The sequence below is a fragment of the Ruminococcus sp. genome (assembly GCF_024691275.1).
Classification (GTDB): Bacteria; Bacillota; Clostridia; order Oscillospirales; family Ruminococcaceae; genus Ruminococcus.
Map to the genome: position 1 here is coordinate 1 of NZ_JAILNU010000005.1, position 41,335 is coordinate 41,335.

Below are 41,335 nucleotides of genomic sequence, written 5' to 3' on the forward strand. Positions count from 1 at the left end.
TCAGGTGGAAGAATTTGCTGTTAATTATGCTAAATGGCTTTATGAGCATAAATTGGACGGACGTCATAGAATCAATATAGTCAAGGATATGGATGTTACACAAATAACATATGGAGAAATATCGGATATCTATGATTATGATAAATATATTGGGGACTATACATTTAGTTTTGGATCTTCAAAAGATAAAGTAATACATTCTTCTTCTTTTGATTCCAATGTAAAAGAAACTGAAATAGAGACTTATTTAAATGATTAATAAAAGGAGTAAAATGACATGCTAATAAACGGAGAATACATTGAAAAATTATCAGATGAAGAATTGTGCATGATTGAGCAATTGACATATCTCGATGAAATGGTTGCTGAAAAATAAGCGGACAATCAAAATGTCCGCTTTTATTTTTTTGCCATATCGCCTATAAACAGTCCTATTGAGGCTATCAGCAGCGGCATTGCAGCTCTTCCGCATACTGTCATCACAGCCAGAGCAGCCGCAATTATAAGTACTTTCACCGCCCCGAGTATCAGCTCCGCAGTACGCTCATGAGGAGTTCCCAACGTGAAAAGAGCTATGATCGCTCCCCCGTCAAGACTTCGGTACGGCAGCAGATTATAAAGCGCCGCCGCAAGGTTCAGCATGGGGAATTTTCCGAAGCGAGTGCCGAAAATCGCATACACTATAAAATTTGCCGCTGGCCCTGCAATAAGCACAAAAAGGCTGCTCCTTAACGAATATAAGCTCCGTTTCGCTGTTTCCATACGTATCCCGACACCGCTCATCTCAACACCCGACAGCCTTCCACCAACAACTCTGAGCGCCGCGATATGTCCCACCTCGTGAATGGCGCAGACAGCGTAAAATGCCATAATAAGTCCGCTGTCACGCAAAAGGAATATCAGTGCGTTGAAAACAAGAAACGAAAAATCTATGCGCACGGATATCCCTCTGTATTTAAAGCTCAGCAATATAGCCTATGAGAAGGTCAATGGGATTCGGCATTACTTCCCTGCTGTCCGTCACAAGCCCTCGCAGCTTCGCAAATACCTCGCCCGTAATCTCGGGATATATTCTTCCTGCCGCAAAAAAGAGAAGCGCTGCCAGTATACACACGACTGCCTGTGTCGCTATCACGTCATCAGCTCTGTTTCGGCGTTTTCTGTCATATTCCGCTATAAGTTCCTCAGTAGTCTCCTCCTCTGCAAACTCGTTCTTTTCTTCGTTCATATCATCACCTCATTAAAAAATATGCAGAATTTTCATGAAAATGCAAAAACTCCCACGTTTTTCTGCGTTATTTCAGAATATAATACTCTTGCGGAACTTCTCCGCAAATCTAATCAGAGGTAACAAAAATGAGATTTTCAGTTCCTGCTGCCTTACTGACTGCGGCTGCTGTGCCGTATTCGGTAGTATGCGCAGCCAACTGCACTAAAATAGGCTATGGTCAGGGAACTGCTGTCGATGATAAAAACCGTCCTGTCGACGCTCTTGCGTTCAACAGCCGATTCGGCGACCTTGATGCCTTCGCCTTATCCAATGACAGTCAGCGAATAATCATTACCTTCGATCAGGGCTATGAAAACGGCTATACCGCGAAGATACTCGATACACTGAAAGAGAAAAACGTTCAGGCTATATTCTTCCTGACAGGCTCTTACGCAAAAACAGAGAACGCTCTCGTAAAACGTATGATAGATGAGGGACATATCCTCGGAAATCACGGCATGACCCACGCAAGTCTGCCGACTCTGACAGACAGCGACGCTAAAAATGAGATAATGTCACTGCACGATTATGTTCTGGACAATTTCGGATATCAGATGCAGTACTTCCGCTGTCCATGCGGCGAATACTCCGAACACGCTCTTGAGATAGCAAAAGAATGCGGCTACAAGTCACTGTTCTGGAGCAGCGCCTACGTGGACTGGAACATCAATTCTCAGCCGCCGCCTGCCGAGGGGCTGAAAAAGCTCACTGATGCAGCTCACGGCGGAGAGATACTTCTTCTCCACTCGGTTTCCTCGACCAATGCAGCGATACTCGGCGACCTGATAGACAATTTCCGTGCCAAGGGATTCACGGTATAATTTATGCCCGAAAGCGGTCTTGTGCTGCTTTCGGGCTTTTCTATTGACAATAACAGTATCATGCTGTATAATGTTTTTAAAGTTAATCGTTTTTATAAAAGGAGATCGCTAAACGAATCATGACTGACCTTAACTGTCTTCTTGCAGGACTTGTACGGCTGTTGAGCCCGATACTGCTGCTCTGGCTGCTGCGCAAAAAAGTCCATGCACGGATCTATCCTGCACTTATCGCCTTTATTGTCTGTTTTCCCGTTTTTATAGTTGCCGGCTTTATCCGTTCAGGCTTCAGCCACAGTTCCCACGCTGCCTTTTGTATCCAGCAGGGACTGCTCTACGGAATTTTTGAAGAGGGTGGGAAGTTCCTGACAATGCGTTATCTTCTCAGTTCCTACGACCGCCCCACAGACTCCATAACCTACGGCATCGGACACGGTATGTTCGAGGAGATCGGCGCAGGATTCGCTTGTCTGAATCTTATCGGAACAGGCAATGCCTCCTCTTACATACTGCCCGCAAACATATTGTTTACTGCCGATGGCGCAGTATCCGTTGTAGCTCTGACTGTCATTATCTTCTATGGCATACAGACAAATAAATCGGGGAAAATGCTGACTCTTGCAATACTTCTCCATTTTGTCGGCAATGCGACCACAGGATTGTTCGGAAACACCCTACTCATGCTCCTGCTGACAATAATTGAAGGTTGTATCGCATACCGCTGCTGGCAGGCAATGCGTCCGCCCCTCAGCAACAACATACAATAAAAATATCCCGAAGGCAGCTCCATGAACTGCCCTCGGGATAAAATATTATATTGCGATCGTTTCGAAAATTGCTCTTATGCGAGATTTCCTCTGATGATAAGTGTGCTCACGCCCGGCTGTGCAGACCACTCGCCTGTTGTCTCGTCCTGACTGAACTGTGCAGCAGGAACAGTTATCTGTCCGTCAAGGCTTGTGAATACACCTGTAGCAGGATCATACGAATAATTAGTTCCCTCGACCCATGTTGTTCCGTTGAACTCAACTGTTACATCGGTCAGTGCAGGTGTGAATGTGTCGCTGAAAATAACATTATCCGCAGCCTCGGCAGGTGTACTGCCATAGTTCTGGATAGTGAAGGTGTAAGTCACAGCTCCGTTTTCTTCAACAGCCGCAGGACTGAGCGACTTGCTGATTGCAAGGTCGATACCCTCGCTGTAATAGATGGTTTCGGAAGCTGTTATCGGGTCAAATGCCTTTGTGCCCGTAGTATCCGTACCACTGACGGTAATAGTGTTCACAATGGAAGCACCTGTTCCCAGCGGCGCAAAACCGTTTGTATTCGTTGAATATACGATCGTAGCATTGCCGCCCGCCGGTACGCTGATCCCTGTTACCGTAAGAGGAGAAACGGACGTTACCGCAGGAGCTGCCTGCTGTATGCCGTTTACATAGTATAAGATAGTTCCCTCCTCATATGTGAGCGGAACTACATCTCCGCCTGTTTCACTCAGAGAATATGCTCCGAGATCATCTGTAACAGTGATATTGCTGTATGATGTGGAGCCTGTATTGACTATGCTCACCACGTATACCTTCTCGTCATTGGTGGTATAGTCATCGGATACCGCTGTTTTTGTGGCGGAGATCACCTCAAGTATCTCTCCCGATGTTATATTTGAACTCGCAACCGTTCCGTTATATGACAGTGTTGCCTGATTATAGAAAGTCGCCATAATGATTCCTCCATATGACGGCTGAGCCGCCGTATTAAGGGAGGGAAGTTTCCCTCCCTCACCATCATTATATGCGCCTTCACATTCAGGTGACACATTGGCTAACGGCTAAAGACTTAACTTAACGAAAATACTTTCCTAACTCATTTATTAATATAACGAGTTATCTATTGAAAAAAATTCATAAATCTGTTATAATATGAATAACGTGTTTTGTATTTTAATGAAAGGAGCTTTTACAATGGATATCAAACAAACCGTCATCGCGCTCTCTGAAGTTTCGGGTACTTCAGGGAACGAAGAGGCTGCCGCTCAGCTGGCACTTTCCATGCTGCGTCAGTACACACCTGATGCTTCTGTAGTAAACGGAAATGTCATCGGACGCTTCGGCGTTCACACTGACGGACTGCCGTCGCTCGTTCTTGATGCTCATATCGACCAGATAGGCTTCGTTGTCACCTACATTACCGACGAGGGATTTGTCAAGGTGGGCAGCGTAGGCGGCATCGACCGCAGACTTCTCCCCGCACAGCCTGTCATTATCCACGGAAACCAGAACATCAAGGGCGTTATCTGCTCTGTTCCGCCACACCTGTCACACGGCAGCAGCGAAGTGCTCGCCATTGAAGATGTCGCTATAGACACAGGTATGTCTAAGGCTGAACTTGAACAGTTCATCTCCATCGGCGACTCTATCACCTTCGATGTATCGTGCAGACAACTCATCGGAAGCCGTATCACAGGCGGCGCTCTCGATGACCGCTGCGGCATCGCAGCTGTGCTTCGTACTCTTGAGCTCCTCGCAGGAGCAAAGACCGCTTATAATGTCACGGTCATCTTCTCCACTCAGGAGGAGGTCGGCGAACGCGGCGCTAAGATAGGCGCTTTCACCGTATCTCCTGATATCGCCCTTGCTGTTGATGTCAGCTTTGCCTATGCCATAGGCGAGAACGAACGAAACTGCGGATATCTGGGCAAAGGTCCTATGATCGGCTTATCTCCTTCTCTTTCACGCGAGATAAGCGACAAGCTCATAGAGACAGCTAAGAAAGCCTCTGTCCCCTATCAGCTCGAAGTGATGAGCGGTCTGACCTCCACCAATGCCGACCGCTATTCCGTTAATCGTGAAGGCGCAAAGACCTGTACGGTCTCCATACCTCTGCGCAATATGCATACTCCCGTCGAAGTCATCGACCTCAATGATATCGAAACTACTGCACAGCTTCTGGCTGCATTTATCAAGGAGGGCTAAGTTATGAAGGAATTACTTAAAGAACTCTGCATGACCGACGGTATCTCAGGTGATGAAAAAGCTGTAAGAGATCTCATAATCAGCAAGATAAAACTCGTCTGCGATTACCATATTGATAACCTCGGGAACCTCATCTGCTTCAAAAAAGGCAAGAAAACTCCGAAGAAAAAGCTGATGATATGCGCTCATATGGACGAAGTGGGTCTTATCGTCACTTCAGTACGCTCTGACGGAACACTTACATTCGGCTGCGTCGGCGGTATCGACCCTGCCGTTATCATCGGCAGACAGGTGCGTATCGGCGAAAAACGCATCAGCGGCGTTGTCGGCTCAACAGCTGTCCATAACCTCAGCAAGGAGCAGCGCGAAAAGGCTCCCGCAGCTGACAGCCTCTACATAGACATCGGTGCCGCTGACAAGGCTGAAGCCGAAAGCTGCATTTCCCTCGGTGATCCTGTATACTTCGACAGCGAATTCACCGAGCTGGGCAGCCACCGCGTAAAAGCAAAGGCTATTGACGACCGCGCAGGCTGCGCAATGATGATAAAGCTCCTGCACGAGTCCCTCGAATACGATACCTACTTCGTATTCAATGTTCAGGAGGAGATCGGTCTCCGCGGCTCTGCCGTATCGGCATTCTCGGTCGCGCCTTCCTTCGCTATCGTTCTCGAAGCTACCACAGCTGCTGATATCGACGGCGTTTCAGGCGAAAAGCGCGTCTGCGAACTGGACGGCGGCCCTGTAGTATCATTCATGGATAACAGGACAATTTACGACAAGGAGCTCTACCACCTTGCCTTCGATATCGCCACCTGCCAGACCAAGACCATGATCGCAGGCGGAAATGATGCGGGAGCTATTCATATAAGCGGAAACGGTGTGCGCACCATAGCTATTTCCGTTCCGTGCAGATACCTCCACTCCCCTTCATGCGTCATTGATATGACCGACCTTCAAAGCTCCTACAAGCTTGTAAAAATTCTCGCAAGAAGGATACCCGAATTATGATAACACTTATCGAACACGAGCATGAGCTTGACCGCGTACTGCTCAACAAAACTCTCTCAGGCAAGAAAATGCTTGCCTATATGAGAGCCTATGGTCCGAACTATGAATTCTGCCGCTTCTACAAGATAACCAATGAGAGCGGCATGGGCTTCATGTTCATCATCAACTCAACTCTCATTATTTGCGGCGACGGAAAACTCGAACCCAATGAGGAGATCGACCTGTTCGTCAGCATGAATGTGCCGTTCCGTATCGAGGGCGACCAGAAAATACTCGAAGGTATCAGGATACCTGACCGTTATCAGGTGCTCAACCGCACTATCTTCGAGCTTGTCCCCGATGATACGCCCCTCGAGGCTATCGAGGAACACGTTGAGTTCAACCCCAACCTGCCTGACGTATACAAGATACTCAGCGAGGGATTCCCGAATATAGCGGATTTCTCACTGTGGTACACCGATACCTCACACCGCTGCCGTCACGGTATAAGCCGCGTATTCACCTACCGCGGTTCGACAACGGCTTCGGCAGTTTTCGATATCGGAAGCACCGTCCTCATCGGACAGGTGGCTACAAATAAGGCAGCAAGAGGCAGAGGTTACGCAAGAGAGTTCCTGAAATGGCTCGCCAAGTTCTTCAACGGACTCGGCAAAAGAGCTTATCTGCTCGCGCTCGATGTAAGAGTAAGCTTCTATCAGGAGATAGGCTTCCGAGTAGCAGGACGCGAGATCGTCCTTGAACGTATAGACGTTGAAAAGGAAAGCGCTGCTAAAGGTAAGCTTGAAGAAAGATCATAAAACAGTATATGATACAGTCCGAAGGCGGCGAACAATGCTGCTTTCGGACTTGCTTTTTGCTGATGTACTATTCCTCAATAAAAATGTTTGACATAAAAAAGAAGATATGATATAATTACCCTGATATTGTTTTGATATCAATGAATTTTCGGAGGTTTATCATGAAAAAAATAGCATTGACACTGGCATTCATTCTTACTTTATGCTCATTTACAGGCTGCAAGGACAAGAAGTCCGAAAAGGCAGACAAGAGCACCTCGTCAAGTAAGTCTGAAACAACAGATGAAACAACAACAGAAGCCGAAGCTACTGAGGCTGAGGGTAACAGCAAAAATGCTGATGAGAATAAAGAAAACAACAGCGATGACAATGAAGACGATCCCCAGGAAGAAGATAACGATGATATCAATTTCAAAAGAGGCAAGATCGAGGACGGCGTTTATTCAAATGAATTCGCTGATATAAAGTTTACCGCTCCCGAGGGCTGGACTTTTGCCGACGATGAATATATTCTCAAGATGATGAATATCAGCCTTGATAAAATCGGCGATGACACTGCTATTACCAAAGAACTCCTCGACCAGGCTGTTATCTATGACGCTTTCTGCATGGATCAGACTACAAGAAAAAATATCATTTTCGAGTTTGAGAATCTCGAAAAAGAAGTCCCCAACCCTGATGAATATACTATGGACGATATCATAGCTGCGTTCGATCAGCAGCTTGCAGCAATTGATGCCATTGAATACAAAAAGGTCAAAACCGATACCACTACGATCGCCGGCAAGGAGTATACAAGGCTGGTTTATCAGGCTGATATGGGCGGCGTTATTTCTATTGAGCAGGTATTCTATATCAGACGTGATGGCAATTTAGTGTTCTGCATAATCGCTTCCAACGGTCAGAGCGGTGAGGATATGACCACCTACGAGGATAAATTTGAAACTCTCAGCTGAGCTGTATTCCGGACATAATATCATAAAAAGCCATAGCATTACGCTATGGCTTTTTCATTATGTATTAACTCAGAACAGTATGTCCTTGAAACAGAGCATAGGCTCATTCTTGTCAAAATCCCAGCTGTGATACGAATCACCGTGGCAGTATTCCTTCTGGTCACACTTTGAACAAGTGGGATTATCGTCAGAAAGGTCACGGCGGAATATCTGAAACTTGTTGTTCCATACATCGCTGAATCTATCACGAAGGATATTTCCCTGAACGAACTCCGGTCTGCGTTCGATATCGAGACAGGCCATGATATCGCCGTTAGCAGCGATACTTGCTGTATACAGACCTGCTGTGCAAAGGTAGTACCAGTCGCGCACTTCACGCTCGTACTCCATACCGAGATAGTGACTGCATCCGTATGTAACAGGTTCGCCTTCGATACGCTTATTTCTGATATACTCAAAGAGATACTGATAGTCCTCTTTTGTGAGGATAAGCTCGGGGTGCTGCTTAGCACGTCCCATAGGCTCCATATTTACTATTCTCCATGAGTCTATATCCATTTCGTTGAATATCTTGAAAAGCTCGTCAAGCTCTCTGATACTCTTGTGAGTAACGACTGTAGTCACCTGAACGCTCTCAAAACCTACACGAATAAGACTTTCGATACCCTTCATAGCCCTTGCATAGCCGCCCGGAGTTCTGCGGAACTCGTCATGAGTCTGCTCAAGACCGTCTATGCTGACTGAGATAGTTCCCATGCCGACTTTTTTAAGGTCGCGGGCTATGCTGTCGTCAATAAGTGTAGCATTGCTTGTCATGCCCCAACTGAAGCCAAGATCATGAGCAACGCCCATTATATCGAAGAATTCCTTGCGGAGAAGCGGTTCGCCTCCTGTGATATCGAGCATCTTGCCGCTTGTGGACATATCTTCTTTTACCTGCTGAAGGAATGTCCTGTACTGATCTACTGTGAGTTCCTCTGACTCAACGTCGCCGCACTGGCTTCCGCAATGGAGACATCTTTCATTGCAGCGCAGTGTGAGCTCAAGGAAAAGGTTGCGGAGCTCGGGTTTTGTCATGAGAGTTTTTCTGTAATCCCTCATCTGCCCGAGGTGTCTGGTTTTCATGTTTACATCGAGCATATATTACTTCTCCTGAGATGTTGTATCATTACTGTCAGCTATAGCGTCTACACCTGCTTCGATATCACCGCGGATATCCTTCACAATGTCCTTTATCGGCGAGATGCCGTAAAGAGTAACGATAAGATCATTTCCCGGGTCATATGCTGTAGTTGTGGTAGTCGTTATTTTATCGTCAGGCTTAGCGGTTTTTTCTATCTTTTCGATAGGTGCTCCCCTCATTATACCTGCGATATATTCTGTTTCACTATTAAGTGTCTTCAGCTCACCCAGCAAATATCTCTGGAGCATGAGCAGATCCGCAATACTTACCTTGCCGTCACGATTGATATCTCCATAGCTTGTTGACGCGAAGTTCTGAGCTTTTCCTGTAACAAGCATTCTTCTGAGTGCGATAGCGTCAAAGCTGTCGATCTGCTGATCGAGATTGACATCGCCAAGGAGCTTGTAGTATACAGGCGGACCATACAATACCTCCGGCATTGTTGTAGTTACAGCTTCCGTCGATGTTGTAGATTCTGTAGTTGTAAACATCCACGGCGGGCCGTAAAGCGAATGCATAAATGTTGTAGTTGTTGTGGTAAAAGTCTCCTGTGCAGTTGTGCTCATTGTACTCATAACCTCGGGAGGACCGTAAATAGGCATTGGTTTCCTCGAATCGGTCACCTCAGTGAGAACTTCACTGGCTGTAGGCTCATTAGCCTGATTGTCTGTCTCCCCCACTGCACTGCTCGGGAGCGCAGCCATATTTGCTGATGCGAACATTGCTGCTGTAAGGACTGTACGAATAGTTTTTTTCATGCTAAAACTCCTCTCATAAAGTGTCTTTGCAGTACTTTCATACTGCGTTAAAAATGTCTGCTGTTTTCTTATTCTCTTTTATATTAGCTGCTCGGGCAGCTTTATATACCTATTTAGCTTTCGGGCGGACCGTAGACCAGCTGGACGCTGTCGCGGGAAGGCTCGTATTCTGTAGTTGTCTCCACTTCTTCTGTCGGCGGAGGTCCGTACAGAGCTGCGACTGTTTCCTTTTCAGGTTTATATTCTGTAGTCGGAGCAGTCTCATCTTCCTTGACTGTAGTAACAGGAGGCCCGTAAACGTCCTGTACATCGTCTTTTGCAGGATCGTATTCAGTAGTGGTCGTTTTTTCATTAGCTTCAGTCGGAGGAGGTCCATAAACAGTCTGAAGCTCGTCAGAAGACGGCTCACAGCCTGTGAGCATAGCCGTTCCCATCAGGATAGCAGCCATAAGTCTGGTTTTCTTATTCTTTTTCACAGTAAGCCCTCCTTATCTATCGCTATTTCTTATATTTTACCGCAAATTGCATAATTTGTCAATATCAGAAAATAAAAAATGGAACTTTTTTTAATAAACAGAAGTAACGCTCAAAAAAGCTCCCCCGATAAATACGGAGGAGCGATGCATCAATCTTCATCTTCGTCATAGAAGACGTTATAGTTTACAGCTCTGTGACTGTAGGTGCTGAGCACAAGTCCGATGATAGCATACATACTTATCATAGCCGTACCGCCCGCACTCAGGAACGGAAGCGGAACACCGATAACAGGAGCTACCTTCAGCACCATGCCGATATTCATTATACAGTGTGAGAGAACCAGTCCGAAAGCACCCATGCATATGAACTTTCCGAGGTGATCGCGGCAGACACGGCTGTCGCCGAATATTTTCAGACAGATATACGCAAGGATTATTATAAGTCCCAGCGAGCCGACAAATCCGAAGACCTGTCCTGCATAGGTGAATATGAAGTCATTGTGTATCTCGGGAACGGTGATGTAGTCCTCGGGCTTTCCGAAAACGCCCTTTCCGAAGACTCCGCCGGATTTCAGTGCTGCAAGTCCCAGATCCTGCTGATATTCAATATATTCAGGGTCTGTACCGGGGTGGAAAAGTATAAGGATACGCTTCTTGTGGAACTCACTGAGAGCAAAGAACCACATTCCCACAACTCCCGCTGCGATAACGAAAGGAGCTGCTACAAGGTACTTCCATGATATCTTTGCGGAGCATATCATGAATGCAAATATCGCCGCAAATACTATAGCTGTACCGTAGTCGCCCTGCAAGCCGACTATACCCAGCGGTATCGCTGCGTGTATCAGCAGGAGCAGCATATGGAGCGGCTTGTTCATCTCCTCCTCATCACGGGAAAGATGATACGCAAAGGTCAGTATGAACGCCAGCTTCAGCACCTCTGACGGCTGGAACTGGACAAATCCGAGATTGAGCCACGCCTGGTCATCAGCGCCCTCTCGCCTGTATCCCAGCGAAGTAAAGGTAAGGGCTGTAAGAGCAAGCGCCACGGGAACAAATAAAAACCACAGCTTTACCAGCTTACGGTAATCAATAAACGATATGATGATCGCACCGATAATTCCTGCAACCATTGAAAACAACTGTGTTTTCCAGTAGCTCGGTCCGACTCCTTCAAGCACCTTGTTGTACGTTATGGAATATATCAGCAGGGTGCTTATTGCAGCACAGAGCGTGACCGCAAAGAGCAGTCCTGCATCAATGCTGTGTTTGCCCGAAGGCAGTTTTTTAAATGCCGATTTCATTGTATCTCCTTTTTATCTCTCTTTTTATTATCAATAAACACTTCATGTCGGGCTGATGCGAACATCAGTCCCTGCAAGCCATAGGCTGAAGGCTTATTATTCCGACCAGTACTTGCGGTCAAGGCTCCGGAACTGTGCTGCTGCCGCAACATGAGCCTTCTGTATCACCTCTGAACCGTTTATATCCGCGATAGTCCGCGCGACCTTCAATATGCGGTCATAGGCTCTCGCACTGAGTCCCAACCTGTCGAAGACGCTTTTCATAAGTTTTTCCGCCGCATCGTCCATAGGACAGAACTCCTGTAATTTATCAGGCGTTATCAGCGCATTGCAGGTTATACCCGTACCCCTGAAGCGCTCTGACTGTATCTCACGGGCAGCTATCACGCGCTTTCTTATGTCCGCCGAACTTTCATCTTTCACCTTCGACGAAAGATCTCCGAACTCCACGGGAGCGACCTCGATATGGATATCGAAACGGTCAAGGAGAGGTCCCGATATCTTTGACAGATAGCCTGATATCTTATTCTTTGAGCATATACATTTGCGCTTGGGGTGTCCGTAATAGCCGCAGGGACACGGGTTCATAGCTCCTATGAGCATTATGGTGCACGGATATGTCACCGTTCCCGACGCACGGGCTATAGTGACCTTCCTGTCCTCAAGGGGCTGTCGCAGTATCTCCAGCGTCTTGCGGTCAAACTCCGCAAGCTCGTCCAGAAAAAGAAGTCCGTTATGAGCGAGGGAGACCTCCCCAGGGTGCGGAACTGTTCCGCCGCCTGCAAGTCCTGCCGACGATATCGTATGATGCGGCGAGCGGAAAGGTCTTTTTGTTATTATGGGCATATCGGCGGTAAGTAATCCCGATATTGAATGTATTTTCGTGGTCTCGATCGCTTCCTCAAAGGTGAGCGGCGGAAGTATGGAAGGCATACGCTTGGCAAGCATACTCTTTCCGCTTCCCGGCGAGCCGATAAGAAGGGCATTATGTCCTCCTGCGGCAGCTATCTCCAGCGCCTTTTTCGCCGACTGCTGTCCCCTTACGTCGGAAAAGTCGAGGGACTCGTTATATGCAGCTTCAGGCGGTATGTACTGTTCACACGGGGAAAGGCGCTCCTCATTTCGGAAATGGCGTATGAGCTCCTCCGCATTGTGTACCGCATATATCTCAACGCCGTCTGCCACGGAAGCTTCCTTGGCGTTATCAGCAGGTACGAACACCGACTTTATGCCCAGTTCCCTTGCCAGCATTACCATGGGCAAAACTCCGTTTATGCGCCGTATATCGCCGTTCAGTGATATCTCGCCAATGAACGAGCAGCCGTCAAGTTCCTCGCTTATCATTCTCATTCCGCGCAGTATCGCCATAAATATTGCCATATCATGCACAGAACCACTCTTTTTTGTATCAGCAGGTGCAAGGTTGACCATTACTGCCGCAACAGGAAAGCTGATGCTGCATGAACGCAGCGCTGCACGTATGCGCTCGCGGCTCTCCTTCACGACCGTGTCCGGCAGACCCACTATATCAAACTGCGGATTACCGCGGCTGATGTCTATCTCCACATCTACAGGAAATGCGTTAAGTCCGAAAAGACCGAGACTTGAGACCTTGGCAAACATTATTATCCCCCCAGACTGTTTTTCAGCGGACTATCCGAAAAATCGCCTTCCTTTACGCCTCTGGGCTTGAATCTTGATGAATTCGTATTAGTCCTAACAACGCTTTTTACTGTGAGCTCGGGCATTTCGCCGAATCCGTTCGTTTCTGCGGACCCAGGCTGTGCGTAACTCATCAGCTTTTTCTTTTTTGCGCCCGAAGCATCAGTCCCCTGACTGATATTCCGCTCTTTTGCAAGCTTCTCCCTGAGCAGCTTGTGGTAACGATCTCCCGAATAGCCATCGGGATTCTCTTTCTTCTTCTCGTCATATTCGGTAAGTATAGAGCTGAACACAGGATAGCCCTCAGTACGCCGCAGCTGCTTGAAATCCGCATACCCTTTAAGCGATCCAAAGCTCTTGAACACTCCGCCGCCGCCAATAATCAAAGTAATAAAATCAAACATTGTCAGTCTTACAAATGCCGAGAACACCAGCATCAGAGCGTACACAAAAAATACTATTACCGTACATATCTTATACCTTGTACAGCCGATAAGAGCAACAAGGCTCAACAATAAGCACATAATCATCTGCACCATGCTGAACCCGAAACCCATTTCAAATGCCTCTGTATCTTTCAATGTGAACATCAGCGGTATCCAGCCAACAACGTGGAGCGGTACTGCAAGCAGCGATAAAAGTGCCATTATCCCACTTACAGCAAGAGTATAAAACAGCGTTTGCTGGCTTATATTTTTTATCGCATCGAGCCTTCCGCGGCACGTAGGGTAATGCGCGTGGTTCGGCTTTTCTATCAGATCAGGATTTTTTTTGAATTCCATATCATTCTCCATCGCAGGCATATCGTACTGATATGCAAATAATCATGGTCTTTATTATTATATCACTTTTCGCACATGATGTAAATATTTTCCGCAAATTTTACTGCGTATAAAAAGCCGTCCTTAAACGGAGTGCTCATATAGAAACTTTACACGAAATCGGAGGGAAACCTTTCTGAGAAAAGGTTTCCCTCAATATCTCACGTAATAATCCTGTATAAGCGCTTCGCTTAGCTGCCGTTTTTTACGGGAAATAATAATCCAGTATAAGATTTACCACCAGAGAATAGGACTTTATACCCTCTTCACGACCGTTTGCGCGGATATTCGTGTCGATGAAGGTAGTGGAGGCTTCACTTACAGTCTCGGTGGAGATTATCTCTTTGTCGGCATTGTCCTCCCAGTAGTTTTCAGGCATGAACCTGAACCAGTCATTGGTGACCTTTTCCGAAATATCGTCAGTGAGCTCATATGCGCCTTTGACATTATTATTGTAGACGGTATTATGTACGTATTCAAGAGCATCAAGATAGCCTGAATACTGAAACTCGATATTATCGCTGTGTGTGGCAGCAATGAACGAGATGAAGTTCGCCTCGTCCTCCTGCATGAAGCCTTTAAGATGTGAAAGCTCATGGCAGACTGTTGATGGGAGATTTGCCTTTACCATGTCGTTGTTGTAGTTAGCCTCGATAGTGTAGGGCAGGTATATGCCCGTAGTATGAGTCTGGCTCATAAAGTACGAGAAGCATATAGGCTTTGGCTTAGGGTAATATCCTTTAAGCTGCGGATATATCCCGGCAGTATTCTTCATAGCCTTGCGAGCTTCTTCCTTGAAGTCGCAGGTCAGCTCGAAGCAGTCGTGCTCATCCCGCGGCACCTGCTCTGCAAGCTCATTGCACTTGGCTATGAGAGCACCGTACAGCTTTGTTAGCTCCTCATCGTTATGTTCGTGGGCGTTGGGGAAGTACTTTTCCGCGAACGGCGTACACTGATACATGATGAAGCAGTTCATGGTCTCAGTGGTCGTGATGTAGCAGAGTATCCACAGCACAAGCGTACCCGCAAAAGCAGCAGTACTTTTGCGTTTGCCCTTGCGGAATATGAGAAGTATCAGGAACACGGGCAAACCGACTACCACAAGGATAACGGCAGCAAGTGTCAGCATCTCACCCAGCGAGAACGGGAACAGTCCTGTAATGAACGAGACTGCCGAGGAAATATACCTGAAAATGCGGCTTACATAGAAGTCTGCAAAAGAACGTGAAAAACGAGCTATGACATTCAGCAGCACCATTACAGCCATGATTATAAGAGGTACGGAATATCTTTTTTTCATATCATTTTTCTCCGATAATATGTTTTTATAAAGCTATTAATGTATAATGAATGTTTTTACATTCGTTATAGCATATAAGCAATGCGTTATGCTATAATCGCCCGATTGCAGGAAGCAGATCTCCGATCTGCGTATCTGCAAGGGCATTAAAATACACTATAATGAATGTTTTTACATTCATTATAGCATGAAAAAATAGATAAATCAACAGACATTATCTGGAAAGAATACCTTTTTAACAATAAATCATTGACTTTTTAAGCCCAATATGATATATTAAAATAATAAATTTTGATAAGGAGGCACAGTATGAAAAAGGTACTGGCAGGAATCATAGCAATTACAGCAGTTCTCTGCACATTTACCGGCTGCGGCAATATAGATGACCAAAAGGCCGGCGGAAGCGATGCTTCCGTAGAGACAACAGCAAATGATTCGGAAAATGACACAGAAACAAAAGAAGTTGATACCAAGGCTTCTGATGAGAAAAAAAACAATAGCAGCGACAGCTCCTATGAAGATTTGATCAATAAGTATATCGACACTATCAACTCGGGCGATTTGAGAAAAATATTCGAGATGCAGATGCCCGAGGGCGGTATTGATGTCATGAAACTCACTTTTATGATGCAGTCGGAGTTATCTGACGGTCAAGAAAAGGACATCGACAAGATGCTCGATGAGTATATAGAGAAGTCGGCAGGTTCTATACCTAAGATAAAGCTCAACAAGATCGTAAGCATCGAAGATCTTTCAGATGAGGACATTGATTCACTGAAAGAAGCTTGTTCGGCATACATGATGGTCTTGGATTACATAAAGGATAAAGGCGGCATAGATAAGATCGACGTTACAAAAATCGAAGATGACCTCGACGAACTTGACGCGAAGAAGTTCGCAGATTCGATAACTGTAGATGATGCCAAGCACGTAACTATTGAGGTCACTGAGGATGGAAAAGACGAGCCGACAGAGCAGGATTTCTATATCTATCGTATGAACGGCGGTGAATGGCGTATAGATACCGCAATGATGGGTTATGTTAAAAAGGCAAAGAAGTCATCGGCAAATTCAACTTCGAGCTCGATATATAAAGCTGCAAATACTGCACTTGTCGAAATGGACGAGGAAGGCGACCTCCCGAATGTGGACAGAGTTCTCGTTTGCTCTGACGACAGCAAGAATATAAATGTTCCTGCTGACTTTGATACAGCAAAGTTTAAAGAGAAGATGGAACATTATTTTTCAGATTCCGAAAAAACAGACTGGTTTGTCGTTCTGGATATGGGCTGCGCAAGCTATGTCGTATCATTGAAAAAAGATCTGTCACAGGTAGGTGTATATCCTCAGAATAAATTCCTTGATTCAAACCTTGAGCTTATTGACGATGACAGTATTTCAAAGAAAAGCTTCGATGAAGTATACGATATGTGCGCAGAATTGCTGAAATAAACAGCGTACATTCAATTAAAAATAATGATTATAGGGAGATATATAATGAAAAAGATATTAGCAGGTATCATTGCAATAACTACCGTTTTCTGCACATTCACAGGCTGCGGAAGTACAAATGACGAAAAGAAAAGCGAAAACAACTCTTCTATTGAAACTACAGCAGAGAGTAAAGAAGAATCTTCTGAAGAAGAAACCAAGAAAAATAGTGAAGAAGACAAAGAAAGCAAAACAGATGATAAGGTTTATGAAGATGTCATAAATAAGTACATTGATGCTGTCAATTCCAAAGACCTCGATAAGGTTTTTGAATTACAGATGCCTGACGGCTGTACGGATGTAGCCAAGTTCAGGCTGATGCAGGAGTATTCGGATCTGCTTAAAGATGTGGAGAGCGATAAACGGGTAGATGAATTAATGAAGAATATGACAGCCGTTATGCCTGCATTAAAACTGAATAAGGTAGTCTGTGTCGAAAATCCTGACGAAGATGAGCTGAATTCTCTTAAAAATACTCTCGCAAATCACTTTAAGATAGCTGATTATATCGAAAAACATGGCGGCATCAAAAATGTTGACATAGATAAATTTCAATACAGCGATCTTGACCAGAGCGACAATAGTGATTCCATTAAGATCAATGATGCTAAATTTGTAACTTTTGAAACCATTGAAGAAGGCAAAGACGAGCCATCAGAGGAGAAATTCTACATTTACCGTATAAACGGCGGCGAATGGCATATCGACAATTCACTCCTTGATCTTATAGCAGAATCATATGATGAATCTGAAAGCAATAATGCAAGATCACTTTATGCGGCAGCAAATACTGCTCTCATAGACTGTGATGATGAAAACGAAGGAGCACTTTATTCTGTAATGAACAAGGTACTCATATGCTCCGATGAAAGCAAGAATATCAATGTTCCCGATGGCTTGAACTATTCCGATTTCATAAAAAATCTGAATAACTATTTTGAAAATGTACCTGATTTTGATTGGTTTGTAGTTATTGACCAAATGAGCGTCAAGTATGCTGCTATTGTTAAAAAAGATCAGTCAAAGATAGCAATTTATCCTTATCTCGGTAAACTTAATGCAGAGCTCAAAACGGAAAAAGATGACAGTTTTGGCAGCAAGAGCTTCGATGAAGTATACGATATGTGCGCAGAATTGCTGAAATAACCAGCGTACATTCAATTAACAATAATGATTATCGGGAGATATATAGTGAAAAAGATATTAGCGGGTATTATTGCAATAACTACCGTTTTCTGCACATTCACAGGCTGCGGAAGTATAGATGACGAAAAGACAGACAGCAGCGAAACTTCTGTAGGATCAACGACTGAGAGCAAAGAAAATTCTGAGGAAACTACCGCAGCTGAAGAAAAAAATAATGATGAAAAAACATACGAAGATGTTGTGAACGAATACTTCAATGCAATGTATTCGGGCGACAGTAAAAAGCTTATGGAGCTTCAGGTACCTGATGGCTGCACTGATGTATTAAACTTGAAAAATATCTGCATTTACACAGAGGACAATGATGATATCGGCATCAATACGCCTGTAGAAGACTATGTTAAAGACATCATCAAGTATTATCCAAAGGGTAAGGTCTGCGATGTGTCAGTATATGATAGTGATGAATATGAAAAGGAATCATTGAAGGAATCTGTATCAGGTTATCTCATTCTTGAAGACTATATAAAAGAACATGGCGGAGTTGATAACGTTGATCCTGATGAAATTGCAGTATACTTAAACGAAAACAATACGGATGAAGCTATCAGTTCAGTAGAGTTTGATGATGTTAAACGTGTAGATGTAGAGTTTCTTGAAGACGGAGAGGATACACCATATTCAAAGGAATTTGTTATTTATCGTGTAAAGGGCGGTAACTGGCATATTTACGAAACATTTTATTCTTTTCTTAACTATAGTTTGATCATAGAAACATATTATCCTACATTTTTGGCGAAAAAATTCAATAAAGCAGCTAACTATTCTTTTGTTGAAATGATAGAAGAAATTGGCTCAGATCAGGACAAAAATGATTTTTTGCGTACAGAAAAGTATATGATCTGCTCTGACGACAGCAAGAATATTAATGTGCCTGCGAATTTTGATACTGCATATTTCAAGGAAAAGATAAACCATTTATTTTACTATTATATGAATGATTCTGCATATTTGAGCCGATACGATAAAAAACTCTCGGAATTTGACTGGTTTATTTTTTCAAGCAATGCCGAAGTGGCATATTCCGTTATTGTCCCGAAGGGTGAAACACAGATCATAACATACCCCTCTGATAAGATACTCACATCTGACCTTACTACAACCGACAGCGAAAATGTTAACTCAATGAGCTTCGACGAGATATATGATATCTGCGCAGACATTGCTAAAAGTTAAGTATGTACTTTCGGAAGCTCCCGTTTTTTCAGAAAGCTCAGACATATCATGACGTACCTCTGAATATACTTTAAGTATCAAATATCGGAGGTACAGCCATGCAGGACAAGACCGTAAAACAAAATCACAATCTTATTCTTGAAAACCGCAAGAGCCTGAGTATATCAGGCATAACCGACGTTGACAGCTTTGACGAAAAAGAGATAAGCCTGTATACTCAGCTGGGAGAACTCACCATACAGGGTCGGGAACTCCACATAGATGCCATGAGCGTCGAGACAGGCGATATGACCATAACAGGCGATATATGGGCGCTGATATACGGCGACAGGGACAAAAAAGGCCCTATATCTGCTCTCGGAAGGCTTTTCAGATGACGATCCCCGAGACTTTCTTCACAGTGAACGAAGAACTGCGGCTTTTCGAACTGTCATGCCTTTTCGGAGCTGCTGCGGGAGCTGTATATGACATCATACGGGCGTTCCGCCTGATACTTTCACACAACAAAGCTCTGACTGCTATAGAGGACATATTGTTCCTCACATTATGCGGAGTCGGGCTCGTAGCCTTCTCCGAGATATTTGCAAGGAGCGAGATGCGGCTGTATTTCGCCATCGGAAACGGATTGGGATTTGCACTGTATTTTGTAACAGTTGGCAGCGTTGTCATGAAGACCCTTCGCAAGCTATTCACTGCTGTTGGCAGAGCAATAAGCCTGATTTTTCGCCCTTTACGGATATTTTTTTGTATCATGCGCAGAAAAGTAATGGTTAAATTTGTAGGAATTCCCAAAAATGCAGTTAAACCTCTAAAAAAATCAAAAATGGGCTTGCGAAATATACAGTATCTGTTGTATAATAAAATGAAAAATAAAAAGAGAAAGAACGTGAAAAGCGTTGTCGAAAAAAATGAAGCATGAAAAGGAAAAGAAGAAGGGTCTGTTCAACCGCGGACTTGTCAAGCTTGCAGCAGTCGCAGTAATAATCGGCTGCGGTGTCCTTATTGCGGCAACACAGAAAGACTGCGCCGAGAAAGAGGAGCAGCTGAAGCTTATACAGACCAAAATAGACGCTTATGAGACAGATAATGCCGAGCTGCAGCGTGTCCTTGACAGTGACGATCTGAATGAGTATATGGAAAAAATAGCCCTCGAAGAAAGAGGCTATGCGTACTCTGACGAGCGCAGATTTTACGACACTACCAGAGATTAATCAGGTCCGAGGAGAGGATCTATAAAAAGGAGTTATAAATTAATATGCAGCTGGAAATTGGAAAGATCTACAATGGCAAGGTCAAGGGTATCACACAGTACGGTGCTTTCGTCGATATCGACGGCGGCGGTACAGGAATGGTGCATATTTCCGAGATCGCAAATACATATGTAAGTGATATCCGCGAGCATCTGTCAGAGGAGCAGGAAGTTAAGGTAAAGGTCATTGGTATAAATGAAGCAGGAAAGGTCAGCCTTTCTATCAAGAAGGCTTCCGAAAACGGTGACGCTCAGCCGCGTCAGCGCCGATTCGACAAGGGACAGGGTAAGTTCGACAAGGGCGACCGCAACGGCGATAAGGGCGGCGACAGAGGTGAGCGCAGCTTCGACAAGGGCGAAAGAGGCGGTGACCGCGGTCAGCGCAGCAAGCCTGTTATATGGGAGCCTAAAAAGCAGACACCTCCGTCAGAAATGACATTCGAGGATATGATGTCACGCTTCAAGCAGACCAGTGAGGAGCGTATGTGTGACCTCAAGCGCAGTACCGACAGGAAAAACGGCACAAGAAGAAAGTAAGTGTACAGCCGTCCGTAACAGCGGTACTTATATTGAAATTCTTACGTGAGCTGTTGAGAATAATTTCTTTTGAATGAGTTTTTCTCTGTATCCTTTCAAGACTGTTATTTAAAACCATAAATAAAAAGCCCCTTTGTATCAAAGTCGGTGCTCATACAGAAACTTTACATGGAATTATCGTGGAAAGCCCTTCTGAGGAAAGGTTTCCCTCAATATCTCACGTAAAAACTTCTGTATAAGCACCGTGCTTAAACTACAAAGGGGCTTCATCATAGAAAAATTCTTTGGAAAGCAGCACGGGATCACTCACCGCAGCGTGGGAAGATGTCCGAAGGACAGAGGGGTACTCCCCCACGATAATTCCGCGTAAAGTCGCTATATGAGTATCACACACAGGCTGCCGTTTATTGTTTGCATCGGTAAACATCTCTTGCATAAAATGTAAATAAATGTTATAATCAATATACTATGATAAAGTATCTGATAAAAGATCATTATTCACAGGAGGAATTTATGAAAATAAACGATATTATCCACGGTTTCAGAATAAACAGGATCGTTCCTGCTCCAAACTGCGGTTCGGAACTCATCGAAATGCAGCACGAAAAAACAGGCGCACGTCTTGTATGGCTGAAAAACAGCGAGGAGAACAAGCTCTTCTCCGTCGCTTTCAGGACTCCGCCTACAGACCACACAGGCATATTCCATATCCTCGAACACTCTGTTCTCGGCGGCTCCAAGAAATATCCCGTAAAAGAGCCTTTCCTTGAACTTATGAAGGGTACCATGAACACTTTTCTCAACGCCATGACCTACCCCGATAAAACTGTTTTCCCCGTTTCCAGCCGCAATGATACGGACTTCATGAACCTTACAAGGGTTTATCTCGATGCCGTTTTTGACCCTGCTATATACTATAATCCCAATATCTTCTATCAGGAAGGCTGGCACATCGAAATGCGCGAATGTTCGGATACTCCTGTATACAAGGGCGTTGTTTTAAACGAGATGAAGGGCGCTCTTGCATCAGTTTCGAGCCGCATGGAATCGGAAATGATGAACGTTCTTTTCCCTGAGAGCTGCTACCGCTTCGAGTCAGGCGGAAAGCCCGAAAATATCCCTGACCTTACCTATGAGCAGTTCATTGCAGGTCATAAAAAATACTACCACCCGTCAAATTCATATTTCTATATCGACGGACCTGTGGATATTGTGCCCCTCCTCGAACTCATAGACAGCGAGTACCTCTCACGCTACGAAAAATGCAAGCCCTCTACTGAGATAACTCTACAGGAGACGATCGCTCCTGCCGTCAGAAAATGCTTCTACGAAATATCTGCCGACGAAGAAGAAGCCGGTCATACCTATCTCGTTCTCGGCAAAGTCCTCGGAAGCTGGAAAGACCGCGAAAAGGTCATCGCTGCAAATATCCTCTCCGAAGCTATGACAGGCTCGAATGACGCTCCGCTGAAACGCGCTGTCATGGACACAGGTCTCTGCCTCGATACTTCCCTTGAAGTCAGCGACGGCATAGCTCAGCCGTTCGGCTGCCTTTTCCTCAATAATACAGACCCCGAAAACTGCGATAAGCTCAAAGAAGCTGTTAATGCTGCTGTCACCGAGATATGCAGCAATGGCATCGACTCAGAACTCCTCACCGCTGCAATCAACCGCACAGAGTTCCGCTATCGCGCAGGCGGCGAGCCGAGAGGTCTTACACGAAATATAAACGCCCTCAACGCATGGCTGTACGACGGCGATCCTCTCTGCTACCTCGAACAGGGCGATATCTTTGACAGTCTCCGCAATAAGCTGGGAACAGGCTACTTTGAGGATATACTCCGCGAGTGGCTCCTGGACAATAATGGTCTGGCTGAGCTGTATCTCCTCCCCTCACGCACCTACGGCGAAGAACAGAAAAAAGCCGAAGCACTCAGACTTTCAGGTATTGTTGACAAACTTTCCTGCGAGGAAAAAGCTGTTCTTACAGAACTAAATAAAAAGCTCGACGAATGGCAGCAGTCAACGGATACTCCCGAACAGCTGGCTACTATGCCTCATCTCGCTCTCTCGGAAGTCGGCGAAAAGCCTATAAGCTACGAGACAAAAGAAACAAAAGCCGGAAATATCACTGTGCTCCGCCACCCTGCTTCCGATAAGGGTATAGCTTCCGTGAACCTCTACTTCTCACTGGCTGACTGCACCGAAGACGAGCTTTTCGCAGCCTCCGCAATGGCTGAACTTTTCGGCTCGCTCCCGACATCAAAGAGCTCCGCTGCTGATATCCAGCGCAGAACTACAGGGCTTCTCGGCAACATAGTATACACTGTCGATTCAATGGCTAAAAAAGGCTGCTCGGATAAATGCATGGTGTACTTCTCGGTGTGCACACGCTTCCTCGAAAAGAACACCGACGAGGCTCTCGCTCTAATTGCCGAGATCCTCACAGATACCAGATTCGATGACGAAAAAACTATCCTTGAAATACTCAAGCAGACCGACGAAAACTTCAAGCAGGATATCCTCGGAAGCGGTCATATGTATTCAATGGCTCGTGTCCGCGCTTCTCTTTCGGCTGAATCCTCTGTTTACGAACTCGTTAACGGCTATGAAGGTTACAAGCGCCTCCACGAAGCTGTAAAGGCTCCTGCCGAGCTTATCGACCGTATAAGATCACTCAGTAAACGCATAATATGCTCATCAAGACTTACTGCAAGCATTACAGGCAGCGAGGAAACTTCACTTGACGCTCTCATCAGCGTACTCCCCGAAGGTACTCCTGCTGACTGCGAGGAAACAAGCTTCAGACTAAATATCCCTGAAAAACAGGGTATCATCATTCCTTCGGGAGTTGCCTACTCGGCTATGGCTTTCCCCGATGATTCGGCTGATATAGCGGTGCGCAACGTGCTTTTCCGCACTCTTTCCCTTGAATACCTCTGGAACGAGGTAAGAGTTAAGGGCGGTGCTTACGGCACGGGCGCTGTCCTTACAAGATCAGGTGAGCAGACATTCTTCTCCTACCGCGATCCTTCACCTGCGGCAACTGTTGACACATACAGAAAAGCCTTTGAATTCACTAAGGAGTACTGCGGCAGCTCGCCCGATATAACCCAGTATATCATCAGTTCTATCGCTAAGGACGAACCTCTCATGTCAGACGGCAACAAGAGCAGACGTGCTGACGGTTTATGGTTCAGAGGCTGGAGCTATGAAGAACGCTGCGATATCAAGAAGCGTATGCTCGGCGTTACTGCCGATCAGCTTCTCGAAGCTGCACAGAAGCTCAGAGAATGCGGAAATATCTGCGTATTCGGCTCCGAAGCAGCAATGGAAGGCCTTGACCTGACAATAGACACTCTTGCATAAAACAAAAAGCCCGAAAACAGCTTTTTCGCTGCTTTCGGGCTTTTTTTATTCTGCCGAAGTTGTTACCGTTGTGGTAACACACTGCTCCGTCGTTACCGCTTCCGTAACTATTTCGGAAGTCGTCTGTTCTGCGGAGATCTCTGCCGCCTTCATATCAGAAAACTTCATGGTCAGCTTATTGTTCGGCATCTCAAAGCCGCTTAGCCAGCCGTTTTCATCAACGGTCATTATATAGTCTCCGCCGTCAAGACTTCCGCTGATTTTAAGAAGTCCGCCGCTTTCCTCGCCATTGAGCTCATCGAGCTTCGCGTTGTCATCAACAGCTTTCATAAGATTGAGCATCATGGCTTTCACGGGCAGAGCCGACTGCGGCACCGAAAAGCTCAGTCCCTTATACGAGGCTGTCACGCTTCCCTCGGAAAATTCAAGCTTTACGCCGCTGAGCGTGTTTGGTGCGCTGAATTCGATCTCCCACACTCCTTCTCCGTAACGCATGATATTGCCCTTGGCTTCAAGACGGTCAACGGTAATGTCCGCAGCCGCCGAAAAGGCTGTGTTAAGTCCGTTTTTGCGCGAGCTCCTGCTGACATTCGGGACTGTACACGCCGTAAGACAGAACATGATCGTAACAGCTGCAACGAATGTAAAAACTTTTTTCATAATACCAGCTCCAATCATAGTATCGGAAAATAAATTTTCACATCCTGCCACCGCTCAGACGGTCATATTGCGCTTCTTTTCCTTTAGGATTCCGAATGCTTCAGGAAGATGACTGATTATGTCACGAGGCAGCATCGCTTCCATACCGAGCTTCATCGCTGCCCTGTCCCCTGCAAGTCCGTGCATATACACTCCTGCACAAGCTCCGTCAAAAATACCGCAGCCCTGTGCAGCAGCCGAACCGATCATACCTGCCAGCACATCACCGCTTCCGCCCACGCTCATTCCTGCATTTCCTGTGTGGTTTGCAGCTGTACTGTGACTGTCTGCGATGACCGTGCCGCCGCCTTTTAGAACGACCGTTACATCGTACTTCTCCGCATATTTCTCCGCAGCAAGTATCCTGTTCGACGATATCACCTGAGTTTCGCAGTTGATAAGCCTTGCCATTTCACCCACATGGGGAGTAATGATGACATCCGTCTGCTTCTTCGTTAAAATATCTATGTCCCTTGCTATGCAGTTTATTCCATCTGCGTCTATAATTACAGGACATTTTGCATTCTGTGTGACAAATTTCGTCAGTTCAATGGTATCGGGAGTCACTCCCATACCGCAGCCTATGACCACTGCCGTTGCACGTTTCATAGCCGTCCCGATGAGCTCAGTGCTGGTATCGTACAGCATGAAGCCGTAATCATCACATTCAAGTTCAAGATAAGTTGCTTCGGGAACAAGTGTGGATATAGTATCTATGCACTTTTCCACGGAAGCTACACGCACGATGCCTGCACCGCTCCTGAGTGCGCCCAGAGCCGCAAAGGCTGCTGCTCCGCGCATGGAAGAGCTTCCTGCGATAACGAGCACCTCACCGAAATTGCCCTTATGTGCATCACTTTCGCGCTTGGGGGGATAAGCCGAAAGGAAACTGCGGTCAATACGGAAATACTTTCGGTCGCCTTCAAGTACGCTCAGCGCTTTCTTCGGGATACCTATATCCGCTACTATAACTCTACCGCAGAACTTTTTAAGGGGGAACTGCGTCATTCCCGATTTTATAAAGCCAAAGGTCAGAGTCTCGTCCGCCTTGAAAATACCTGCTGCCGCTGTTCCTGTAGAGCTGTTTCCGCCGCTGGGGACATCGACCGCTATGCGGTAAGCTCCCGAGCCGATGCTGAATATACCCATCGTGTCCTTGTCGAGCTGTCCGTGGAAGCCTGTTCCGAATACACCGTCAACAAGCACCTGCGCACCGACTACAGCCCCCTTTATAAGTCCCATTCTTCGCTTCTCGGCATTGAGTATGTCATCAAGCGGATTGCGGGTATGGATCTCCTCATCGGGATCAATGGTTCTGGGCTGTATGGTCATATAATCCAGCTCTGCCGCTTCGATAGCAGCCTCAACATTGCCGCTGCGAAAACCCTCTATGAAGGTTATACGCTCCCTTGGCAGCCTGCTGAGCATCTCCTGCGCAAGAGGCGTTCTCGGAAGTCCGCCGATGTGTATGATCGTGATGTTGTAGCCTTTGTATACAAGTATGTCCGCAGCCGCAAAACAGTCACCACCGTTATTGCCCGTACCTGCAAGGAATACCACTGAGCAGTCCTCGGGCCGCAGCTTCGCCTCGCTGCGGCAGTAACCTTCGATAAGCTCCGAAAGCCTCTTTCCCGCGTTCTCCATAAGCTCCCGCTTTGATACTCCCAGCTTCTCAGAGCGTTCCTCTATACGCCCCATTTGCTTTGGTGTAACTATCTGCATTTAAAATACCTCCTATCGCGCATAATATGCGTTATTTATTTTCTTTCGTAAACATTTCCCGTCTGATCGTCTATCCACTTCAGCTGCGGATATTCGTCAAGAAGGTCTTCTCTGATATATATACTGTCTGTGTAGTCATCTTCGTCAAGTTTAAAGAAGTTCAGCATTTCTTTTCTCGCAACGGGAAGATACTTCACGCCCTCCAGCATCTCTTCACCATATACCTCATCTATAGGGCAGTAGCCTATTATGAAATCAGGCAGTCCTTTTTCACGCCAGCTTGCAAACACTGCTTCAACGTCCTCTTTGTACTTGTAGTGCATATACAGATCATCAGGACAGTCAACATTGAAGTTGATAAAGATGTTTTTGTCGAAATACGGCTGGATCATAGCTGCATCTCCCTGCACGTAAGTATAGTGCTGCTTTATTTCCCTGTGTTTGGAAGGGAGTTCAAGCTGCTGGAACATATACTTGTATTTATCTTCATCTTTTTCCTTTGTATCTACTTCCAATGCCTGCCATGCAGCAAGTATCTTCCTGTCCTCAAGGTGATTGTCCTTTATAAACTTTGCAGCCCATGTGAAGCCGCACTGCTTCTTTATATCATGAAATGAAGCAACACCACTGTAAACTATAGGCATTACCGCAAGAAATACTCCCAGTCCGACAGCAGCCTTTTTTATCAGTGCAGAATCTATACCTGCCCATATCTTCTTCATATATTCAGGAAACTCGATTTTTCCGTTTTCATCAAGCATAACCCAGAATATGAATATGTGCAGAAGTGCGCCTATACCAAGATGATATGCCGACATATACTTGAATACCATGAACAATGACATTAACAAATACGGCACGATGAACGTGAGAAGTTTCCTGTTTTTTGCTGTTATGGAGATAAGTGCTATCCACATTGCTATACCTATCGGCAGCTCCACATAAAATATCGCTGAGTATTCCTTCAATCCCGAAAGTCCTATCATAGTACCGCTCCAGCTCTCAAACGGGAATATAGATATCAGCTTGTAGCTTGTCAGGTTCAGCAATGTTATATCATTGTCCGAAGTAGGATAGTAGCAGTCCTCCGCAGGTATTATCATCAGTATGAGAACAACTGCGACGGCAAGTATCAGGCAGAGAGAATAGAATCTCCTGTCCTTCCAGAAAAGGTGCATCTTCTTGTTCCTGATGAGCTCCGCGATTATCTCGATAGTCCATGCTATACACAGTCCGCCTGCTATCATTATGCCGAATGCCGTCGACAGGCAAAGCAGTATAAGCGAAAGAACATACTTTAACGAGTGAGTATTGCGCTCTTTGTAGGTCATCGCCATAAGGAAGAATGCGATCATCGTTATCGAGTACGGGCGACTGTATATCCCGTAATGGAAAAAGAAAAAATACGTAAACGGCAGCAGATACTTCACAGGCTTCGGGAACGGTGCCTTGAATATGAGCAGTGCCATTGCCACCGTACAGAAGGTTATATTTATAGCCTTCAGCGTGATATCCACAGGTGCGCCGTTCTTCGCAAAGACCGAGAGTATAAGATGCCAGAGCGGCGGGTGTCCCTCATAATGCGGTACTACCGTAAACATATCCTTATACGACGCGCTTTTTGCTATCTGCCACGCCTGCGTCTCGTCGAACCAAAGCTCGTGGAAACAGCTGACGAATATCAGTCCCAAAGCATATACGGCAAGTACCGCAAGACCAGTCCAAAATCCTTTTTTATCATTTTTGCCTATCATAATACGCATCTACACTCCTATCATATTTTCCAATCATTTTCTTTCAAAAATGTTACCACTCTGATCGTCTATCCACTTCAGCTGCGGATACTCTTTGAACAGGTCTTCACGTAAATATAAACGCTCATAATATGTGTTGATATCAAGCTTATAAAACAAATTGTATTCCAACAGATACACCGGCAGATACTTTACACCGTCCAGTGTTTCTTCGTCATACACCTCATCTATAGGACAATAGTCTACTATGAGATCAGGCAGTCCCTTTTCACGCCAGCTTTCAAATACTGCGTCAGCGTCCTCTTTATACTTGTAGTGCATATAAAGATCATCAGGACAGTCAACATTGAAATTCATAAAAATGTTTCTGTCAAAGTATGGCAGGATCATCACAGGATCTCCCATAAGGTATGTCCTGTTTTCCAATACTCTACCATGTTTTGAAGGCATTTCAAGTACCTTGAACATATTGTCCGAAGCCAAACCGCTGTCAGCAGATTCATCATATGTGACATTCCATTTTGCCATTATCTTCCTGTCTTCAAGATGATTCTCCTTGATTATTTCGGCAAACCTGCTTATGCCGCACTCGCCCTTTATATCCATGTATGAAGCTCCGATACTGTATACTACAGGCATGATGCAGACAATTATCCCGATACCGCAGACAGCTTTGCGTATCAGCGGCGAATCAATGCTGTTTTTCATTTTCACAAAAATAGCAGGGAGCTGTATGCCTCCCTCCTGCTCTGCAATTATCCAGAATATGAATACATGAAACAATGAGCTTATACCGATATGATGTGCCGACATATAGTGGAATGACATAAAAGCCGTCATAATTATATACGGCACCAAAAATGTCATCAGCTTTCTGTTTTTCTTCGTCAGCAATATCAACGCAAGCCATAAAACAGTTCCGATAATAAGCTCGGCTGCAAGTACAGGTATATATTCCTTATCGCCGTCAAGACCGATCATAATGCCGCTCCAGCTCTCAAAAGGAAGTATCAGGAGCGTTTTGTAATGATCGGTATTCGTAAGCACCTCGCCGAGTGATCCTTTGTTTTCAATGCCGCCGTAATAGCAGTCCTCCGCAGGCGTTATCATCAGTATAAGCACTACAGCTATAACAAGTATCAGGCAGAGAGTATAAAATCTCCTGTCCTTCCAGAAAAGTTGCATCTCCTTGTTCCTGATGAGCTCCGCGATTATCTCGATAGTCCACGCTATACACAGTCCGCCTGCTATCATGATGCCGAACGCTGTAGTCATGCAGAACAGTATCATCGAAAGGATATATCTCAGCGGCTTGGTATTGCGTTCCTTGCAGGTCATCGCCATGAGGCAGAATGCGATCATGGTGATGGAGTACGGACGATTGTATATCCCGTAATGGAAAAAGAAAAAATACGTAAACGGCAGCAGATACTTCACAGGCTTCGGGAACGGTGCCTTGAATATGAGCAGCGCCATTGCCAACGTACAGAAGGTTATATTTACAGCCTTTAGCGTGATATCCACAGGTGCGCCGTTCTTCGCAAAGACCGAGAGTATAAGATGCCAGAGCGGCGAGTGTCCCTCATAATGCGGTACTACCGTAAACATATCCTTATACGATGCGCTTTTTGCTATCTGCCACGCCTGTGTCTCGTCGAACCAAAGCTCGTGAAAGCTGCTCACGAATATCAGTCCGACCGTGTAAAGTAAAAGAACAGCCATTCCTACAATGACTTCCCTTTTGCGAATCTCATCCCCCCCCATTCCGAAACTCCTTAAAGCTCCTTAGCTCTTAACCTTGCAGGAAGGAACTTGGTTATGTTCTCCAGCATTCTCTCATCAGGAGAAAACACAAGTCTCGCAGAGCCAACTGTCTCATCGTTGAAATCAGCATAATACTCGTGTGAAGCTATATTATCCGTCGCAAATATCACAGTCATATCCTCTGTCTCTTCAAGATCATCGCTGTACTTACCGAAAGCGGTGAACTGCCTTACATTGGTCGAGATCATCTCGCGGCGCTTCTTCTTTGCGATTATCTTGTCAACGTCAAGCTCTCCGTTGGTAAATGCGTACTCGTACTCAACATAGGTGTTCTGCACTATATTGAACGTTCCATAGCCCGATATCACCGCAAGCACAAGCCCTAACAGTGCCACCAGCGGATTTCTCAGCTGAAGCAGCGCAAGTACTGCGAGCGCAGCAGAGAATAGTATGCCTACCACTATCATCAGTACACGGCGCGTCTTATCGGACGAGGTCTCATTCTTTTTTACAAGCTGTTCAGCAAAATTATCCATTTTTTAACTCCATTTCATTTCTTATATTATAATTGTAATACTATAATATCACATTTTCCGTCAGATTGCAACAAAACCATTCAATTTTTTAATCGGCTTCATCTTTTTTTCACAAGTGTTATCTCTGATGAGACTTTTTTTCAAAAAGCACTTGATTTTTTTTATTTCTGCGTATATAATTAGTTTATAACCCGTTGACTGAGAGAGTAAGTTTGTGACAGTTTCCGCAGAGAGGAGCGAAAAGGTGCGAGCGCTCCGTAACTATGCATACCGAAGTTCACTCACGAGGGGCGGAGCGGAAGCGCCTGCCGAAAGGTTCGCGTTGTAGGCTGACGACGTAGGTCTGCGTTAAAGACAAGAGAGTGTCGGCTCTCCTGACCAAAGGTGGTATAAAAGCAAGGTTTAAGTCTTGTCCTTTAGGGCAGGACTTTTTTATTTAGTCACGACACATAATATTTGCAGCGGCTGATGCCCACATCAGCCCGTCCTTATGAACAACACCAACGGAGCGATGTGGGCATCGCCCCCCTACACACAAAATCATTCTGAGGTGAAACAATGAAAGAACAGCTTGAAAAAATCGAAGCGCTGGCTAAGCAGGAGCTCGAATCCTGCACCGAGATCAAGGCGCTGGACGACCTGAGGATAAAATTCCTCGGAAAAAAAGGTGAGCTCACCGCTATCTTAAAACAGATGGGTAAGCTCTCCGCAGAAGAAAGGCCTGTTATCGGTCAGCTCGCTAACAAGGTAAGAGCTGATATCGAAGAAGCTCTCGGCAGCAAGCTCGCTTCACTTAAAGCAAACGCTCAGGCTGCTAAGCTGGCAGAGGAAAAGATCGACATCACTCTCCCCGGTAAACACGCTCCATTCGGCAAGCTCCACCCACTTACAAAGGTAGAGAACGAGATCAGAGAAATATTCATCGGCATGGGCTTCAATATCGCTGACGGCCCCGAGATTGACGACGATTACCATGTATTCGAGGCTCTTAATCTCCCACCGGATCACCCTGCAAGAGATACTCAGGATACTTTCTATATCGAGGGCACTAACGAGACAGTCCTCCTCCGTACACAGACCTCTTCAGTACAGGTTCACGTTATGGAAAACCAGAAGCCACCTATCCGTATCATCTCTCCCGGTCGTGTTTTCCGTTCGGACGCTGTTGATGCTACTCACTCCCCTCTCTTCCACCAGATAGAGGGTCTCGTAGTTGACAAGGGCATCACAATGAGCGACCTCAAGGGCACTCTCGAAATGCTCATGAAGAAGCTCTATGGCAACGACTGCAAGCTCCGTTTCCGTCCTCACCACTTCCCCTTCACCGAGCCAAGCTGCGAAGTTGATATAAGCTGCTTCAACTGCGGCGGAAAGGGCTGCTCAATGTGTAAGGACGAGGGCTATATCGAGCTTCTCGGCGCAGGCATGGTTCACCCGAAGGTCCTTGAAAACTGCGGTATCGACCCTGAGGAGTATTCAGGCTTCGCATTCGGTCTCGGACTTGAAAGAATGGTAATGGGACGTTACGATATCAACGACCTCCGTCTCCTCTATGAAAACGATGTTCGCTTCTTAGAACAGTTCTGAGCATGGAACGCTACAGACAGGCACTTAAAAAAAGCTATTTGCCTCATATCATACTTATCCCTGTTATCGTTCTTGTAATAATATACTGCATAATAAAGCTCACATCTGTGGGAATGGATCTTGAAACGCTGTATGCCGAATGCTTGATATGGGTACTGCTTCTGTCAGTTGCTTTTCTCACATGGCTCAATATATTTCTGTACAGCAAAAGACTAAAAAAGCTGAAAGAGGTGCTTCCCCATATCGAAGACCTGCTTGAAAACTGTACGATATCATTTTATGACACGCATTTCTTTCTCAGCGAATTCTTCGTTACATTTGAGATACCTATAGCTGTCAGGTATGATGATATCGTTATTATTCGTCCGAAACAGGTTAAAAGAATACAAAACCACGAATTAACTGATTTTTCTTATATAAAGCTCGAATTACAAAGCGGAAAAAAGCTGACAATAAGAAAATTTGCCAAAAAGAATATATTCGGCAGCAAAAAAAGTTCAATGAAGAAAACAGGAAAGTATTCAATGAGACTGCAAAGCAGTTGAAAGAGCTCTGTCCTCATGCTAAATTCATCGAATATTGAATACACGAAAAGTATGATGATATTTCAAATAAATCGAAAGGAAAAAAGATATGAATTTATCTATGAAATGGCTCGGCGATTACGTTAAAGCCGATATGCCTATAAAGGATTTCTGCCACGCCCTCACAATGAGCGGCTCTAAGGTAGAATGCTACGAAAAAGAGGGAAGCAATATCTCCAACGTTGTAGTTGGTAAGATACTCTCGAAAGGCCCTCACGAAAACGCAGACGCTTTGTTCGTTTGTCAGGTGGACATCGGTACAGATGCTCCTATACAGATAGTTACAAACGCTAAGAACGTCAAGGAGGGCGACCTCGTTCCCGTTGCTCTTGACGGAGCTGTTCTCCCCGAGGGCAAAATAAAGAAGTGCAAGATGCGCGGAGTTGAGAGCTTCGGTATGTTCTGCGGACTCGATACTCTCGGTCTCACAGCTCATGACTTCCCATACGCAGACCCCGAGGGCGTTTTCGTCATCGAGGAGGACTGCAAGCTTGGCGAGGATATCCACACTGCTATCGGTCTCGACGATACTTCCGTTGAGTTCGAGATAACCTCAAACCGCCCGGACTGTCTCAGCGTTATCGGTCTTGCAAGAGAGACAGCCGCTACCTACGGCACTGAACTCAAGGTAAAAGCTCCCGAGTTCAAGGGCGTTGACGGCGATATAAACTCAATGCTCAAAGTTGATATCCACAACACGGAAAAGTGCCAGAGATACTGCGCAGGTATCGTTAAAAACGTAAAGATAGGTCCTTCTCCAAGATGGATGAGAGAGAGACTTCGTGCAAGCGGCGTTCGTCCTATCAATAACTTCGTTGATATCACAAACTACGTTATGCTCGAATACGGTCAGCCTATGCACGCTTTCGACCTCCGCTACGTTGAGGGAGCTCATATCAACGTCCGCAACGCTAAGAACGGCGAGAAGATCATGACCCTCGACGGCGTTGAGCGTGAGCTCACAGAGGATATGCTCGTTATAGCTGACGAGAAGAAGCCTGTTGCAGTTGCAGGTATCATGGGCGGCGAGTACAGCGGTATCATGGACGATACAACAACTGTTGTATTCGAGTCCGCTTACTTCGAGCCTACTCAGGTAAGACAGACCTCCAAGAAGCTCCGCCTTAAATCCGACGCTTCTGCTCGTTACGAAAAGGGCGTTGACAGACTTATCTCCATGACCTGCCTGAAGAGAGCCTTCGAGCTCGTTGAAGAACTCGGCGCAGGCGAAGTTCTCAACACTGTTATCGACTGCGATTATACTGACAAGACTCCTGCTACAGTTGATTTCAGCGCAGATTGGATAAACAATTTCCTCGGTACAGATATCTCCGAGGCTGATATGATAAAGTATCTCGAAAGACTTGAATTCAAGGTCGAGAACGGCAAGGTAATAGCTCCTTCATTCCGTATAGACATCGGCTGCAAGGCTGACGTTGCTGAGGAAGTTGCTCGTATCTACGGCTACAACAACATTCCTTCCACCGACTTCCGCGGAGTTGCAAGAGCTGAGTTCACTGAGGAGCAGAAGTTCGCTCGTACACTGAGAAATGCTGCCGTATCTCTCGGCGGCTACGAGATTGCTACCTACTCATTCGTATCCCCTAAGTACTTCGACAAGATAAAGCTCCCTGCTGACAGCAAGCTCCGCAAGGTAGTAAGAATTGTTAATCCTCTCGGTGAGGACACAAGCGTTATGAGAACTTCCACTATCCCTTCAATGCTGGACGTTCTCTCATTCAACTACAACAACCGCAACGACAAGGCTTGTCTCTTTGAGATCGCTAAGGAGTACCTCCCGGCTGAGGTCGAGAAGCCTTTCATCAACGGCGATACTCTCGCTAACAGCGGCAAACAGAAGCATAAGTACAATTACTCTCTCCCTGATGAGCCCCAGAGACTTACTATCGGTATGTACGGCGACGACGCTGACTTCTATACCCTCAAGGGCATGGTAGAACAGATACTCGACGAGCTGAAGATCAGCGATGTTGAGTATGTACGCGCAGGCGACTGCGATGAATTCGACGAGAAGTACGCTCTCCACCCGGGCAGAAGCGCTGTTATCATCAAGGACGGTGCTTACCTCGGCATCATGGGCGAAGTTCACCCTGACGTTCAGGAAACTTACGAGATCGGCGTAAAGACTTATGTTGCAAAGCTCAATATCCCCGAGCTCATGGCTGCTGCCGCAAACAAGATCACATACCAGCCGCTTCCTAAGTTCCCTGCTACTACCCGTGACCTCAGTCTCCTTGTTGACGAGGATACACCTGTTGCAGAGCTTGAAAAGGCTATCAAGGGCGCTGTCGGAAAGATACTCGAAAAGGTTACTCTCTTCGACGTTTACCGCAGCGACGACATGAAGAAGAACGGCAAGAAGAGTATCGCTTACTCTATCTCTATGCGCTCACACGACGGCACTCTCACCGATGAGCAGGCTGACGGTGCTATGAAGCGCGTTCTCAAGGCTCTCAACGCTATCGGTGCAGAGCTCAGAGGCTGATAAAATGCACGACAATATAAAAAAAGCACTGCTGCCTGTCCCCGAGGACGGGCAGCTCGTGCTTATACGCGAATATATCCCCGATGCAGTTATCGACCTGCGCTATGCAACTGCCAATAACTTCACGGGTAAGGTGATATACAAAAGCCCCGAAGCTTATCTCTGCTACGGGACCGTTAAAAAGCTCATGGCTGTTCAGAATGAACTGAAAAAACACGGCTTGAAGCTGGTCATATGGGACGCTTACAGACCTATGGAAGCTCAGTTCAGGCTCTGGGAGGTCTGTCCTGACCCTGATTTCGTAGCCGACCCACGCAAGACCATAACTGCTCATGCCCGCGGAAATACCGTGGATATAAGCCTTGTCCGCACAGACGGCTCACCTGTTGCTATGCCTTCGGAGTTCGACGACTTCTCGTCACGCGCAAACAGAGACTACACCGATACTCCCGAAGAAGCAAAGAAGAATTCCCTGCTTCTCGAAAAGATCATGGCTGAAAACGGCTTTGAAGGACTGCACAGCGAGTGGTGGCACTACTTCGACAAAGACGAGTATCAGCTGACCGATACTGTGGAAATGCTCTGATATCAGATGATAATACCGCTGAAATGGTCTATCTCATGCTGGATTATCTCCGCCTCGAAATCGCGGAAAATCCCACGGCGGCGCTTGAACTTCTTATCGAGGTACTCAACGGTGATAATCTTATGGCGAGTAACGCTGCGAACTCCCGTAAGCGAAAGGCAGCCCTCCTCGGTATCGTAAGTCTCCTTGGACTTATCCACTATCTTAGGATTTATCATTGCCACGTACTCGTCACCGATGAGGGCTACGAGTATGGTCTTGTGAACTCCTATCATGTTTGCAGCCATACCCACACAGCGCTCCTCGTTGGCTTTCACTGTGTCGAGCAGGTCGCGGACGGTCTGCATATCGGCTCTTGTGGCAGGCTCTGACTTGATGCAGAGAACTGCCTCGTCTCTTACTATTTCCTTTATCACGGTAACTATCCTTTCAGTTTTTGTTTTATCATAGCATATATAATGCTTACTGTCAAGTTTTGTAAAAAGTCGAATCAGCTATGAAAGGGATTCCAAAGGGACTTTGTTCCTTTGGCGGAGTCCAGAGGCGGCGTCTCTGGCGGGTTTGGGCAGCGCCCAAAATACGCAAAGCGCTTCGCAAAGGGTGAATTTTAAAACAGTCCAGTGGACTGTTTTAAAAGAGGGAACGCCTTGCAAGTGAAGGCGTTCCCTTAATAAATCAAATTTTCCTACAAGCTGAACGCCGCACTTTTGGTGCGGCGTTGTTTTTACTTTATGCCAACGAACTCCTTGAAGTTGCCTGAGAATATCTTTCGGTTCTCATCTTCTGTAAAGCCTAACTTCAAAAAGCGCATAAGCTCGTCATCATGGCTCCACATTGGGAAATCAACTCCGAAGAAGCAGTTCTCGACACCGTATTTGCGCACAATTCCTGCGGCTCTTTCAGGAGTGAGGAACGCAAGCGAACTGCTGACATCGAATTTTACGTTCTCCAGATCTGCAAGGCACTCCTCCGCAGCGTCCCACTGCTGATAACCGCCAAGATGAGCAGCTATAAGCTTGAGCTTCGGGAAATTTTCGTGTATCCTCTTTATACGCTGAGGAGCCGAATAGTCATATCTCGCATCTCCGCAGTGTATAAGCAGCGGAAGATCTTCGCCCATAAGCTCATAGATCCTGAAGGCTTCAGGCGAATCCGCATTGAACTTCTGAAAATCAGGGTGCAGCTTTACACCGTGAAGTCCGAGTTCCCTTATCTGCTTTATATCAGCTTCAAGATCCTCGGAATCGGGATGAGTAGTTCCAAATCCGTAAAAGCAGCTGTGTGCTGCACATTCACTTGCTATAAAATGATTGATATTATCTGTCTGACGAGGTGTAGTTGCGGTTGAGCAAACAAGGTACAGACTAACGCCTATCTTGCTGCCTGATTCGATGAGTTTCTCACTCATGCCCATACCGCTCATTGGGAGTTCATAAAAGTTTCCGATACTATCAGTAGCTATTTCAGCTATTTTTTCAGGGAAAATATGAGCATGAGCATCTATTATCTCATATTTTTCGTAAACCTCAGGGGTCATATCAACATCTCCTAAAAACAAATTCAAGACTAATTATACCTTATTAATATATTTTTGTCAATCACATCGCAGATAAAAGTCAGTATGTTAGTCAAAGTAAACTATCGCAATCCTAATAATACAAACACAGCCCCGAACCGACTTGCTGACCGATACGGGGCATTATAGTTTAAATCAAACATCATTCACAGATGCTATGTTATTTTTCATTATCACATTTGTTGCTGAAATGAAGAAAAGAAAGGATTCCTATAGGCAAAAAATACACACACCACGCTATAAGAGCCAAATTTCCGCCGTTGCTGTCGCCGCCGGACGACATTTTTGAGAACATTCCTGTTATTGGCATAAACGTGCAGCTAAAATATAACACGCCGTGTATCATCATAAGAGCTTTCAGCCACTTGTCCGCCTTTCTCTCTGACTTCATCGAAAGTCCTGTGAAGAAAGTAGAAAGAGCCATCATACCGTATCCGAGGAGGTCATAGTAGAAGATAAGTCCCAAATTGCCGAAGTTCAGAAGTTTTGCCGCCTGTTCGTTAAGCTGGTCGTTTTTTACCGTGGTCAGCTGTGAAAAATAAACGAGCATAATAAACACGCTATACACCGTCGCAAGGGTCAGACCGATATTCGCAACAACTTTGCGTTCGTTTTCGCACTCATAATGCAGACCTGCCGTCATCATGATAAAACCTATCGGCAGTATGAGGCAGACAAAGAAGCTGCCCATATCATAATTGATTATCCGAAATACTGCAAAAATAAAAACCGTCACTGTTGTTATCGCCGAGCCGACTTTGGGTATTATCTTGTTCATATCCATTTTATTTCTCCATAAATACTGCAACTCTTATTAATTATCAATGTTTCAATTAAAGAGCTATAATGCTCTACACCGTGCATGAAGAATTCTTATTATATATACATTTTCCCCACCAAAGGCGGGGAAAATAAATATGATCGTCTGTTATTTCAAAGCAAAATATTTCTCAGAGCAGTGTAATGCCGTTAGCTGCACACTTTTCGATCATTTCATCAGACCATATCGAGGACTGTACTTCGCCGATATGTGCCTTTTTAAGAAGAAGCATACAAAGTCTTGACTGACCGATGCCGCCGCCGATAGTCAGCGGAAGTGTGCCATCTGCTATCATCTGGTGGTACTTGTACTGCATTCTGTCCTCAGCACCGCATTCAGCAAGCTGCTTTTTAAGTGAATCCGCATCAACACGGATACCCATAGAGGATACCTCCAGAGAATCATCAAGAGTTTCGTCCCAGAAAAGGATATCACCGTTGAGTGACCAGTCGTCGTAGTCAGGAGCTCTTCCGTCGTGCTTTTCGCCGCTTGAAAGCTTTCCACCGATACCCATAAGGAATACCGTACCGTGCTCCTTGGTTATAAGACGCTCACGCTCATGACCTGTTTTGTCGGGATACATATCCTCAAGCTCCTGAGTGGTGATGAAGTAAGGCTCATCGCATATCTTGCCTGCTATCTGAGGATAGCGGAGACTTACCTTGCGCTTTGTGTAAGCTATAGCTTTTACTATAGACTTAACAGCATCTTTCAGGAAGTCGATATTTCTCTGCTCGCGTGTGATGACCTTTTCCCAGTCCCACTGGTCAACAAAGATAGAGTGAGTATTGTCTGTATCATCATCGCGGCGGATAGCGTTCATATCTGTATATATACCCTCTCCTGCACCGTAGCCATAACGATAGAGAGCCATACGCTTCCACTTGGCAAGCGACTGAACTACTTCTGCTTCTGCGGCGATCTCCTTGATATCGAAATCCACCTTGCGCTCAACGCCGTTGAGGTCGTCATTTATACCGCTGCCCTTTTTAACAATAAGAGGAGCTGTTACTCTGTCCAGAGTAAGTGCAAAAGAGAGAGCCTGCTGGAATACGTCCTTGATGTACTTGATTGCGTGTTGAGTTTCTCTGAGTGTGAGGGCTGATTTATAGCCCTCCGGGATATACAGCGATCTTGACATAATTAATCACTTTCCTTTACTTGATATTTTATACAGAAAGCAGCGCCATTGATGCTCTCTGTTGCTGTACGTTTTGGAGTAGGTAACGCCGTCCCCGACGTTCCAATATAAATTATTGTTTTTGCGGAACGCCGAGGGCGGCGTTCCCTACATAGTCATTACGTTAAATTATCTGATAGAACCTACTGTTCTCGGGAACAGTATTACGTCACGGATATTTGCCATGCCTGTTGTGTACATGATAAGTCTCTCAAAGCCGAGACCGAAGCCGCCGTGAGGTACTGAGCCAAACTTTCTGAGGTCGAGGTAGTCGCTGTAGAGGTCGAGGTTCATCTTTCTCTCGTTCATAGCAGCGATAAGCTTCTCATAGTCAGCCTCACGCTCGCTGCCGCCGATGATCTCGCCGACACCCGGTACAAGGAGGTCAACAGCTGCAACTGTCTTTCCGTCGGGGTTCTGCTTCATGTAGAAGGACTTTATCTCCTTCGGATAGTCTGTAACGAATACAGCCTTCTTGAATACCTTCTCGGAAAGGTATCTCTCGTGCTCTGTCTGGAGGTCGCAGCCCCACTCTACAGGGTATACGAAGTTCTCGCCCGATTTCTTGAGAAGGTCGATAGCCTCTGTATATGCTACTCTTGCAAAGTCGTGGGAGATGAGCTCTTCAAGACGTGCAATAAGTCCCTTTTCAAAGTGTGCGTCGAAGAACTTCATATCATCAGGACAGGTATCAAGGAGCTTGCGGATAACGAATTTAAGCATATTCTCAGCGATCTCGATAACGTCATCGAGTTCTGCGAATGCTACCTCAGGCTCAACGTGCCAGAATTCAGCAAGGTGCTTAGGAGTATTGGAGTTCTCAGCTCTGAATGAAGGTCCGAATGTGTATATCTTACCCATAGCCATTGCAGCCATTTCGCCTTCGAGCTGTCCTGATACTGAAAGTCCGGCCTTTCTGCCGAAGAAGTCGTTAGCGTAGTACTCTTCCTCGTTCTTGTAGTCCTTGCTGTAACCGATAGTTGTTACCTGGAACATCTCACCTGCTCCCTCACAGTCGCTGCCTGTGATAAGAGGAGTATTTACATATACATAGTTGTGTGTCTGGAAGTATTCGTGGATAGCTGCCGCGAGTACAGAACGTACTCTCCATACAGCGTTGAATGTGTTCGTTCTGCCTCTGAGGTGAGGGATAGTACGAAGGAATTCAAGTGTATGGCCCTTCTTCTGGAGCGGATAGTCTGTAGGAGCATCACCGAGAATAGTGATACCGTCAGGAAGTGCGTTTATCTCAACAGTCTCGTTTCTGCCCTCAACAGCTGTACCTGTTACCTTTACGGACATACCAACTCTTGGCTCTTTGTAGTCGCTGTCGCCCTTGTCAACAACGACCTGGATATTTTTAAGCGAAGTTCCGTCGTTTACTTCAACGAATGCTACGCTCTTGGAGTTACGTGATGTACGTACCCAGCCGCATACAGTTACCTGCTTACCTACATAGTCCTTTGTGGAGATTATCTCCTTGACATCAATGTGCTTCATAAATAAATTTCCTTTCATTATATAAATATGTGCACAGGACGAGCAGGAATACAAAAAGCCCCGTCCTGAAACTACAGGACGGGGCATAATACCCGTGGTGCCACCTGAATTACCGCAAAAGCGATCACTTTTGAGCCGCTGTAACGTGCGGAATACGTCGCCCCTACT

At 45.8% G+C, this 41,335-nt stretch carries 38 protein-coding genes and 1 pseudogene; 19 read left to right on the top strand and 20 right to left on the bottom strand.

The genetic code is table 11. The annotated features are described in order from the left end of the window. A pseudogene (locus K6G33_RS00430) lies at positions 1-259 on the top strand (hypothetical protein); the annotation flags it as partial. 140 nt (positions 260-399) lie between these two features. On the opposite strand, the gene K6G33_RS00435 reads toward K6G33_RS00430, so the two are convergent. Continuing rightward, positions 400-939, bottom strand: a complete 540-nt coding sequence (locus tag K6G33_RS00435) for a hypothetical protein (protein ID WP_296775033.1) — start codon at positions 937-939, stop codon at positions 400-402. A gap of 16 nt (positions 940-955) precedes the next feature. Beyond that, on the bottom strand, positions 956-1,228 hold the full coding sequence (locus K6G33_RS00440) for a hypothetical protein (protein ID WP_296775034.1): 273 nt from the start codon (positions 1,226-1,228) through the stop codon (positions 956-958). Positions 1,229-1,356: 128 nt separating this feature from the next. Between K6G33_RS00440 and K6G33_RS00445 the strand changes: the two genes are divergently transcribed. After that, entirely contained in the window at positions 1,357-2,091 is a 735-nt protein-coding gene (locus K6G33_RS00445) for a polysaccharide deacetylase family protein (protein WP_296775037.1), read from the top strand. A gap of 119 nt (positions 2,092-2,210) precedes the next feature. Continuing rightward, entirely contained in the window at positions 2,211-2,855 is a 645-nt protein-coding gene (locus K6G33_RS00450) for a YhfC family glutamic-type intramembrane protease (RefSeq protein ID WP_296775038.1), read from the top strand. A gap of 74 nt (positions 2,856-2,929) precedes the next feature. Here the strand turns inward: K6G33_RS00450 and K6G33_RS00455 are convergent, their stop codons facing one another. After that, positions 2,930-3,808 carry a DUF11 domain-containing protein gene (locus tag K6G33_RS00455; RefSeq protein ID WP_173450189.1) on the bottom strand — a complete coding sequence of 293 codons (879 nt, stop codon included), beginning with the start codon at positions 3,806-3,808 and terminating at the stop codon, positions 2,930-2,932. Between the two features lie 241 nt (positions 3,809-4,049). Between K6G33_RS00455 and K6G33_RS00460 the strand changes: the two genes are divergently transcribed. The 4 genes from K6G33_RS00460 to K6G33_RS00475 all read left to right on the top strand — a co-directional run bounded on the left by K6G33_RS00460 (position 4,050) and on the right by K6G33_RS00475 (position 7,821). Next, a complete protein-coding gene (locus K6G33_RS00460; RefSeq protein WP_296775042.1) occupies positions 4,050-5,060 on the top strand; it encodes a M20/M25/M40 family metallo-hydrolase in 1,011 nt (336 codons plus the stop codon). 3 nt (positions 5,061-5,063) lie between these two features. Beyond that, positions 5,064-6,068 (top strand): M42 family peptidase, encoded by a 1,005-nt coding sequence (locus K6G33_RS00465; RefSeq protein WP_296775044.1) that lies wholly within the window; start codon positions 5,064-5,066, stop codon positions 6,066-6,068. Continuing rightward, positions 6,065-6,865, top strand: coding sequence for a GNAT family N-acetyltransferase (locus tag K6G33_RS00470; RefSeq protein ID WP_296775047.1), 801 nt, complete (start codon positions 6,065-6,067; stop codon positions 6,863-6,865). Before K6G33_RS00465 ends, K6G33_RS00470 begins: the two co-directional genes overlap by 4 nt. Before the next feature lie 161 nt (positions 6,866-7,026). Continuing rightward, the gene (locus K6G33_RS00475) at positions 7,027-7,821 is read left to right on the top strand and encodes a hypothetical protein (RefSeq protein WP_296775048.1); all 795 of its coding nucleotides are present in this window, start codon (positions 7,027-7,029) and stop codon (positions 7,819-7,821) included. A 69-nt stretch (positions 7,822-7,890) separates the two neighbouring features. Here K6G33_RS00475 and K6G33_RS00480 read toward each other — a convergent pair whose 3' ends face one another. The 7 genes from K6G33_RS00480 to K6G33_RS00510 form a co-directional block, all read right to left on the bottom strand. Further along, entirely contained in the window at positions 7,891-8,961 is a 1,071-nt protein-coding gene (locus tag K6G33_RS00480; RefSeq protein ID WP_296775050.1) for a radical SAM protein, read from the bottom strand. 3 nt (positions 8,962-8,964) lie between these two features. Next, positions 8,965-9,762 (bottom strand): dockerin type I repeat-containing protein, encoded by a 798-nt coding sequence (locus tag K6G33_RS00485; RefSeq protein ID WP_296775052.1) that lies wholly within the window; start codon positions 9,760-9,762, stop codon positions 8,965-8,967. Between the two features lie 113 nt (positions 9,763-9,875). Beyond that, the gene (locus tag K6G33_RS00490; RefSeq protein ID WP_296775054.1) at positions 9,876-10,238 is read right to left on the bottom strand and encodes a hypothetical protein; all 363 of its coding nucleotides are present in this window, start codon (positions 10,236-10,238) and stop codon (positions 9,876-9,878) included. 149 nt (positions 10,239-10,387) lie between these two features. Next, complete coding sequence (locus K6G33_RS00495) at positions 10,388-11,542, bottom strand: FtsW/RodA/SpoVE family cell cycle protein (protein ID WP_296775056.1); 1,155 nt, start codon at positions 11,540-11,542, stop codon at positions 10,388-10,390. Positions 11,543-11,638: 96 nt separating this feature from the next. Beyond that, positions 11,639-13,165 carry a YifB family Mg chelatase-like AAA ATPase gene (locus tag K6G33_RS00500; RefSeq protein ID WP_296775057.1) on the bottom strand — a complete coding sequence of 509 codons (1,527 nt, stop codon included), beginning with the start codon at positions 13,163-13,165 and terminating at the stop codon, positions 11,639-11,641. A gap of 2 nt (positions 13,166-13,167) precedes the next feature. Beyond that, on the bottom strand, positions 13,168-13,986 hold the full coding sequence (locus tag K6G33_RS00505) for a hypothetical protein (protein WP_296775060.1): 819 nt from the start codon (positions 13,984-13,986) through the stop codon (positions 13,168-13,170). 244 nt (positions 13,987-14,230) lie between these two features. After that, complete coding sequence (locus tag K6G33_RS00510) at positions 14,231-15,325, bottom strand: DUF3810 domain-containing protein (RefSeq protein ID WP_296775063.1); 1,095 nt, start codon at positions 15,323-15,325, stop codon at positions 14,231-14,233. 309 nt (positions 15,326-15,634) lie between these two features. Here K6G33_RS00510 and K6G33_RS00515 point away from each other — a divergent pair, with 309 nt between their 5' ends. The 8 genes from K6G33_RS00515 to K6G33_RS00550 all read left to right on the top strand — a co-directional run bounded on the left by K6G33_RS00515 (position 15,635) and on the right by K6G33_RS00550 (position 24,353). Continuing rightward, positions 15,635-16,777 carry a hypothetical protein gene (locus tag K6G33_RS00515; RefSeq protein ID WP_296775066.1) on the top strand — a complete coding sequence of 381 codons (1,143 nt, stop codon included), beginning with the start codon at positions 15,635-15,637 and terminating at the stop codon, positions 16,775-16,777. A gap of 45 nt (positions 16,778-16,822) precedes the next feature. Continuing rightward, the gene (locus K6G33_RS00520; RefSeq protein WP_296775069.1) at positions 16,823-17,962 is read left to right on the top strand and encodes a hypothetical protein; all 1,140 of its coding nucleotides are present in this window, start codon (positions 16,823-16,825) and stop codon (positions 17,960-17,962) included. A gap of 45 nt (positions 17,963-18,007) precedes the next feature. Continuing rightward, positions 18,008-19,198: a hypothetical protein gene (locus tag K6G33_RS00525; RefSeq protein ID WP_296775071.1), complete on the top strand. Its 1,191-nt coding sequence runs from the start codon at positions 18,008-18,010 to the stop codon at positions 19,196-19,198. A gap of 98 nt (positions 19,199-19,296) precedes the next feature. Continuing rightward, positions 19,297-19,575, top strand: a complete 279-nt coding sequence (gene yabP, locus K6G33_RS00530; RefSeq protein ID WP_296775073.1) for a sporulation protein YabP — start codon at positions 19,297-19,299, stop codon at positions 19,573-19,575. Continuing rightward, positions 19,572-20,117, top strand: a complete 546-nt coding sequence (gene yabQ / locus K6G33_RS00535) for a spore cortex biosynthesis protein YabQ (protein ID WP_296775076.1) — start codon at positions 19,572-19,574, stop codon at positions 20,115-20,117. Before yabP ends, yabQ begins: the two co-directional genes overlap by 4 nt. Then, positions 20,107-20,409: a hypothetical protein gene (locus K6G33_RS00540; protein WP_296775078.1), complete on the top strand. Its 303-nt coding sequence runs from the start codon at positions 20,107-20,109 to the stop codon at positions 20,407-20,409. The genes yabQ and K6G33_RS00540 overlap by 11 nt, the downstream gene beginning before the upstream one ends. A 44-nt stretch (positions 20,410-20,453) precedes the next feature. Continuing rightward, a complete protein-coding gene (locus K6G33_RS00545) occupies positions 20,454-20,984 on the top strand; it encodes a S1 RNA-binding domain-containing protein (RefSeq protein WP_296775081.1) in 531 nt (176 codons plus the stop codon). A 513-nt stretch (positions 20,985-21,497) separates the two neighbouring features. After that, positions 21,498-24,353: an insulinase family protein gene (locus tag K6G33_RS00550; RefSeq protein WP_296775083.1), complete on the top strand. Its 2,856-nt coding sequence runs from the start codon at positions 21,498-21,500 to the stop codon at positions 24,351-24,353. 45 nt (positions 24,354-24,398) lie between these two features. Here K6G33_RS00550 and K6G33_RS00555 read toward each other — a convergent pair whose 3' ends face one another. From K6G33_RS00555 to K6G33_RS00575, 5 genes are read right to left on the bottom strand one after another with little or no spacing between them, the layout of a single operon-like run. Further along, complete coding sequence (locus K6G33_RS00555) at positions 24,399-25,013, bottom strand: hypothetical protein (RefSeq protein ID WP_296775085.1); 615 nt, start codon at positions 25,011-25,013, stop codon at positions 24,399-24,401. Positions 25,014-25,067: 54 nt separating this feature from the next. Beyond that, positions 25,068-26,774: an NAD(P)H-hydrate dehydratase gene (locus tag K6G33_RS00560; RefSeq protein ID WP_296775087.1), complete on the bottom strand. Its 1,707-nt coding sequence runs from the start codon at positions 26,772-26,774 to the stop codon at positions 25,068-25,070. Between the two features lie 35 nt (positions 26,775-26,809). Continuing rightward, positions 26,810-28,537 carry a hypothetical protein gene (locus tag K6G33_RS00565; RefSeq protein ID WP_296775089.1) on the bottom strand — a complete coding sequence of 576 codons (1,728 nt, stop codon included), beginning with the start codon at positions 28,535-28,537 and terminating at the stop codon, positions 26,810-26,812. Positions 28,538-28,561: 24 nt separating this feature from the next. Beyond that, positions 28,562-30,292, bottom strand: coding sequence for a hypothetical protein (locus K6G33_RS00570; protein ID WP_296775092.1), 1,731 nt, complete (start codon positions 30,290-30,292; stop codon positions 28,562-28,564). Between the two features lie 11 nt (positions 30,293-30,303). Next, positions 30,304-30,828: a hypothetical protein gene (locus K6G33_RS00575; RefSeq protein ID WP_296775095.1), complete on the bottom strand. Its 525-nt coding sequence runs from the start codon at positions 30,826-30,828 to the stop codon at positions 30,304-30,306. Between the two features lie 558 nt (positions 30,829-31,386). Between K6G33_RS00575 and pheS the strand changes: the two genes are divergently transcribed. The 4 genes from pheS to K6G33_RS00595 all read left to right on the top strand — a co-directional run bounded on the left by pheS (position 31,387) and on the right by K6G33_RS00595 (position 36,091). Further along, complete coding sequence (pheS, locus tag K6G33_RS00580; protein WP_296775096.1) at positions 31,387-32,415, top strand: phenylalanine--tRNA ligase subunit alpha; 1,029 nt, start codon at positions 31,387-31,389, stop codon at positions 32,413-32,415. Between the two features lie 2 nt (positions 32,416-32,417). Then, a complete protein-coding gene (locus tag K6G33_RS00585; RefSeq protein ID WP_296775098.1) occupies positions 32,418-32,960 on the top strand; it encodes a hypothetical protein in 543 nt (180 codons plus the stop codon). A gap of 88 nt (positions 32,961-33,048) precedes the next feature. Next, positions 33,049-35,505 carry a phenylalanine--tRNA ligase subunit beta gene (gene pheT / locus K6G33_RS00590; protein WP_296775101.1) on the top strand — a complete coding sequence of 819 codons (2,457 nt, stop codon included), beginning with the start codon at positions 33,049-33,051 and terminating at the stop codon, positions 35,503-35,505. Between the two features lie 4 nt (positions 35,506-35,509). Then, positions 35,510-36,091, top strand: a complete 582-nt coding sequence (locus K6G33_RS00595; RefSeq protein ID WP_296775104.1) for a M15 family metallopeptidase — start codon at positions 35,510-35,512, stop codon at positions 36,089-36,091. A gap of 2 nt (positions 36,092-36,093) precedes the next feature. Here the strand turns inward: K6G33_RS00595 and K6G33_RS00600 are convergent, their stop codons facing one another. The 5 genes from K6G33_RS00600 to asnS all read right to left on the bottom strand — a co-directional run bounded on the left by K6G33_RS00600 (position 36,094) and on the right by asnS (position 41,167). Continuing rightward, positions 36,094-36,507, bottom strand: a complete 414-nt coding sequence (locus K6G33_RS00600) for a peptide deformylase (RefSeq protein ID WP_296775106.1) — start codon at positions 36,505-36,507, stop codon at positions 36,094-36,096. 308 nt (positions 36,508-36,815) lie between these two features. Then, positions 36,816-37,628 (bottom strand): amidohydrolase family protein, encoded by an 813-nt coding sequence (locus tag K6G33_RS00605; RefSeq protein WP_296775109.1) that lies wholly within the window; start codon positions 37,626-37,628, stop codon positions 36,816-36,818. A gap of 199 nt (positions 37,629-37,827) precedes the next feature. Then, a complete protein-coding gene (locus K6G33_RS00610; RefSeq protein WP_296775111.1) occupies positions 37,828-38,451 on the bottom strand; it encodes a hypothetical protein in 624 nt (207 codons plus the stop codon). A 166-nt stretch (positions 38,452-38,617) separates the two neighbouring features. Further along, positions 38,618-39,628, bottom strand: coding sequence for an aspartate--ammonia ligase (asnA, locus tag K6G33_RS00615; protein WP_296775112.1), 1,011 nt, complete (start codon positions 39,626-39,628; stop codon positions 38,618-38,620). Between the two features lie 168 nt (positions 39,629-39,796). Next, entirely contained in the window at positions 39,797-41,167 is a 1,371-nt protein-coding gene (asnS, locus tag K6G33_RS00620) for an asparagine--tRNA ligase (RefSeq protein WP_296775114.1), read from the bottom strand. Positions 41,168-41,335 lie beyond the last annotated feature (168 nt).

What these genes read in the sequence shown, in the direction of transcription:
- K6G33_RS00440 (WP_296775034.1), bottom strand. Translation starts at nt 1,228, where the DNA reads ATGAACGAAGAAAAGAACGAGTTTGCAGAGGAGGAGACTACTGAGGAA.
- K6G33_RS00445 (WP_296775037.1), top strand. Translation starts at nt 1,357, where the DNA reads ATGAGATTTTCAGTTCCTGCTGCCTTACTGACTGCGGCTGCTGTGCCG.
- K6G33_RS00450 (WP_296775038.1), top strand. Translation starts at nt 2,211, where the DNA reads ATGACTGACCTTAACTGTCTTCTTGCAGGACTTGTACGGCTGTTGAGC.
- K6G33_RS00455 (WP_173450189.1), bottom strand. Translation starts at nt 3,808, where the DNA reads ATGGCGACTTTCTATAATCAGGCAACACTGTCATATAACGGAACGGTT.
- K6G33_RS00460 (WP_296775042.1), top strand. Translation starts at nt 4,050, where the DNA reads ATGGATATCAAACAAACCGTCATCGCGCTCTCTGAAGTTTCGGGTACT.
- K6G33_RS00465 (WP_296775044.1), top strand. Translation starts at nt 5,064, where the DNA reads ATGAAGGAATTACTTAAAGAACTCTGCATGACCGACGGTATCTCAGGT.
- K6G33_RS00470 (WP_296775047.1), top strand. Translation starts at nt 6,065, where the DNA reads ATGATAACACTTATCGAACACGAGCATGAGCTTGACCGCGTACTGCTC.
- K6G33_RS00475 (WP_296775048.1), top strand. Translation starts at nt 7,027, where the DNA reads ATGAAAAAAATAGCATTGACACTGGCATTCATTCTTACTTTATGCTCA.
- K6G33_RS00480 (WP_296775050.1), bottom strand. Translation starts at nt 8,961, where the DNA reads ATGCTCGATGTAAACATGAAAACCAGACACCTCGGGCAGATGAGGGAT.
- K6G33_RS00485 (WP_296775052.1), bottom strand. Translation starts at nt 9,762, where the DNA reads ATGAAAAAAACTATTCGTACAGTCCTTACAGCAGCAATGTTCGCATCA.
- K6G33_RS00495 (WP_296775056.1), bottom strand. Translation starts at nt 11,542, where the DNA reads ATGAAATCGGCATTTAAAAAACTGCCTTCGGGCAAACACAGCATTGAT.
- K6G33_RS00500 (WP_296775057.1), bottom strand. Translation starts at nt 13,165, where the DNA reads ATGTTTGCCAAGGTCTCAAGTCTCGGTCTTTTCGGACTTAACGCATTT.
- K6G33_RS00505 (WP_296775060.1), bottom strand. Translation starts at nt 13,986, where the DNA reads ATGGAATTCAAAAAAAATCCTGATCTGATAGAAAAGCCGAACCACGCG.
- K6G33_RS00510 (WP_296775063.1), bottom strand. Translation starts at nt 15,325, where the DNA reads ATGAAAAAAAGATATTCCGTACCTCTTATAATCATGGCTGTAATGGTG.
- K6G33_RS00515 (WP_296775066.1), top strand. Translation starts at nt 15,635, where the DNA reads ATGAAAAAGGTACTGGCAGGAATCATAGCAATTACAGCAGTTCTCTGC.
- K6G33_RS00520 (WP_296775069.1), top strand. Translation starts at nt 16,823, where the DNA reads ATGAAAAAGATATTAGCAGGTATCATTGCAATAACTACCGTTTTCTGC.
- yabP (WP_296775073.1), top strand. Translation starts at nt 19,297, where the DNA reads ATGCAGGACAAGACCGTAAAACAAAATCACAATCTTATTCTTGAAAAC.
- yabQ (WP_296775076.1), top strand. Translation starts at nt 19,572, where the DNA reads ATGACGATCCCCGAGACTTTCTTCACAGTGAACGAAGAACTGCGGCTT.
- K6G33_RS00540 (WP_296775078.1), top strand. Translation starts at nt 20,107, where the DNA reads ATGAAGCATGAAAAGGAAAAGAAGAAGGGTCTGTTCAACCGCGGACTT.
- K6G33_RS00545 (WP_296775081.1), top strand. Translation starts at nt 20,454, where the DNA reads ATGCAGCTGGAAATTGGAAAGATCTACAATGGCAAGGTCAAGGGTATC.
- K6G33_RS00550 (WP_296775083.1), top strand. Translation starts at nt 21,498, where the DNA reads ATGAAAATAAACGATATTATCCACGGTTTCAGAATAAACAGGATCGTT.
- K6G33_RS00555 (WP_296775085.1), bottom strand. Translation starts at nt 25,013, where the DNA reads ATGAAAAAAGTTTTTACATTCGTTGCAGCTGTTACGATCATGTTCTGT.
- K6G33_RS00560 (WP_296775087.1), bottom strand. Translation starts at nt 26,774, where the DNA reads ATGCAGATAGTTACACCAAAGCAAATGGGGCGTATAGAGGAACGCTCT.
- K6G33_RS00565 (WP_296775089.1), bottom strand. Translation starts at nt 28,537, where the DNA reads ATGCGTATTATGATAGGCAAAAATGATAAAAAAGGATTTTGGACTGGT.
- K6G33_RS00570 (WP_296775092.1), bottom strand. Translation starts at nt 30,292, where the DNA reads ATGGGGGGGGATGAGATTCGCAAAAGGGAAGTCATTGTAGGAATGGCT.
- K6G33_RS00575 (WP_296775095.1), bottom strand. Translation starts at nt 30,828, where the DNA reads ATGGATAATTTTGCTGAACAGCTTGTAAAAAAGAATGAGACCTCGTCC.
- pheS (WP_296775096.1), top strand. Translation starts at nt 31,387, where the DNA reads ATGAAAGAACAGCTTGAAAAAATCGAAGCGCTGGCTAAGCAGGAGCTC.
- K6G33_RS00585 (WP_296775098.1), top strand. Translation starts at nt 32,418, where the DNA reads ATGGAACGCTACAGACAGGCACTTAAAAAAAGCTATTTGCCTCATATC.
- pheT (WP_296775101.1), top strand. Translation starts at nt 33,049, where the DNA reads ATGAATTTATCTATGAAATGGCTCGGCGATTACGTTAAAGCCGATATG.
- K6G33_RS00595 (WP_296775104.1), top strand. Translation starts at nt 35,510, where the DNA reads ATGCACGACAATATAAAAAAAGCACTGCTGCCTGTCCCCGAGGACGGG.
- K6G33_RS00605 (WP_296775109.1), bottom strand. Translation starts at nt 37,628, where the DNA reads ATGACCCCTGAGGTTTACGAAAAATATGAGATAATAGATGCTCATGCT.
- K6G33_RS00610 (WP_296775111.1), bottom strand. Translation starts at nt 38,451, where the DNA reads ATGGATATGAACAAGATAATACCCAAAGTCGGCTCGGCGATAACAACA.
- asnA (WP_296775112.1), bottom strand. Translation starts at nt 39,628, where the DNA reads ATGTCAAGATCGCTGTATATCCCGGAGGGCTATAAATCAGCCCTCACA.
- asnS (WP_296775114.1), bottom strand. Translation starts at nt 41,167, where the DNA reads ATGAAGCACATTGATGTCAAGGAGATAATCTCCACAAAGGACTATGTA.